The sequence below is a fragment of the Acinetobacter sp. YH12137 genome (assembly GCF_013418535.1).
Taxonomy (GTDB): domain Bacteria; phylum Pseudomonadota; class Gammaproteobacteria; order Pseudomonadales; family Moraxellaceae; genus Acinetobacter.
In genome coordinates, this window is sequence record NZ_VPBW01000025.1 from 1 (window position 1) to 44,621 (window position 44,621).

At 44.1% G+C, this 44,621-nt stretch carries 36 protein-coding genes; 15 read left to right on the forward strand and 21 right to left on the reverse strand.

Going from position 1 to position 44,621, the window contains the following annotated elements:
- Window positions 1-386 precede the first annotated feature (386 nt).
- Window positions 387-752, forward strand: a complete 366-nt coding sequence (locus FTU72_RS11655) for a DNA transfer protein p32 (RefSeq protein WP_034170980.1) — start codon at window positions 387-389, stop codon at window positions 750-752.
- A gap of 68 nt (window positions 753-820) precedes the next feature.
- On the opposite strand, the gene FTU72_RS11660 is transcribed toward FTU72_RS11655, so the two are convergent.
- Window positions 821-1,315 (reverse strand): DUF4442 domain-containing protein, encoded by a 495-nt coding sequence (locus FTU72_RS11660; protein ID WP_159123442.1) that lies wholly within the window; start codon window positions 1,313-1,315, stop codon window positions 821-823.
- A 117-nt stretch (window positions 1,316-1,432) separates the two neighbouring features.
- On the opposite strand from FTU72_RS11660, the gene FTU72_RS11665 reads away from it, so the two are divergent.
- The 6 genes from FTU72_RS11665 to FTU72_RS11690 all read left to right on the forward strand — a co-directional run bounded on the left by FTU72_RS11665 (window position 1,433) and on the right by FTU72_RS11690 (window position 7,814).
- Entirely contained in the window at window positions 1,433-2,314 is an 882-nt protein-coding gene (locus FTU72_RS11665; protein WP_180012050.1) for an alpha/beta fold hydrolase, read from the forward strand.
- 97 nt (window positions 2,315-2,411) lie between these two features.
- Entirely contained in the window at window positions 2,412-3,779 is a 1,368-nt protein-coding gene (locus FTU72_RS11670) for a Na+/H+ antiporter family protein (protein ID WP_159123440.1), read from the forward strand.
- Window positions 3,780-4,113: 334 nt separating this feature from the next.
- On the forward strand, window positions 4,114-4,749 hold the full coding sequence (locus FTU72_RS11675) for an OmpW family protein (protein ID WP_034706934.1): 636 nt from the start codon (window positions 4,114-4,116) through the stop codon (window positions 4,747-4,749).
- A gap of 175 nt (window positions 4,750-4,924) precedes the next feature.
- Window positions 4,925-5,269: a lysozyme inhibitor LprI family protein gene (locus FTU72_RS11680; RefSeq protein ID WP_034170983.1), complete on the forward strand. Its 345-nt coding sequence runs from the start codon at window positions 4,925-4,927 to the stop codon at window positions 5,267-5,269.
- Between the two features lie 154 nt (window positions 5,270-5,423).
- Window positions 5,424-7,343: a molecular chaperone HtpG gene (gene htpG, locus FTU72_RS11685; protein ID WP_180052883.1), complete on the forward strand. Its 1,920-nt coding sequence runs from the start codon at window positions 5,424-5,426 to the stop codon at window positions 7,341-7,343.
- A 198-nt stretch (window positions 7,344-7,541) separates the two neighbouring features.
- Window positions 7,542-7,814, forward strand: coding sequence for a hypothetical protein (locus FTU72_RS11690; protein ID WP_180052882.1), 273 nt, complete (start codon window positions 7,542-7,544; stop codon window positions 7,812-7,814).
- A 70-nt stretch (window positions 7,815-7,884) separates the two neighbouring features.
- Here the strand turns inward: FTU72_RS11690 and FTU72_RS11695 are convergent, their stop codons facing one another.
- The 4 genes from FTU72_RS11695 to FTU72_RS11710 all read right to left on the reverse strand — a co-directional run bounded on the left by FTU72_RS11695 (window position 7,885) and on the right by FTU72_RS11710 (window position 11,135).
- Window positions 7,885-9,009, reverse strand: coding sequence for a hypothetical protein (locus FTU72_RS11695; RefSeq protein ID WP_180052881.1), 1,125 nt, complete (start codon window positions 9,007-9,009; stop codon window positions 7,885-7,887).
- Window positions 9,010-9,103: 94 nt separating this feature from the next.
- Window positions 9,104-10,522, reverse strand: a complete 1,419-nt coding sequence (locus FTU72_RS11700) for a hypothetical protein (RefSeq protein WP_180052880.1) — start codon at window positions 10,520-10,522, stop codon at window positions 9,104-9,106.
- Window positions 10,523-10,531: 9 nt separating this feature from the next.
- The gene (locus FTU72_RS11705; RefSeq protein WP_004781696.1) at window positions 10,532-10,711 is read right to left on the reverse strand and encodes a hypothetical protein; all 180 of its coding nucleotides are present in this window, start codon (window positions 10,709-10,711) and stop codon (window positions 10,532-10,534) included.
- Window positions 10,712-10,967: 256 nt separating this feature from the next.
- Complete coding sequence (locus FTU72_RS11710; protein ID WP_166134776.1) at window positions 10,968-11,135, reverse strand: hypothetical protein; 168 nt, start codon at window positions 11,133-11,135, stop codon at window positions 10,968-10,970.
- 417 nt (window positions 11,136-11,552) lie between these two features.
- Between FTU72_RS11710 and FTU72_RS11715 the strand changes: the two genes are divergently transcribed.
- Window positions 11,553-11,753: a dodecin family protein gene (locus tag FTU72_RS11715; RefSeq protein ID WP_179991974.1), complete on the forward strand. Its 201-nt coding sequence runs from the start codon at window positions 11,553-11,555 to the stop codon at window positions 11,751-11,753.
- Window positions 11,754-11,808: 55 nt separating this feature from the next.
- On the opposite strand, the gene FTU72_RS11720 is transcribed toward FTU72_RS11715, so the two are convergent.
- The 4 genes from FTU72_RS11720 to ompR form a co-directional block, all read right to left on the reverse strand.
- The gene (locus FTU72_RS11720; protein WP_159123435.1) at window positions 11,809-12,504 is read right to left on the reverse strand and encodes a DsbA family oxidoreductase; all 696 of its coding nucleotides are present in this window, start codon (window positions 12,502-12,504) and stop codon (window positions 11,809-11,811) included.
- A 208-nt stretch (window positions 12,505-12,712) separates the two neighbouring features.
- A complete protein-coding gene (locus FTU72_RS11725) occupies window positions 12,713-14,230 on the reverse strand; it encodes an acetyl-CoA hydrolase/transferase family protein (protein WP_180052879.1) in 1,518 nt (505 codons plus the stop codon).
- 205 nt (window positions 14,231-14,435) lie between these two features.
- The gene (locus tag FTU72_RS11730; protein WP_166134779.1) at window positions 14,436-15,896 is read right to left on the reverse strand and encodes an ATP-binding protein; all 1,461 of its coding nucleotides are present in this window, start codon (window positions 15,894-15,896) and stop codon (window positions 14,436-14,438) included.
- 310 nt (window positions 15,897-16,206) lie between these two features.
- Window positions 16,207-16,971, reverse strand: a complete 765-nt coding sequence (gene ompR / locus FTU72_RS11735) for a two-component system response regulator OmpR (RefSeq protein ID WP_004781707.1) — start codon at window positions 16,969-16,971, stop codon at window positions 16,207-16,209.
- A 336-nt stretch (window positions 16,972-17,307) separates the two neighbouring features.
- Here ompR and FTU72_RS11740 point away from each other — a divergent pair, with 336 nt between their 5' ends.
- Window positions 17,308-19,659 carry a Tex family protein gene (locus FTU72_RS11740; RefSeq protein ID WP_180052878.1) on the forward strand — a complete coding sequence of 784 codons (2,352 nt, stop codon included), beginning with the start codon at window positions 17,308-17,310 and terminating at the stop codon, window positions 19,657-19,659.
- Between the two features lie 54 nt (window positions 19,660-19,713).
- Here FTU72_RS11740 and FTU72_RS11745 read toward each other — a convergent pair whose 3' ends face one another.
- From FTU72_RS11745 to FTU72_RS11770, 6 genes are all read right to left on the reverse strand, one after another.
- Window positions 19,714-20,031: a hypothetical protein gene (locus tag FTU72_RS11745; RefSeq protein ID WP_159123431.1), complete on the reverse strand. Its 318-nt coding sequence runs from the start codon at window positions 20,029-20,031 to the stop codon at window positions 19,714-19,716.
- Window positions 20,032-20,092: 61 nt separating this feature from the next.
- Complete coding sequence (locus tag FTU72_RS11750; protein WP_180002535.1) at window positions 20,093-21,169, reverse strand: patatin-like phospholipase family protein; 1,077 nt, start codon at window positions 21,167-21,169, stop codon at window positions 20,093-20,095.
- A 158-nt stretch (window positions 21,170-21,327) separates the two neighbouring features.
- Window positions 21,328-22,947 carry an AarF/ABC1/UbiB kinase family protein gene (locus FTU72_RS11755; protein WP_159123429.1) on the reverse strand — a complete coding sequence of 540 codons (1,620 nt, stop codon included), beginning with the start codon at window positions 22,945-22,947 and terminating at the stop codon, window positions 21,328-21,330.
- Between the two features lie 12 nt (window positions 22,948-22,959).
- A complete protein-coding gene (locus FTU72_RS11760; protein WP_179991980.1) occupies window positions 22,960-23,673 on the reverse strand; it encodes an SCP2 domain-containing protein in 714 nt (237 codons plus the stop codon).
- 14 nt (window positions 23,674-23,687) lie between these two features.
- Window positions 23,688-24,632, reverse strand: a complete 945-nt coding sequence (gene ubiE, locus FTU72_RS11765; RefSeq protein ID WP_005232491.1) for a bifunctional demethylmenaquinone methyltransferase/2-methoxy-6-polyprenyl-1,4-benzoquinol methylase UbiE — start codon at window positions 24,630-24,632, stop codon at window positions 23,688-23,690.
- A gap of 260 nt (window positions 24,633-24,892) precedes the next feature.
- Window positions 24,893-25,597 carry a hypothetical protein gene (locus tag FTU72_RS11770; protein ID WP_180052877.1) on the reverse strand — a complete coding sequence of 235 codons (705 nt, stop codon included), beginning with the start codon at window positions 25,595-25,597 and terminating at the stop codon, window positions 24,893-24,895.
- A gap of 206 nt (window positions 25,598-25,803) precedes the next feature.
- Here FTU72_RS11770 and FTU72_RS11775 point away from each other — a divergent pair, with 206 nt between their 5' ends.
- Window positions 25,804-27,225: a phosphate--AMP phosphotransferase gene (locus tag FTU72_RS11775; RefSeq protein WP_180052876.1), complete on the forward strand. Its 1,422-nt coding sequence runs from the start codon at window positions 25,804-25,806 to the stop codon at window positions 27,223-27,225.
- A gap of 48 nt (window positions 27,226-27,273) precedes the next feature.
- On the opposite strand, the gene FTU72_RS11780 is transcribed toward FTU72_RS11775, so the two are convergent.
- Window positions 27,274-27,777 carry a hypothetical protein gene (locus tag FTU72_RS11780; RefSeq protein ID WP_159123426.1) on the reverse strand — a complete coding sequence of 168 codons (504 nt, stop codon included), beginning with the start codon at window positions 27,775-27,777 and terminating at the stop codon, window positions 27,274-27,276.
- A 180-nt stretch (window positions 27,778-27,957) separates the two neighbouring features.
- Between FTU72_RS11780 and FTU72_RS11785 the strand changes: the two genes are divergently transcribed.
- The 5 genes from FTU72_RS11785 to pnp all read left to right on the forward strand — a co-directional run bounded on the left by FTU72_RS11785 (window position 27,958) and on the right by pnp (window position 41,140).
- On the forward strand, window positions 27,958-31,668 hold the full coding sequence (locus FTU72_RS11785) for an exodeoxyribonuclease V subunit gamma (RefSeq protein WP_180052875.1): 3,711 nt from the start codon (window positions 27,958-27,960) through the stop codon (window positions 31,666-31,668).
- The gene (locus tag FTU72_RS11790; protein ID WP_180052874.1) at window positions 31,668-35,795 is read left to right on the forward strand and encodes a UvrD-helicase domain-containing protein; all 4,128 of its coding nucleotides are present in this window, start codon (window positions 31,668-31,670) and stop codon (window positions 35,793-35,795) included. The genes FTU72_RS11785 and FTU72_RS11790 overlap by 1 nt, the downstream gene beginning before the upstream one ends.
- A gap of 71 nt (window positions 35,796-35,866) precedes the next feature.
- Complete coding sequence (gene recD, locus FTU72_RS11795; RefSeq protein ID WP_373685627.1) at window positions 35,867-37,639, forward strand: exodeoxyribonuclease V subunit alpha; 1,773 nt, start codon at window positions 35,867-35,869, stop codon at window positions 37,637-37,639.
- 894 nt (window positions 37,640-38,533) lie between these two features.
- Window positions 38,534-38,803, forward strand: coding sequence for a 30S ribosomal protein S15 (rpsO, locus tag FTU72_RS11800; protein WP_004637724.1), 270 nt, complete (start codon window positions 38,534-38,536; stop codon window positions 38,801-38,803).
- Between the two features lie 249 nt (window positions 38,804-39,052).
- On the forward strand, window positions 39,053-41,140 hold the full coding sequence (gene pnp / locus FTU72_RS11805; protein ID WP_171505581.1) for a polyribonucleotide nucleotidyltransferase: 2,088 nt from the start codon (window positions 39,053-39,055) through the stop codon (window positions 41,138-41,140).
- 161 nt (window positions 41,141-41,301) lie between these two features.
- Here pnp and FTU72_RS11810 read toward each other — a convergent pair whose 3' ends face one another.
- The 5 genes from FTU72_RS11810 to FTU72_RS11830 all read right to left on the reverse strand — a co-directional run bounded on the left by FTU72_RS11810 (window position 41,302) and on the right by FTU72_RS11830 (window position 44,337).
- Entirely contained in the window at window positions 41,302-41,565 is a 264-nt protein-coding gene (locus tag FTU72_RS11810; RefSeq protein WP_004781728.1) for a YdcH family protein, read from the reverse strand.
- A gap of 93 nt (window positions 41,566-41,658) precedes the next feature.
- Window positions 41,659-41,988, reverse strand: a complete 330-nt coding sequence (locus tag FTU72_RS11815) for a chaperone modulator CbpM (protein WP_004781729.1) — start codon at window positions 41,986-41,988, stop codon at window positions 41,659-41,661.
- Window positions 41,989-42,499: 511 nt separating this feature from the next.
- Complete coding sequence (locus FTU72_RS11820) at window positions 42,500-42,961, reverse strand: DUF2147 domain-containing protein (RefSeq protein ID WP_179991984.1); 462 nt, start codon at window positions 42,959-42,961, stop codon at window positions 42,500-42,502.
- Between the two features lie 187 nt (window positions 42,962-43,148).
- Window positions 43,149-43,610: a DUF2147 domain-containing protein gene (locus FTU72_RS11825; protein WP_166134811.1), complete on the reverse strand. Its 462-nt coding sequence runs from the start codon at window positions 43,608-43,610 to the stop codon at window positions 43,149-43,151.
- Between the two features lie 277 nt (window positions 43,611-43,887).
- Window positions 43,888-44,337 (reverse strand): DUF2147 domain-containing protein, encoded by a 450-nt coding sequence (locus FTU72_RS11830; RefSeq protein ID WP_180052873.1) that lies wholly within the window; start codon window positions 44,335-44,337, stop codon window positions 43,888-43,890.
- Window positions 44,338-44,621: the final 284 nt, after the last annotated feature.

Sequence of the window (44,621 nt, forward strand, 5' to 3'; positions counted from 1 at the left end):
AAATCAATAAATTCACTAAAATGGCTAAGTGAAGGTAAAGAATGTTGAAGGGTGCAATCTAAATTTTCAGATAAAGTCATAAAAAAATGAGCGTATTTACATACACTCATTTTTACTACATTTTACTAATATTTGCTTAACTGACTGGCATTAACCTTCGGGTGGCTTTTTTATTTCCTAAAATTATTCATATTTATATCGCTAGAAAAGATCAGATTATCTGGTGGTTACTTGTCCTAAATATGGAGAAATCATCAATAAAACATGATCTTTCATGCGCTCTTTACAAAATAAATCATGAGGGTTTCAAGATTTAACATCTTGTTATGAATCGCTCCTTAAAATCAGGTTAATCTTAAGTCAAAGCACGAAGGAAGGCCAAGATCATGAAAAAGTTAATGAGCGTAATGGCTGTTGCAACTATCTCCACTTTTATGTTGGCAGGCTGTGAAAATATGTCTGCTAAAGATCAGCGTATTGGCGCAGCTGCGCTCGGTGGTGCAGTGGGTGGTGGTGTAGGTAACAGAGTAGGTGGTGGTGTTGGTGCAGCAGTTGGCGGTGGTGCCGGTGCAGCAGTCGGTAGTAAAGCTCAAGGTGGTTCAAACCGTAATGCGACCTATAGTGGTGTCGGTGGTGCTGTAGGTTCTGCAGTGGGTAAAAGCATCTTTGGCGGTACAGGTGGGGCTGCAATTGGTGGTGCCATCGGTGGTGGTGCTGGTGCAGCGATCGAACAGAATAACCGTCGTCGTTAATCGACAGAACTATCTTCCAGATCGATTTAAAAGCGCCTCCATGGCGCTTTTAGTTTATTCATATTTTGTTATTTAGCCTCTCGAGGCTTGCCTTTGCTCTGTTTAAGGCGGATATAAACGGTTTTTTGTACCTCAGCGATACGCACACCGGAATCATCATAAATATTAAGCTGATACTGGCGATAAACCGGACTATGGTTAGCTGCCAGTTCTTTTACTGTTTGTACTTCCTGCTTGGAAATCCGGATGTCAGCATAGACCGTTCCGCGTCCTGGTGCCAGAAACTGAATGGTAGAGCTTTTATCCCAGACAATATATTTTGGACCCAGATGGTGCATTAGTAACAACATATAAAAAGGGTCGACCATGGAATACAGGCTGCCACCAAAATGTACTCCCACAATATTCTGATTCTTGCGAGTCAGTGGCATTTTCACGCGAACGTGATAATTGGCAAAGTCCATTTCATCAATGACAATGCCTGCTCCACGATAGGGGGCATAGCGATTCAGGATAAATTTGGATAATAAAGGCAGTTGCTGAATTTTTCGTAATAGGCTCATGCGGATATTCTTTTTTCTGGTCTTGTATGCATACTAGAACAACAAAAATAAGCTGGCATTGATAAATCGTGCCTATTTCAACAATAAAAGAGTCAATCAGCGAATAAGGATACATCTATGCAAAGACATAGCCAGTGGGTAGATACCAGCGATCATCAACGTCTCTATGTGAAAACCTGGGGCGAGCCTGAACAACCAGCTTTAGTGCTGGTTCATGGTTATCCTGACCATCAGGATGTTTGGGAAGCGGTGATTTCTCACCTTGTTCAGGATTATTTTGTGGTGACCTATGATGTGCGCGGAGCAGGAGACTCCAGCGTTCCCAAGAAAATTCGGGATTATCGTCTGGAACGTCTGTGTGCAGATTTAGAGCAAGTGGTCGATCAGGTCTTGCCGGGACGAACTTTCCACCTCGCGGCTCATGACTGGGGGTCAATCCAGGCTTGGGAAGCGGTCACCGAACCTAAATTTAAAGGCCGGATTTTGTCTTTCAGCACCATGTCAGGTCCATGTCTGGATCATGCGGCTTTCTGGATGCGTGAACAGTTTAAACAGCATAAGGCCAAGTTTTTTAAACAGATGACCAAGTCTTGGTATATCGCGGTATTCCAGCTGCCTTTTATAGCGCCTACTGCATGGAATTTTTTTAATGCAGAACGTTGGGGCAAAATGATCAGCCAGCTGGAACAGCAAGATAATCTGCCGCTAAACCAGAATATTGTCAAAGATGGAAAATATGGCGTCAATCTGTATCGGGCGAACTTTTTGCCGCGTTTATCTCGACCTAGACAGCGTTTTGCGGTCTGTCCGGTACAGGCAATTGTGCTCAAAAAAGACCAGTTTGTTGGCCCGGATCTGATTGATGAAATGCCAAAATGGGTGGAAGATTTTTCCAGGGTAGAATTAAATGCCAATCACTGGGCGATTTTGAGTCAGCCGGAACAGGTGGCTCATCTAATCCATAATTTTATTCAGCAAAAATTAACAGCAACTACTTAATATGGAGATTGGGAACGTGACTCGGCAGGGATAAGTGGAAGAATTTTTATCCGGATTTTCTGATAAAATAGCCGTTTTCTCTCATTCCCAATTCATTATGTTCGCAATTCTTGCTGCTATTGGAGTCATGTTTGGACTCTCATTGGCACGTGTACCTGTGGTTTTTGCCCTGGTCATTGGTGCTGTTACGGGTGGTTTGTTGGCAGGTCTTGGCCTCCAGGGAACTTTAGACGCATTTAACAATGGTCTGGGCGGCGGCGCTAAAATTGCCTTGGCTTATGGCATCTTGGGTGCCTTTGCTTTGGCCTTGGCACGTTCCGGTTTGCCTGACTTGCTGGCCTATAAAATGATCACCACCTTAAAAGGTGAGGCATCAGAAAAGGCACAGAACAAGGTTAAATATCTGATCTTCTGTACAGTGGCATTGGCTGCCGTTTTCTCACAAAACGTGATTCCGGTACACATTGCCTTTATTCCGGTTCTGATTCCACCATTATTGCTGGTATTTAACCATCTGAAGCTGGATCGCCGTTTGGTGGCCTGTCTGCTGACCTTTGGTCTGGTGGGAACATATATGCTGGTTCCAGTCGGTTTTGGTGCCATCTTCCTGAATGATATTCTGGGCCATAACATCAATACCTTTGGTAAACCTTATGGCTTTGAGATTACTTATGACCAGATTCCCGCTGCGATGGCGATTCCGGTCTCAGGTATGTTCGTGGGTTTGCTGGTGGCCATGTTTATCAGCTACCGTAAGCCGCGTCTCTATAAAGATATCCATGTGGAACAGCAGCAAAGTATCTCTGCTGAACTGGGTGTAGAACAAAAATCAGCGAAACCGCAAATTGCCAAACTGACCATCTGGATGGCAGCGATCGCGGTGATTGCAACTCTTGTGGTACAGCTCTATTCAGATTCCATGATTCTTGCCGGTCTGGTCGGTGTCGCAATCTTGAGTTGTGCCGGAATCTTTAAATGGAAAGAAGCAGATGATGTGATCATCACCGGTATGCGTATGATGGCCCTGGTTGGCTTTATCATGATTGCCGCGCAAGGTTTTGCTGCCGTGATTGAGGCAACAGGACAGGTTCCTGCGCTGGTTGAAGCGTCGGTTGACTGGATTGGTAATAGCCAGGCACTTGCCGCCTTTTTAATGTTGTTGATTGGTCTGCTGATTACTCTGGGTATCGGTTCATCATTCTCTACCATTCCGATTCTGGCGATTATTTATGTACCGCTCTGTATTCAATTTGGTTTTAGTCCTGCAGCAACTATTGCGATCATTGGGACTGCGGCTGCTTTGGGCGATGCCGGTTCTCCAGCATCAGATTCAACTCTAGGTCCAACATCCGGTCTGAATATGGATGGTCAGCATGACCATATGAAGGACAGTGTGGTTCCAACCTTCATTCATTTTAATATTCCGCTTATCATTTTTGGCTGGATTGCAGCCATGGTTCTGTAAGTTCATTTTAATCTGCTCTGATATAAATCGGAGCAGATTTGCCTAGATTTAAAATAAATTATAAGATGTATTTAAAATATATATTTAAATAAAAAATTAATATAAACCTGATTATTTTACTCTGAATATTATTATTTTAATCTGATTAAATTACTGGGTATTCAAAACCAACCAATATAGTCAATTTAAAATAAATATTTAATAATTACATATACTTAAATAATAAATAAAATTTAGTTTTATAATATCTATTGCATAATAATTTAAGCCATGTTTATTATTAATTAAGAAATATTTTTCTTAATAATTATTCTTCCCTTGGGGGTATTTTAAAATGTTAAAGCAAGTAGCTCTAATTGCATTAATGGGTCTTTCAGCATCTGCGATGGCAGGGCAATGGCAAGTGAAAGTGGGGGCTTCTGTATTAGCGCCTACTCAGGAAACTGACCTGATTCCTGGTGTAGTTGAAGATGCTAAAGCAAGTAGCGAACTCAATTTTACTCCTTCAGTCGAATATTTCTTCAATGACAATATTTCAGCCGAATTATTATTGGCTACCCCATTTAAACATGATGTTGAGATGGCGGGTGATGTGAAAATTGCATCATTAAAACATCTACCACCAACGATTACAGCCAAATATAATTTTAAAAATTCAAGCCGCTTTACTCCATATATCGGTGTAGGTGCTACAGTATTCATTCCATGGGATGAAGAATTTAGCCAAACGGCAAAAGACGCATTAGGTGTAGCAAAGCTTGATGCAGATGTTGCTTATGGGGTAGCTGGCCAAGTCGGCTTTAACTTCCAGCCAGCGGATGCAAAAAACTGGGGTGTCTTTGTTGATGCACGTTATGCAGACTTAGATACAGATCTGGAAGCAAAGACTGCTGATGGGACAAAAATTAATTTAGGTGAATTTGGAATCGATCCTTGGGTTTATACGATCGGTTATAGCTATAAATTCTAAGCTCCAATTTTTTGGTTCACTTTTTCCAAAAGCCTCATCCTGAATGGGGCTTTTTTTCAAAATAACAACGATTTATAACGTATTGAAATTGAGCAGATTGGCAATACTCAAATATATTAAAACGAATAAAGTAAATATTAATTGAATACGACTTAATAATAAGGAAGATCAAAGCATGAGTTTTTTGTCGAAGAGTCTTTTGATCTTCAGCACGCTGTTTATTTCACAGAGTTATGCTGCCAGTTTTAATTGTCAGAAAGCGACAACCGCGACTGAGAAAACAATTTGTGAACATCGTTTGCTGAATGACGCTGATGTCAAAATGAGTACCAGCTATAACATCTTGCGCCGTATGGTGCCGATGGGAACACGTTCGGTGATTCAACGCGATCAGGTGAAATGGCTACAATTTCGTGACCGCTGTCAGGAATCTGTATCCTGCTTGAGTCAGGTCTATAATATGCGTCAGCAGCAGCTGGATCTGCATTTTGATCGTATCTATAAGATGGGACCTTATTAAGTCTTATCCATCCCATCAATTAAACTGATAAAAATGAAAGCCATAAAAATATTTTTTGCGAAAAAATTATTTTAAGGCTATTGAAAATTATTGAACTCACTCCATTCATATAGGCAACAGTTAACATCTGTATCTAAAATAATAGGAGTGATTCATGAGCGATTTAAGCGTACAAAAACACAGTTTCCAGGCTGAGGTAGCGCAGTTACTGCACCTTGTGACCCATTCGCTTTATTCAAATCCTGAAATTTTCCTGCGTGAATTAATTTCTAATGCTTCAGATGCGTGTGACAAATTACGTTTTGAAGGGATCAACCATCCTGAATATTATGAAAATGATCCTGACCTCCGCGTACGTGTCAGCCTCGATCCAGAAAATAAAACTATTACCATTTCAGATAACGGGATCGGTTTAAGCCAGCAAGAAGCCATTGAAAATTTGGGGACAATTGCCAAATCGGGTACCAAAGACTTTATGTCAAAACTGACGGGTGATCAGAAAGCTGATGCTCAGCTGATTGGCCAGTTTGGTGTCGGCTTCTACTCAGGCTTTATTGTGGCTGACAAGATTACCGTAGAATCACGCCGTGCCGGTACGGATGCCTCAGAAGGGGTGCGCTGGATCAGTGGCGGTACCGGTGAATTCGAAGTTGAACAGATCACCAAAGAAGGCCGTGGTACCGATATTATTCTGCATCTGCGTGAAGATGCGTTGGATTATCTGCAAAGCTATAAAGTCAAACAGATCATCAATAAATACTCAGATCACATTAGCCTGCCAATCCAGATGCAAAAAGAAGTCTGGCAGGAAGAAGAAGCTGCTGAAGGTGAAACACCAAAAGGCGGTCAATATGTGAAGACCGATGAGTGGGAAGCGATTAACTCGGCCAGCGCATTGTGGACTCGGAATAAATCTGAGATTACTGAAGAGCAATATACCGAATTCTATAAAAACCTGACTCATGATTTTGCTGCACCATTGGCTTGGGCGCATAACCGTGTTGAAGGTAGTACTGAATACACCCAACTGCTTTATATCCCAAGCAAGGCACCACAGGATATTTTTACCCGTGAAGCCAAAGCTGGCATCAAGCTGTATGTGAAACGTGTGTTCATTATGGATGATGCGGATAACCTGATTCCAAACTATCTGCGCTTTGTACAGGGCGTGGTAGACAGTGCCGATCTGCCATTGAACGTGAGCCGTGAATTGCTGCAGGAAAGCCGTGATGTGAAAACCATCCGTGAAGGCAATACCCGCCGTATTCTGATCACTTTGGATAATCTGGCAAAATCTGAAGATGAAAAAGATCAGGAAAACTTCAAAACTTTCTACCGCGAATTTGGTGCGGTGCTGAAAGAAGGTTTAGGTGAAGATTTCGGTAACCGCGAACGTATCTTGAAACTGCTGCGCTATGCAACTTCAACCAATGATGAAGTAAGCACTTCATTGGCGGACTATAAAGCACGCATGAAGGAAGGCCAGAAAGCGATTTACTACATTACCGCTGAAAGCCTGAATGCTGCGAAAAACTCACCGCAACTGGAAGTATTCAAGAAAAAAGGCATTGAAGTATTGCTGATGTCAGAACGCGTCGATGAATGGGCAATGAACTTCGTGCATGAGTTTGATGGTACCCCATTGCAAAACGTATCTAAGGGTGCAGTCGACCTAGGTGATCTGCAAGATGCAGAAGAGAAAAAAGCACTGGAAGCTGCTGCTGAACAGTTCAAACCTGTGGTTGAAAAGCTGACAGATTCTTTGAAAGACAAAACCAAAGAAGTACGTGTAACGACTCGTCTGGTTGATTCACCAGCCTGTCTGGTCACAGGGGAAGGGGAGCTTTCTCCACAACTGATCCGTATGCTGAAAGATGCAGGTCAGCCTGTACCGGATGTGAAGCCGATTCTGGAGATTAACCCGGAACATCCATTGGTGAAAAAACTGGAAGGTTCTGCCCAGTTTGATGATCTGGCCAATGTGATCTTTGATCAGGCAATGATTGCAGAAGGTGGTCTACCAGAAAATCCGGCTGAGTATGTAAAACGTATTAACAGTCTATTGTTGGGTTAATTTTTATATTTCAAAAATCCCTCTACGGAGGGATTTTTTATGTTCTGAATTTAGCGCTTAAAACTTGGATTCCCCTTTAATGATTTAAAAAAGCGATAGCCAGAATAAAAAAATACCTTTAAGTTTTAAATCTGAAAAATAGATAATATTTTATATATTAATTTATAATGGCGATTATTAAGTTTAGAGAATTCTCCCATGAAAAAATCACTGATGATGAGTCTGAGTACAGTCATTCTGATGTCAATGAGCACAGCCACAATGGCCGATACTGAGTCCAAAAAAGTGACTCGTAGCGATCGTATTAGTTTTCAGGCACCCATGAAAAAAGAAGCGCCAAAAGTAAAACGAATGCAGCGTACCGACCGCGCGGTATGGAATATGCCACAGATGGAACAGCCTTCTTTGCAGCAAAAACGTATGATTCGTAGTGATCGAATTGCCTTTACAACGGTTGAGCACCGCCAATAAAAACTTATTGGATTCAGACATTAAAAAGCCCATATTTTATGGGCTTTTATAGTTTCGGATTTGTTCAAATTTAGAAAATGGCCTCAAGACGTACCATCGCACCCAGATAATGGCTTCGGTCCAGTCGGTCATCATTCAGATAGTTCAGGTCGCCTTGCACAAAGAACCATTCACGTAAGAAAGGCTGTCTCCAGGACACATAAGGTCCCCAGCGATTTAAGCGTAAATCTTTATCATCCAGATAGCCGCCCGTATAGATACCATAGTTAAAGCGGTTGCCTTGGAAAAATTGATGCTGTCTGAAGGTATAGTTGTCCCAGGTCAAATCGTCTTCTTGCTCATCTGCATAGGTCAGATTTAACTGATTGGAAAAAAAGGCCTCATTGGGACGGGCATGAATCAGTTCCAGGTTAGTTCGCAAATAGTTTTCGCTCTGCAATCCATAGCGATAAATCTGTTCAGCATGAAAAGAGAAATCATTCTGCATCGCCCAGTCTTTACTGATTTTGGCTCGTACATAGATATCATCCCCAGAACGTACCCCCAGATCCAGATCGCTGTCGAAAGGTAGGCCATTTGAAAATTCTGACCAGCGGAGTGCAAGTGAGCTGTTGTTTTCGCGGGTACGGCGAATATCCAGATTTTTATCCCGGGAATTGCCAGGATTTTCATTGGTAATTGCGACATTGCTATCCAGTTCGTTATCCAGGCTGTCATCACCAAAGACCAGACTTAACTTTTGTTCCAAGGTTGGAAGCTTGATTTTTCCTCGAATCCTCGGCTTGATTTCATAGTTTTCATATTTGTCCCAGCTATTATCCAGGATGATTCGCAAAGTCGCAGTTGCTGGCTCATCCGGGTTGGTCTGGCCAAACCAGTTATCAATCTTATGTGCGGTGCGGTCTGCCCATTCACGGATTCTTTTCTGCTTTTTGTCAGCCCAAGATTTATCTTCTGTTTCTTCGGTGGTGGGCACCATCGCTTCGTCTGACTGTTCAGGTAAAATCGTAGGCGTGGCATCGATCAAGCGTGGAATCTGATCTAAAATACCTGTACCTGTACCTGTACCTGTACCTGTACCTGTACCTATAGGCTGTTCTGTTTCTGCAGGAGATGCTTCTGCCCAAACTGGGCTACTACTTAATCCCACGCCAAGTGATAGCAATAAGATTCGAGTAATTTGGTTTATTCGCATGAGTTGATTCTTGCTCTTATCGTATTTTATTTACTGCGCTAGTTTTCTAAAAAATAAGGAAAAAAAGCAAGGATAAACTACATAACTACATCAATTATTTAATGATTTGTGCCTGAATTGCCATATAAAGATCTAAAACCCGTACCGGCTGTGACAATCCTAAAACAATTTGATGAATTTTTTGCCAATTCAAATCCTTATCACGTTTGAGCATTAAATAAGGATAAGCGATTTCCTGATTGGACAATGCCAGGCGACGTTCTCCATGAATCACCCGAATTTTCTGATGTTCCTGTAGCAATAAAATTGGAGTAGAAAAATCAGCGGGCGCTTCCTCAAAATTGATAAATTTCTTTTGATGAATACACCGAGCCGGAATATAGGCATAGCTTTCCTCAGGCATCCAGACCGTTTCGGCTTGTTGCAGATATATTTCACTGAAAAGATCTATCTGATCAAGACAGGCACCTAAAGCTGCCCATGATATGGATTTTATCTCTATACAACGCCGTCCACGTTGCGTGCCCCAGTGCTGGATACAGGAATTGGCCTGCAAGAGGCTCGGTGCGCCTAAGAGCATCAGATATTTCAGACCTTGCCCTTGCTGATCGGTCTGCATGGAGAGATAAACAGGACGTGCCTGCCAGTGCTCTTCCTCGGCATAATATAGCGCTATTTCCAGATCGGCCGGTTGGGAGACAGTCGGTTGTAATTCTAGGGCACAGAGACGCCGTATAGTCGCTCCAGCATGTTCTAAGGGATGCAGCAGGGCAGAGAATTTACCTAGCTGTATAGATTCAGGAAAATTAATATTTTCATCTATTATCAAAATAGAGGATGAACTATCCGTGTTGTCTATTTCTATAGACAGCTCAGCTGTTTTAGCTTCTTCTGTTTCGCTAGTTGCTCTGTCTAAATCAGGTTTAATTGTTTTAGACAATTGAGGTGCAGTGATCTTGGTCTGGATCTGCAAACTGCCCTGATGATAACGCGCGATTTCCAGGGTAAGCGTATCGAATTCGGCATCCTGAACAGATAAAGCCGGAATATCCAGTTGGGGATCGAGAGGAAAATATGCGCCTTGTTGCTGTTGCTGTAAAAGCCAGTGATGGCAATTTGCTAATTCATCCCATTCACTATGTAAAAAATCAGATTGCTCTACAGGACCCAGCCAGATTTGCCAGCCTTGTTGTGGCTGATGCAAAAAGGCCCAGCCTGTTTCTCTATGCGCAGTCAGTGCCTGTTGCAACTGGACAGTATCCTTGAAATAACCGCGATAACGGTGATGAAACTGGGTGCTTGCTGCAAACTGATGCGCTGCCATCTCCGGCTGAACACGGGATTTAAAACTTAAAATCTGATTTTTAAAAACAGGTTCATCACAGAGATGAAAAATATCCTGGAGTCTTTTTTTGGTTCGGGCGGCTTCATATAAACTGAGGGATTTATGTTCTAATTGCTGCCCCAATTCATTTAATTCTTTAATTAATTTTGCTTTTTCTAAAGCATTCATTTTAGCTCTCTAGATATATTTGAGTGCTTTATCCAGTGACTTGGCCATGATCATATTGACTGCAAGTTCTACCAGTTTATATTCGGTAGAGTTGGGATCTGGATAACGCTCAGCCATTTCAATCAAAAAATCCACAGAAATTGCCTGCGGAGAAATTTTTCCCTGTATTAATGCTTGAAGCTGGTTCATAACAAGAAAGTCTGAAATCCATAAAAGATCAGGTTCTGATTATAAGCATCTGATTGAAAAAATACTTGATTATTTTGAGTATTTTTTAAGCGAATTTGGTAGTTGTTTTTGAATAAAAAGTGAACGAAATCAAAATAAAATAAAAAATAATGAGGTTTTTAATGCTCTTTAAATAGAAGAACAAGTTAAATTTTCGAAGCCCTGAAATAAAAACAGGCTGAATAATTCAGCCTGCTGGGAGATTTTGCTTAAAGACTTAAGCCGCTTTTTCAGTTTCTGCAGTTGCAGTATCTGTAGCTACAGTTTTAACTGGAGCTTTGCTCACAGGGAAATCTGGAAGATAAACCACTTGAGCCATTTGTGCTGAAGCTTGTAGAGAAAAAGCCATCACAGTTGCTGCGCATAAAAATTTAACAGTTTTCATAACATGACCTTTTGATATCTGGATGTTCAAGAGCTTGAACAAGGAAAAAATTAGTCTTAAATCACGTGAAAAATAATATCAAATGGCAATTAATAAAAAATGATCAAATCGGCAAGAAAAGCAACTAAATTTAGATAAAATACTCTATAAAACAATATATTAGAATATTTGCTCTAGATGGTTTTGGATTGTTTTTTATACATTTTTTAGATGTTTTAGAAGCTTTTAAGCAAACATTTATTTGTTGATTATTTAAAACTAGAGATCCAGATTTAAATTTTTTTTAAAGCAGTAAGGGCAGATCAGTATTTGTTCATTCCCTGTAAGTTTTTGCTATTACTTGTTTGCTAGGAGCTGTAGAGAAATTTAAATCGACTAAGATGAATGCTTCTATCTTCACAGAGTGAGTGTTGAATCATGGCAATTGCAAAAGTGGTAGAAGTCAATTCAAGCAGTAGTAAAAGCTTTGAGGATGCAATTCAAAGTGGCATCGCAAAAGTCACAGAGACGATCAAAAATGTTCAAGGTGCCTGGATCAATGAACAGAAAGTCGTGATTAATGACAATAAAATTACCGAATATCGTGTCAATCTAAAGATCAGTTTTCTGGTTGAATAATTCACATCATTCATAAAAAATCCCCATCTTAAATGGGGATTTTTTGATTTAGTTTTTACTCAGGCTTTGCCGGAACATCACAAGCATCTGTAGAACACTGATCAGCTGCTGGCTGTTGTTGTGGTTCCTCTAAAGCTTTTTCAAGAACTTGCAAGAAAACTTCCTTCGGCTGAGCACCCGCCAAAGCAATGCGTTGATCAAATACAAAGAACGGAACACCAGTAACTTTGAGCTGGTCACGCGCCACTTCCTGGTCAAATTTAACAAAGTCCGCAAATTCATCCGAGTCGAGTAAATCGTCCACTTCAACCGGGTTCAGGCCAATACGCGCTGCAACATCTTCCAGCGTTTCACGTTCACCAATCGGCAGGCCTTGCGTCATATAGCTATAGAAAAAAGCTTCCTGAGCTTCATTGCCCAAGCCTTTACTTTGTGCCAGGTGAATGATGCGATGCGCATTCAAGGTATTGCCAGAGTTGGCACCTTCCCAGTTAAATTCAATGCCTTCCTGTTTGGCCATGGCTGCGATATTGCGCTGCATGTCTTCAACTTCTGCCACTGAACGGCCATATTTTTGTGCCAAACGCTCAGAGTTGGAAACTTCCTGACGGACTGGCGCTTCAGGATCTAGCTGAAAACTATGCCAATGGACTTCAAGTTCAATTCCGCTTTCCTTTGCAGCAGCTTCCAGCCGTTTTTTACCAATATAGCAAAAAGGGCAGACCACATCTGACCAAATATCTACGCGCATGTCATGTCTCTAATCTTTGTCTTGTTAGAAGTATGAGGGTGAAGAACTGGAATTTAAAGCCCTGCATCCAGACTAAGTGCAGTTTTTTAATCATTCAAAATATTTAAGAAGTTAAGCTGATCAGATTCTTATGGATAGATTTGTCTTTGTTTATTTATTATTTTTCCCATAAAAAAACGCCCCGTGGGGCGTTTTCTGAAGCGGTCAATTAAGCAGTTTTGACTGCAGCTTCTACTGCAAGCATATGACCATTTTCTTCAAAGTTAGAGTGCCAAGACAATGCTTCACGAAGCAGGTGAGGTGTATGGCCACCTTTTGCACATGCACGGTCGAAGTAGTCATTCAATGCATCTCGGTACATTGGGTGTGCACAGTTGTCGATGATCGCACGAGCACGTTCACGTGGCGCCAGACCACGAAGATCTGCCAGACCTTGTTCAGTCACAAGGATATCAACATCGTGTTCTGCATGGTCGATATGTGAAGCAAACGGCACTACAGAAGAGATATCGCCACCTTTCGCGATTGATTTGGTTACGAAGATCGCCAAGTGAGCATTACGCGCGAAGTCACCTGAACCACCAATACCGTTCATCATTTTGGTACCACATACGTGAGTTGAGTTCACGTTACCGTAAATATCAAACTCAAGTGCAGTGTTTATGCCGATAATACCTAAACGGCGTACCAGTTCAGGATGGTTTGAAATTTCCTGTGGACGTAATACCAGTTTGTCTTTGTAGTGCTCAAGGTTGTTAAATACTTTTTCGCCATATTTAGCAGAAAGTGTAATAGAAGAACCTGAAGCAAACTTCATTTTACCGGCATCGATCAATTCAAACGTACAGTCTTGTAGTACTTCTGAGTACATGATCAAGTCTTCGAAGTTTGAATCTTTCAGACCCGTCAATACGGCGTTTGCAATGGAACCGATCCCTGCTTGAAGAGGTCCGAGGTTTTTCGGTAAACGCTCTTCAGCTACTTCTTTTTCAAAGAAAGCGATCAAATGGTTAGCAATGCTTTGAGTCTCATCATCTGGTGCAGTTACAGTAGATGGAGAGTCGTGCAATTCGCTGTTAAATACAATACCAACAATTTTAGATGGATCGATATTGATCGCATGCGTACCAATACGCTCATCAACTTGAGTCAATGGAATCGCTTGACGCGTTGGACGATACGTCGGGATGTAGATATCGTGCAAGCCTTCAAACGCTGGGCTTAAATTCGTGTTGATTTCAACAATCACTTTCTCGGCAAAAATTGCAAAACTTGCAGAGTTACCTACAGAAGTTGTTGGAATGATGCCGCCATCTTCAGTGATCGCAACCGCTTCAATTACCGCCACATCAGGTTTTTTCAACTGCTGGTTACGCATCTGCTCAACTGTTTCAGACAAATGCTGATCGATGAACATCACTTCGCCTTTGTTGATCGCTTTACGTAAAGTGCTATCGACCTGGAATGGTAAACGACGTGCCAATACGCCTGCTTCAGTCAGTTGTTTGTCTAGATCGTTCCCTAGTGATGCACCTGTGATCAACGTGATTTTCAGTGGATTTGCTTTTGCGCGTTGTACCAAAGCTAAAGGAACCGCCTTCGCTTCACCAGCGCGAGTAAAGCCACTCATACCCACAGTCATACCATCTTCGATGAATTCAGCAGCTTGTTCAGGGCTGATGACTTTGTTGTGTAGGGAGGCTAAACGGATACGATCTAAAGACATTTCAACTCTCATAAATTCTTAAATAATGATACGGATTGTACCGATCAAAAAATGTATTTTGCATAGGTGTTAGGCTAAGGTCTAATTTTTTAGCTAAATGTAGGTATAATGAAAAATGATGTTTTTTAAATGATTGAATTATTGAAAATTAAAATGAATTGTATAGAAATACTAAAAAGTCGTTTGTTGCTTTTATGATCACTTACTAGAAGTGATCAGTGAGCGTTTGACGAATTTTATCTAAGGTGGTTGGGGCAGCGGGTGCCTCGGAATCTGCTGTTTTCAGGGGTAAGGCGATAATGGCTTCCAGACCGCCTTCAGGCCGATTCTGGATATGCAGCTCACCTGAGTGAATATCAACAATACGCTTGACAATTGCCAGACCCAGACCACTGCCTTGTACGGTACGCGCAGAATTTCCACGAACAAAGGGTTGCATCAGTGCTTCAATCTGGTCTTCTGGAATCCCTTCACCATGATCGGCCACACTGATCATCAGTTTATGGTCCTGCACATAGGCCGCCAGCTCGATCGGTTCCGCACCATAGCGTTTTGAGTTGTTGATCAGGTTACCAATCAGGCGTTTCAGCGACATGCTGCGTACCTCAACCAGCGGTATCTCTTGAGGTGTAAAGCGAATATCAAGTGGCTTAAACTGCTTGACCAGTTCCTGCAACAGTACATTGACATTGGTTTCTTGCAGCTCTTCATCGGAACCATCCCGCATATAGGAAATGAACTGGTTCAGAATGGCATCCATATCCTCGACGTCATAAATCAGGCCTTCCTTGAGAAAGTCTTCATCCGGCATCATTTCTGCGCTAAGACGGATACGGGTCAACGGTGTACGCAGGTCATGTGAAATCCCCGCGAGCATGATTCGACGATCACGCTCGGTTTGATCCAAGGTATAAATCATCTGGTTAAAGGCATGATTCACCTGACGGATTTCCAGCGGACCATGATTGGTATCCAGATAAGGAGCGGAACCATTTTTACTATAGCTGTTTGCTGCATTCTGCAAGCGGCGTAAAGGACGGTTTAGCTGACGCACCAGGGTCAGGATAATAATGCCAGCAATGAGTGGCGTACCCAACAGCCAGCCTAGAATCAGTTCAGGACTATAGTTGGCATAGGTTTTAAGAGGCTCACGTACCCAGTTGCCATTCATTTCTGGAGTTTGAATCCAGATGCGTGGACTTGGCTTGAACTGGAAATAAACGGTTGCCTGTTCGATTCTTAATTCTTTGGCCAGTTTGGTTTCAATCTGGTTAGTAAAGAATTCGGCAATGACCTTGTCTTTTACATTCGGATATTCAGCCGGATTGGTGACATATTCGATTCCGATCCGGTTTTTGAGCCAGGTATCAATATCGACTTCCTGTTCTTTATGATAAAGACGCAGGTCCGGATTATTGAGAATTTCCAGCTCCATAGCCAAATAACGTGCATGTTGCTGAATTTCAGGTAAATAAAGTGTGCGCCAGAAAAACCAGATTGACATGAACAGGCTGAAACAGACCACAAAGACCACCAGTACAGTGGTTCGCATTGCTGCAGAGCGCGGTTTGATTTTGTCCAGAAAGCGTTCCCAAGGGGTACGTTTTTTTTCTGAGTAGCTGACAAAATCGGTAAATTTTTGTGGGTCGATGGGGTCGAGTTTCACTGAGCAATCCTGTGCTATGACTTCAGCAAATTATTATGAGTTGATTAAAAGGCCTTATCACACCGGAGTCAAACCATCTGTAATTTAGATATAGGTTGAAACCTTCGGTTCGACCTACTTTTGTTTCGGCAAAAGTAGGCAAAACCATTTTCATTCGCAAAACTCGTCAAATTGCGGCAAGTAATCAATTTATCGCAGAAACATTAGAGATGAATACCTCCTGCCTCAAACAGTTGCGAATGAATTTGTCACGTAATTAAAAACTAAATTGATAGACGGACGAATATTTTACTTTCTTCTAATAAGAAAATTATTCAGCACCATCTGGAACAAACACATAACCGACACCCCAAACGGTTTGAATATAACGCGCACGGGCAGGGTTTTCTTCAATCAAACGACGTAAGCGTGATACCTGAACGTCAATTGAACGTTCCATCGCACCCCATTCACGGCCACGTGCCAGATTCATCAGTTTGTCACGCGTTAAAGGTTCACGTGGATGCTGAACCAGCGCTTTCAATACCGCAAATTCACCAGTGGTCAGGGTCACTACCTGGCCCTCACGAGTCAGAGTACGAGTGGACAGATCCAGTGACCATGGGCCGAACGACACCACTTCCATTTGCTGGCTAGGAGCGCCTGGCACTTCACGAACTTGACGACGCAAAACTGCACGGATACGTGCCAGCAATTCATTTGGATTAAATGGCTTAGGCAGGTAATCATCGGCACCGGCTTCCAGACCCGCAATACGATCCGAATCGCTACCACGTGCAGTGAGCATAATAATTGGAATATCAATATTCGACTGGCGTAGGCGACGACAGATGCTGAGGCCGTCTTCTACAGGCAGCATAAAATCGAGCACAATCAGAGAAAACAGTTCCCGCTGTAATAGTCGATCCATCTGGGTAGCATCATGCGCAGTTTTAACGACGAAGCCTTTATCTTCAAGGAAACGTTGTAACAGGGTACGCAGACGCACATCATCATCGACAACCAGGATGCGCTCGACCCGGTCGGTTTCGGTATGTACAGCATCGGGTTTTTCAGCAGGTACCACTAAACTCATGAGGTGCTCCTTTATTCTTTATTGTCGTCATAAACAAAAAATGAAATATGCTTTGAGTATACGATTCATTACTATTAATTGACTATGCTCTAAAGCATCAAATATTGCAGTTAAAATCAAGACATAGATACCAAATATATACATCTATATGCGAAAAAAATCGTCCCGGAACAAGAATAAAAAGCAAAGTTCATGCAAACTTTAGTGGAAAAACTGGAAAACGATCGTATACGGTTATCTGAAGCTTATATAAATTAATAAAAACAATGGTGGATTTTATAGACCTGGTCTTTATAATCATGCCATTTAGTACTTATCCTTGTGGGATCAAACACGATGACTGACTTAGTTCAGCAGTTGGCAAAAGAACTTGCCGTACGTCCAAATCAAGTAGAAGCTGCCATCAAACTGATTGATGAGGGTGCCAGCGTTCCTTTCATTGCACGTTACCGTAAAGAAGTAACGCAGGGCTTAGACGATACGCAACTACGCCAGCTCGATACACGTTTATCGTATTTGCGTGATTTGTATGAACGCCGTGAAAAGGTGATCGAATCACTAAAAGAACAAAATAAATTATCTGATGATTTATTGGCACGGGTGAATGCGGCAGAAACTAAAAATGCCCTAGAAGAAATTTACGCACCATACCGTCCAAAACGTACCAGCAAATCGTTTAAAGCCAAAGAAGCCGGTTTAGGTCCGATTGCAGAAAAAATCTTTACTGAAGCCGTGGATCCAGCAGAAGCTTTAGCGGGCTTTAGCCATGAAGATTATCCAGATCAGGAAAGCCAGCTCGATGCGATCAAGCACATCCTGATTGATGACTGGGCACAGAATATTGCGTTGACCACTGAACTTAAAGCAATGTTTGCTAAAACGGCTGTGCTGAAAAGTCTGGTCGCTAGCGAAGAGAAAAAAGAAGTTGGTAAAAAATTCCGTGATTACTTCGATTTCTCTGAAAATCTGAACAAGGTACCTTCGCATCGCTTATTGGCAATGCTACGTGGCCGTCAGGAAAATGTACTGGGCCTTAAAGTAGATGGCGAAGATGATGCACCATTGGCACGTATTGAAACTGAATACAACCTGGATACCATTCAGCCGCAATCTCGTCAGGATTTCTTAAAGCAAACTGCGAAACTGTTCTGGCTTGGTAAAGTTCGTCCAACGATCGAACATTCATTATTGACTGAAAAACGTCTGGCTGCTGAAGCTGAAGCAATGCAGGTCTTTGCTGAAAACCTGCGTCATCTACTGCTTTCTGCGCCTGCAGGCGCACGTACGACACTGGGCGTAGATCCTGGTATCCGTACTGGCGTAAAACTGGCAGTGGTGAATGAATCAGGTGATGTATTGGCACATAGCACCATTTACCCATTTGCACCGAAAGATGATAAAGAAGGTTCACTGGCTGAATTGGCACGTCTTTGCCGCGAATTCAATGTTGACCTGATTGCAATCGGTAATGGTACGGCAAGCCGTGAAACTGAAGCGTTGGTTGCTGAAATGATGGCTGCAAATAGCGACCTGAAATTGACTCGTGTTTCTGTTTCAGAAGCGGGTGCTTCTGTTTATTCAGCATCTGAACTGGCTTCTCAGGAATTGCCTGAACTGGATGTATCGATCCGTGGTGCAGTATCAATTGCACGCCGTCTGCAAGATCCATTAGCAGAACTGGTGAAAATCGATCCTAAGTCCATTGGTGTAGGTCAGTACCAGCATGATGTAAACCAGACCGGTCTGGCAAAAACTCTTGAAGCAGTCGTTGAAGACTGTGTGAACTCGGTCGGTGTGGATGTGAATACTGCATCTGCTGCGATTTTGGGTTATATCGCAGGTCTGAACAAATCAATCGCGCAGCAAATCGTGGACTTCCGTAAGGAAAATGGCCGTTTTGACAACCGTCAGGACCTGAAAAAAGTGCCACGTCTAGGTGAACGTACTTTTGAACAGGCAGCGGGTTTCTTGCGTATCCAGCAAGGTTCAGAACCACTAGATGCGTCTGCAGTTCACCCTGAGTCTTATCCACTGGTATCTAAAATTGTTGAAGCGAAAGCAACCACTGTAAAAGATATTATTGGTAATACTGAAATCATTCGTCAAGTGAATGCAGAAGAGTTTGTCGATGATAAATTCGGGCTGCCAACCGTTCAGGACGTTTTGGCTGAACTGGAAAAACCTGGCCGTGACCCGCGTCCAGAATTCCGTACCGCAAAATTCCGTGATGATATTACTGAAGTGGCTCAATTGACTGAAGGCATGCAACTGGAAGGTGTAGTGACCAACGTCACTAACTTCGGTGCTTTCGTGGATGTTGGTGTACATCAGGATGGTTTGGTACATATTTCTGAATTGGCGAATGAATTTGTGGCTGATCCGCATAAAGTGGTGAAACCAGGTCAAATCGTACAAGTTCGTGTACTGAACGTCGATGTTGAACGTAACCGTGTCAATCTGTCGATGCGTCCTGAAGGTTCCGAAGCGCCAGCGAAAGCACCACGTCAACCACGCCGTGACAATGAGCAACGCGGTGAGCGCAAGCCACAAGGTAAACGTCCACAGCATGCGCGTCCGCAAGGTGATCGCCCGCATGGCAAAAAACCTCAAGCGACTAAACCACAAGAAAATAAAATTGGTGGTTTAGGGGCATTGTTATTGCAAGCAGGGATTAAAGGTTCGAAATAATCTTTAGGCTCTAAACGAAAAACCTCCCTTTTGGGAGGTTTTTTTATTGAATCTTTATGAGTTCACGATTGGAACAATCCAGCTGGTAATAATCAATAAAATACCCAGATGTCCCAGTTTACGTGTCACATAAACCAGTTTAGACGGTGGTTGTTCTAGCTGTTTAGCATACTCTTCCATGGTGATGCCTTGTTTGCCTTTACTGGTATATAAAAACACACCCAAATCCAGACAGATCAGAATGGTGCCAATATCTGCCACCAGTTCCATCAGCTCAAATTGCTGGGTATACAGCGACATGCTAACGCTATAAATTAGATAAAGTCCAAAGGCTATACATGCATATTGCAGGATCACTAAAAATTTCTGCATAAATCTCAACAGTTCAAAAAATTAAGGCAATTATACAAACAATTCGTACAGGCTGTGCCCATTACAGGCTTTGCATCACATCGGCAAAATTCTGCTTCTCGACCAGTTCCAGAAATTCATCTCCCAGGCGCTGACTTTCAGCAATACATTGCTTCCAGAGCTGAATCCGCTGAGCTTGATCCAAACCTTTTAAAGTGAAGTCTTTACGATCCGGTAAACGACCCAAAGGCAAACTTTGCAAATATTCCTGAGAGGGTGAAATTAGCAAAGTTCGTGCCTGATTTTCCGGGCTTGCCGTGCGTTTAAACAGTTTATCGAACCAGCCGGGAGTAATGCTGTCAGTAAAATGCGGATACAGCACGATGCCTTTGCTCTGGAAAGGCAGGTCAATATGATAGTCAATCAGACCGCCATCGCGATAATAACCTTGCGGTGCATCCGGAATATTATTGACTGCTGCCATCACGCCCGGAATAGAGGCAGAAGCCATCAGCCAGGACAAAACACTTTGCTCAGTCAAGGCGTGATAATGTGTAGTAAATCCATCATCGGCAATTTTAAACTGTTCACCGGTATTCGGCTGGCTGATCACACGTTGCATAAAATGGCGACTATGTTTGCGCGCCACAGCGGTAGTTCCGACAATGCCGGCCACAGAGGCGAGTAGGGGGAGCGCCTTGTCACTTTGAAAAATATGCTGGGCTTTAATCGACAATACCGTCAGATGATAATCTGGATGATTCACCAGATCAGTTTCTTTGCCTTGTACCAGATCCAGCAGCATGCCACGACAAACGTCACTGACCTCCTTACGGGTCATTTTCTTGTGAAAGTACAGATGGGTATACAAGTCGGCAAGACGTTCAGTGCCTGCTTTGGCTCCCCATGCCGCGACACTGGCAAAACGCCAGCTACCAATGGATGAGCCGACTAGCGTTCTACGCTGAGGAGCTCGTGGGAAAAACTCGCCAAAAATGGCCTGATCCAGTCCCTGAATACCAATACCTTTGGGTCCACCTGCAGCACCCGGCACAATATCGACCTGTTCGGGTTGTAAACCTTCTTTCAGAATCAGCTCACGAGCCTGATGCCCAGCGCGGATTTTCAGAGCAGGCGCATGTTTTTGTAAAATCTGCATAAAGGTTCAACCCATATTTGACCAATGAGGACATATTTTAAGCATCTGGTCACAAAGCCCAATGGCAAGATATACCCTAAGGTGACTTTGCAGTCATAGGGAAGGAGAAAAATAAAAAAACCTGAACAATGTCAGGTCTTTTAAGAAGGTTATTTCAGTTATTTTGCAATCCGCCAGACTGCGAGTACGCTTGCCAGTACGATCAAAATCACTGACACAAACCATGGTGAAATGATCGCAATTGAAAGCAGGATAGCCATGATGCTGCCAAAAATCCAGCTACGCTTTTGCTGATGTTCCATTTGCAGGCGCATGCTTTGCAATTCATTGAGCTGCTTGGCATGCCAGGCGGACTGGTTTTTTAGACCGTTCAGGCTGTCGATCATCAGGGTCGGTAAATCCTGCGCGCCCAAAAGCAGATCCGGGATTTTTTGTCCGAGTTCCTTGATATTCTTTTGCGGATTCATCTGGGCTTTGACCCAATCGGTGAGGATCGGTTTAGCCAGACTCCAGATATCCAGCTCAGGATATAAGTCTGTTCCCAGACCTTCCACATGCACGAGTGTTTTCAATAGCAACATTAGCTGTGGCGGGATTTCCAGATGGAAACGACGGGCGATGTCCATGACCTGAATCAGAATCCCGGCAAAGTCCAGTTCATGCATTGGCTTGGAGACCATTGGACCCACGGTACGACGCATTTCGCGTGCTAGTGCGTCCTGATCAGTACCTGGTGGAATCCAGCCCGCCTGATGCACAATCTGAATCAGCTGCATGAAGTCACTGTTCATGACCGCCAGCAGCATACGTGCTACCGTCATCTGGTCATGCTTGGACAGCTCTCCCATAATCGCGCAGTCCAGCGCAATAAAGCGCGGATTGGCCGGATTGATAGTTTCTACAAAGACATTGCCTGGATGCATGTCCGCATGGAAGAAGTTGTCGCGGAAGACCTGAGTAAAGAAGATAGTTAAACCTTTACGTGCCAGATCTGCACGGTCCATACCCAGTTCATCAAAGGTGGCAATATCCGAAATCGGAACACCGGTAATCCGTTCTGCTACCAGCACGTCCTTACTGTCCATATAGACTTCAGGAACATACATCATGCTGGAGCCAGTGAAGTAATGACGCATACGGCGGGTATTGTCCGCTTCCAGAGTCAGGTCCAGCTCATTCAGAATGATCTGGCGATAGTCCTGAATAATTTCAGACAAGTGTAGGGCACGTGCTGCTTCCAGACGTTTTTCCAGAAAATCACCCAGCCAGCTTAGAATTTCAAAATCCTGCAAGATCTGCTGTCGAATATTCGGACGGGTCACTTTGACCACCACTTCACGGCCATCGTGCAGGGCTGCAGTATGCACCTGTGCAATCGAGGCGGCTGCCAGCGGCTGAACATCAAATCGGGCGAACAGGGTATTTACATCGGCTTTTAAGGATTCCTGAATACGCATCTTGGCGACATCATTATCAAAGGGCTTAACCTGATCCTGTAATAGAACCAGTTGTTGCAGCACTTCAGGCGGAATCAGGTCACGACGGGTCGAAAGTAACTGACCCAGCTTGATCGCCAGCGGCCCCATTTCTTCCAGTGCCAGTTTCAGCTTGAGCGGGTTTTTACGCTCACGGCTAGACCAGGCTGCCGGATGCATACGAATTAAAGATAAAATGTGCCGGGCTTTTTCAGGAAGTTCTTCCGCAGGAAACAACGTGTCGAGTCTATAGTGCGCGGCGATGCGCCAAAGTTCGAGTAAACGTGAAACATGCGGAATCATAAAGCGGTGTACCTAGTATTGAGAAGGAATATGAGGTGTAGCAGGAGTAAATGGCTGATCAGTAGAATCGTCAGATTCAATCTGTGCCTGAAGCTGACGGATTTTGGCTTCGACGCGATCCAAATTCTGGTTCAGGATACGGGTATCCTGATTCAGGTCATCCATTTGCCAGCGCGGGGCAAAAAGGCCACTATCTTCTTTCAGGGCATCTTTAGCGAAAAATAATTGGCTTTGCAAAGTGCGTTTTAAATGCTTCGGAGCCAGCTGCAACTTGCCAATTTCATGTGCCAGAGCAGGGCCAATCCAAGGACTCAAATGCGCCGCCAGATCAGGTTCAGCCTGCTGCATAATACGCTGGATTTCTTGCAGAATTTTATAGTCACCTTGCAGCGGAATATTACCGACTTCATCAGCAAGCAGCAGTTTAAGCAGCTCTACGACATTATTCACCTGTAGCGTCGCCGTTGCTTCAGGAATTTGAGTACTATTGGCTTCATAAGGGCGCTGTTCAAAAATCGAAGATTCTTCAGTATGACCGGTTGGCGTTGGTTCCAGACGAACCTTGCCCTCATCAAAGAAGACATCGACGGACAGTTGCGGTGAGGCAATGACCACCCGCAGCATTTTGCCGGCTAAAGCATTGAGCTGAATGCGGGTAATCGCATCCAGATCAATCATATGATGAATCAGGCGTTCAACAGCACCGAGAGCGAGAAGTGACCACATATCGGGTACGACCCTTAAAGCTTGAAGCCACGGTGAACGGCAACGATACCGCCGGTCAGATTGTGATAATCACAGTTCTGGAAGCCAGCATTTTCCATCATGCCTTTTAAAGTACGCTGGTCTGGATGCATACGGATTGATTCAGCCAGGTATTTATAGCTTTCTGAATCATTTGCCACGATTTTGCCCATGATTGGTAAAGCAGTGAATGAATACAGGTCATACAGTTTTGAGAATGGCTCAAAGACTGGTTTAGAGAATTCCAGAATCAGTAAACGACCGCCTGGCTTAAGCACGCGATACATGGCTGCCAGTGCAGCATCTTTATCGGTGACGTTACGCAGACCAAAAGAAATCGTTACCAGATCAAAGCTGTTGTCGGCAAATGGCTCTAGAGTTTCTGCATTCGCCAGAACGAAATCAACATTGGTACAGCCGGCATCAATCAGACGGTCACGGCCAACATTCAGCATGGATTCGTTAATATCAGACAGTACTACATGACCGGTAGGGCCCACTTCACGGCTAAATACTTTGGCCAGGTCGCCTGTACCGCCTGCAATATCCAGCACATGCTGGCCACGGCGCACGCCTGACATATTAATCGCAAAACGTTTCCACAGACGGTGAATGCCGAATGACATCAGGTCATTCATGATGTCGTATTTGCTGGCCACCGAATGGAATACTTCAGCCACTTTCTGGGCTTTTTCGTCACTACTCACAGTCTTGTAGCCGAAGTGCGTGGTTGGACCGACGTTACCGGTATTGGCACCGCGTGGCAGGTTATATTTAGGGACAGTTCCAGTCACAGGCGTATCGGTCAGGCGTTGTTCTAGAGATTGTTGCTGACCTTGTGGAGCGCCTTGCGGAAGCGGAGTGGTTAAGAATGGGCTCACTTTGTCTGTCTGTTGTGCCGACTCGGGTGTAGGGGTAGGCGTTTGATTTTCATTCGACATTGGAGTCACTCCTAACATATCAATCGGGTTAATCTTGCATTGCCTGCATAATGACAGATTCTTGGATGTTATTCAGCAATCATGATGCAATTGTTATGAATAATATACAGAAAAATAGGAATATGGGCGGAAATCTTCACTGCCAGTGATCGAATAATTCATATGATTTATCACTGGCGATGGCCTGCCCTAAAGACCTGAAAATATCAGGATCAGGCAGGACCGCAAGCCTTCCTCATCATGGATGGGAAAGGAATCTACTATTGGAATGGCACTGGATCGCCTGAATGCACCTTATCAATAATGCCGCGTTCAATCGCAGTAAAGTCATGTACGAATTTTTCTGCCGATTTTAACGGTTTCATGGCCTGGAAACCGTCCTGCATAAACTCATACATCACCTGAAAATGATATTTATTGGCTGCGCCTTTACACATCTTGAAGGCGGTATAAACCACAAAGGAACGCATATATTTATCCAGGCTGACACCCAGCTGATCCAGCAATGCCAGCTGTTTCAAGCGCGCCTCACCCTGATCCAGTTTCAGATAGGTCACACGCATCATTTCATCGGTCAATGGTGCGTTGGCAGGATAATCCTCTAAAAGCTGGATTGCGACCTGTTCATCCAGCTGTACCGCCAGAATCGCCAGTTCGACACCTGAGGTTCCGGTTTTCAGGGCATTTTCCGGAATCATTTTTTCTGCCTTGTGCGCATATTTCATCAGTCGGGCAATCTGTTCGGCCAGTGCGTCAAAGTCTGGGCCGCCATAGAGCCGATTCAGGAAATATTCGGCCATCAGCTGGTTATTTTTTTCAGAAAAATGCTGATGATGGCTACGCTGCATCCGTGCCTTTTGCCATGCCTGCACATCCTGTAAACGGCTTAAAATTTCAGGCTGAGTATGATATTTCAGCTGATAATACTGTTCTAAGAGTTCATCTAATCGGGCAAGTTTGGACATGTATTTTCAAATATGATTTTTCGATCTCAGAATCTTAGAGGGTGTGGCGCAATCTCGCTATGACAAATTGATCAATGATTCCTTATTTGAATGTCAATTTGCTGTTTAAACAGACAATCTAATCGTGTGAAAAACGTTGCTAACGCTATTTTTGCGTTCAGACTCCTCGCTATACTGCCCACAAGAATAAAAGATGAGGGATCTCCATGCGTACAGAAGAACAAAGTTTCCAGTTAATGGATGAAGACCAGTTATCCCTTGCGCTGATCAATGCCCAGTATGATCTGAGAAAAACCCAGGGACAGAAAAATGGCAAAAGCCTGATTGTTCTGGTCAATGGAATCGAGCTGGCAGGTAAGGGCGAAGCAGTCAAACAGTTACGTGAATGGGTAGATCCTCGTTATTTGCAGGTGAAGGCCGATCAGCCGCAAGTATTAGGAGAAAAACAGACCTTCTGGCAACCCTATACACGGTTTATTCCTGCCCAAGGCCAGATCATGGTCTTGTTTGGTAACTGGTACAGCGATCTGCTCAGAACCACCATGCAGACTGGTGCCATTGATGATGCCCAGTTTGATGCCTATCTGGAAGATATGCGTGTCTTTGAGCAGGATCTAAAAAATAACTATGTTGATGTGGTCAAGGTCTGGTTCGACTTACCTTGGAAAACGCTACAAAAACGCCTGGATCAGATGGATCCGAGTGAAATGCAATGGCACAAACTGCATGGGCTGGACTGGCGCGACAAAAAAAAGTACGACACCGTGCAACGTTTGCGAGAGCGGTTTACTAAAGACGAAGACTGGCTGATCATTGACGGGGAAGATGAAAAACAGCGTGACCAGCAGTTTGCACAGTATATTTTGCAGGCGCTAAAACATTGTCCCAATCATCCGGTTCGGGCCAAAGGACGATGGAAACAGGCCAAAATTCCAGAATTATTGCAGCATCCTTCGCAAGAACTTGCCAAGACAGAGGACTATAAGGCGGAACTGAAAAAACTGTCTCCTCAGGTGGCCAAGGCGCTGCGCTCAGACCCACGTAATGTGATTTTGCTGTTTGAAGGGATGGATGCAGCGGGCAAGGGTGGAGCGATCAAGCGGATTGTGAAAAAGCTGGATCCACGTGAATATGAAATCCAGACCATCGGGGCGCCGGAAAAATATGAACTGAATCGTCCTTATTTATGGCGTTTCTGGAACAAGCTGCAAACTGATGATGATATCTGTATTTTTGACCGCTCCTGGTATGGTCGGGTGCTGGTAGAACGGGTAGAAGGCTTTGCCAGCCCGGCAGAATGGCAGCGGGCCTATGATGAAATTAACCGATTTGAACAGAGCCTGATTAACCATCAAACCGTAATTATTAAATTCTGGCTGGCGATTTCCCAGGAAGAGCAGGCGGCCCGTTTCAAGGCGCGTGAAGATACCCCACATAAGCGCTTTAAAATCACTGATGAAGACTGGCGTAATCGGGAACGTTGGGATGATTATTTAGAAGCAGCAGCCGACATGTTTGAACGTACGTCGACAGAACAGGCACCGTGGCACATTATTGCCACTGATGATAAAAACACCGCTCGGGTCGAAATTTTAAAAACAATTTTAAAGCAGCTTCAGGCAGATTAATCTGCCTGAGTTTTGAAAAGTTTGGGGATAAAAAATGGGGCGGGAAATTTATTTGCCTTGAGCAATCTGTTTTTGCTGAATATTTTTTGCTGTGCGATAGCAATCTTCCACATGCGCTTCAGCAATTTTCTTCATGACAAAATAACCGAGGCTCGCGGCTACCAGTTGACCACCGAGTGGAATGAATTTTGTGACTTGCTTTGTGATCACTTTCGCTGCAACATTGTTCAAAGATTTTTTGACTGCTGTACGTGCTACCACCAGACCGGAAAACTCGATTCCGCGTTTACGCAGTTCATTCCAGTGCACCTGTTTGGTTGCAGGATCAAACACACTGATCTGTTCAGGGGCTAGACCAAAGCGGGCATTGATCTCCGGAATCAGTTGCGACAGAATGCCGACATCAATGACCACGTCCAGAAATGGCACCGGAATCACAGCTGCTCCGGCAGAATAATAGGCACGTTTTTTGGTTAGCTCTAAGCACTCGTTGCGAATTCTGTCTAAATCTAAACTTGGATCGATACGATCTGGAATTTTGTCTAATTTCATGGGCATTACCTAAAGCTAGATGTTGTTTTTTTCTGTTCAAACATCAATAAGATGCTTTTTTCAAAGAACTTTTTTGACTGAAGTATGAGTTTTAAAAAGTGACATAGACAGTTCGGTAAGTATAGTAAATAATCTTTATCATTTTGTAGTACTGCTCCATCTCATTTTTCAGGGGAAACGATGGCAATTCATGTTATTCAGAGTCAACGCATTGATGTGCTTTTGGATAGTATGCTGCGTATCGTCAACCAGAGCGCAAAAAATCCCTTGGCCGTGTTACAGCCACGGCATTTTATTGTACCGTCTCCTGCAGTCGAGGCCTGGCTGACCCAAAAAATTGCCGAGAAAAAGGGCATCAGTGCCAATACCCAGTTTCATCATCGGATCCGTGCCTTTCAATGGACCTCTTATCAGTGGGTGCTAAATAATCCAAAAGAAGTTGAACAGGTTCGTGAAGCCAATATTCCCCGAATTATTATTAAATGGCGGGTATTTCAGGCATTACGTAAATGCATTTTGCCTGAGCAGATTCCATTAGAGATCGATCATCCACTGTATTCGATTATCAAACGGATTTATGACAGCGCAGATCGTCTGGAACAGGGCATAGAGAAGCAGCTGAAAAAACAAAGCATGCTGTACTGGGTATCCGAACAGGTCTCGCGCCTGTTTAGCCATTATATGGATTACCGTGGTTATTGCGAGCGGAATTGCCCACCACAGGAATGTCGTTGTCCCACTAACTGGCTGGCGTCCTGGGGGCAGGATATTGCGCTCGATGTTGAGAATATGATCTATATTCCTAAAGATGAAAATGGCCATGAAATTCCGGTGGCAGACTTCGTCAAGATTCAGGCACGCGAACTGGAAGCCTGGCAGCGCTGGTTGTGGCAGCATGTCTTTCAGGATGATTATGCCAAGATTCTGGACATCGAACAGATGTACTGGGAACGTCTGGAAAATGAAGATACTCAGGTACAGGCTTTAAAACGTTTGCCAGAACAGGTCGTGGTCTTTACCTTGCTAGAATTGCCACCGAGTCAGCTGGATTTCTTGCGCCGTCTCGGTCAATACATCGATATTTATATTTTCCACTTTAACCCGTCACAGGAATACTGGGCCGATAGTGTCGATCCAGACTGGAAAGCACGTTATGACCTTGGCGTGCAGGAACGTTTCATCAAGAAATTTGAAAAATCTCAGGGACGTTTGCCGACTGATACCGAAATCCAGCATTTCTTTGCAGCCTTTCAGTTGAACTTTAATGCCGAAGACCGAGAATCGCGTCATCCCTTGCTGACCCGCTTTGGCAAGCAGGCACGTGATCATTTCTCGTTATTGTCCAAACTGTCTTCAGGTGAAGAAGGTCTCTGGGCCGATGCTTTCGTGGATGAATATCAGGATAAGTTACTGGCCAAAATCCAGTCGGATATTTTGTACCTGCTGGAACCGGAAAAACACCAGTATCCGCTCAAACCCGACGATGATTCGGTACAGATTCATGTCTGTCATTCCTCACTGCGCCAGCTGGAAGTCTTAAAAGAACAGATGATTCACTGGCTGGCTCAAGGCACGGAAGATGCCCCACGTCAGCCGAGCGATATTCTGGTGCTGGCCCCGAACCTGAAAGAGCTGGAACCGGCAATTCGGAGTGTCTTTGCACCGCCGCCACGAGAACGGGAAGGCCATAGCCAGCGTCTGCAAAAAGATAATCTGTATTTACCGATTCAGATTGCCGGGGTGTCACGACTCGATGTCAGTAATGCCTGGCGCGCGGTACTGGGCCGGATTCAGCTGGTGCATCGACGTTTCAGTATCGAAGATTTTGCCGACTGGCTCAGTCTGAATGCGACCCAGCAACTATATGCGCTGGACTACGCGCAAGTTGAGCGCATGTTGCAGCTACTGGGCGAAGCGGGCTTTAAACGCGGTCTGGATCAGCAGCATTTACAGCAAAGCCTGACTGCCGTTGATGAAGACTACCGCTTCAGTTTTAAGTTTGCGCTGGATCGGCTGGCACTCGGGCTTGCAGTTCCGGAACATGCCCTGTTTCAGGATACCTTAAGCTATGCTCGGGTCTTGAGTAGTGATTTTCCTCTCATTTCGACTCTGATCCAGATTTATCAGGATCTGGTACAGCGCCGTGACTGGTTGATTTTGCATGAACAGGGCCAACGTACCCCGGTAAAAACTTGGCTGGAATATCTGCGTGAAGACTTGAATGAGTTCCGTGAAGCCGGGGTTGAGTCCTTAAAGACGGTCGCAGAAATCATTGACAAGCAGATGCGGATGCTGACGTTGGCCGATTACCATGATCAGGATGATCCGCAGGCCAGCCAGGAGCTGGTCGCCTTAAGCCTTCCTTTGCCTTATGTGCTGGAAGAAATTCAGAATACACTGGAGATGCAGCTGGATCAGGCCGAGCCGACCGGACAGATTACCTTTAGTCAAATCGGCCAGATCCGTCCGTTGCCATATAAACTGGTGGTGATGCTGAATCTAGATACCGGTAAATTTCCGAGCCGGAATCAGCAGGTGCCATTTGACCTGATGAACAGTCTGAAGCCGCAACTAGGGGATCGTTCCCGTCTGGATGATGACCAAGGTGCTTTTCTGGATGCATTGCTATTGGCGCAGGACAATTTATGGCTGTTCTATAATGGCTTTGATGTTGATGATGGTGAAGCGCGTGATCCATCCACTTCATTGCAGGAACTGATCCAGCATATTGCCCTGATCTGCCAGTCAGACCAGCCCGATGCTGAAGTCGATGAAACGGTTGAAATCAATGGTTTGAGTATTGCCAAGCATATCCGTCAACTCTATCATGTACATCCATTACAGCCGTTCGATCCAATTGGTTACGTTGAATCTCATACCCCACGTTATCAGACCCAGTGGTTTGCTGTAGCAGAATATATTCGCAGTGCAGAGGGCAAGCGCAGCAGCTGGATCAATGCCCATTATCCGGCCTTGATGCAGAAAGAAATCCGGGTGCTGAAAGGGGATGAGTGGATTCGTGACATGATTTTCCCGGCACGTCTATTCCTGAAAAGTATCGGTGTTTCCAGTGTGAGATATGCCGATCTGCCAAGTTCACGAGAACCCTTATTGCTGAATAAACTGGAACAGTATCAGGTCCGTGATTTCCTATTACAACAGGATCAAGAGATTGAGCCACAGCTGATGCTGGACCGCTTGCCGGTCGGAAAAACTCAGGAAGCGACCTGGCTCAGCAGTCAGCAGGAACAGCAATCGCTAAAAGAACGTTTATTGCAGCTGAATAAAGAGCTGACACCTGTAACGCAGCAAACTTGGCAATATAACCCTGAATTGCTGATTCATATTACCTTGCCGCAAGTGCCGCACAGCAGTTACTGGCTGAGTATGCAGTCTTCCTCCGCTTCGGAAAAACGTCGGGCACAGGTCTGGCTGGAATATCTGCTCTGGCTGGCCTATCTGAACAATGATGAACTGTCTCCGCAGCTGGAACGGATTGTCATTTTCAGTAATAAAACCCTGAAGTTCTCCGGGCTGCGTTCTAGTCAGGCACGTCATCATTTACAGGCTTGGTTGAAAGCCTGGGAAATCGGACAGACCCAGCCGCTGGTATTGCCTGCCGAATTGCTGATGAAAAAGGCCTGGGAATGGACCGAAAATGAACAGGGACAGATCACCATTGCCGAGATGCAGGAACTGCTAAAGGCCTGGAACAACAGCTATGAAAGTGCCAAGCCTTTGGCCAGCGATGAATCCAGCCAGTTGCATCAGGACTGGCAGTTTATTTTGCAGGATCAGGACCCGGATCTGGCCTTGCAACGCTGTTGCCATGATTTTGCCCATGCGTTATATGCACCGATTCATGAACATCTGGAATGGATAAAAGAATAATGACCATGTTACCCAACCAGAACAAAAAGATTTCAACCAATCCGATTCAGGACATGCGCTTTAGCGGCCTGCACTGGATTGAAGCTTCCGCGGGGACCGGTAAAACCTATACCTTATCCAGTTTGATGGTACGGATTTTTCTGGATCAGTATTATCCGCATCAGGTGATTGCCACAACCTTTACCCGTAAAGCCACAGCTGAACTGAAAAACCGGGTACGTCTCAGAGTCGAGGAAACGCTAGCCTTCATTCAGCGTCATCAGGAGCTGAATTCGGTCGAAATCACCGCCAAAATCCAGGCTGAATCGGATCCGCTGTTCCAGCAGGTGTTGAAAGATTATGGCTCACGCATGGACTATGCCCGGCGCCGTCTACGTCTGGTTCTGAACCAGCTGGATGAGCTGTTTGTCGGAACACTGGACAGCTTTAGCCAGAAATTATTGCGTGAATTTGCCTTTGAAAGCGGCAAGATTGAACGGGCCGAACTGACTGAAGATCAGGACCTGTATATCCAGCAGCTGATTCATGATGTGCTACGAGAATGGATCCAGCAGCAGCCGCAGTATATGGTCAATCATCTATATCTGCAAAACCTGTTGAAACCAGTAGAACACTATACTGGACTAGTTCGTGATGCTCTAAATTTCCGTGTGCAATACTTTCAGAAGGTAGAAAACGTCGAATTGGATCTGGCTGAACTAGAGCACTGCATTCAGCGCCTGTTCGATGTACATGAACATGAAATTGAGATCATTCGGGAGTATTGCCAGAATTCTCCGAAGTATTTTCATAAGAGTTTTTTGACCAGATTAAGTGATGTCTGTGAAAACTTTATGACCTGGATGGCGGCACTGAAAACCAAAGGTGTGATGAGCTTTTTTGATCCAGAACTGCATGCGATCTTATTGAATCTGTGTTATTTGCGCCGCAAGAAAACCGATTTTCAACCGGTCTCAATGAAGCAAGTATTTAACAAAAGCTGTCCGGAAGCAGAGCAGCAGCAGATTCTGCAACATAGCCTGATTCAGGCCATTGATGGATTGTGTGAAGTCAAAGAGAAGATGGATGCACAGTTGAAGCAGCTGACCACCTATCTGGAATATCATATTATTCGTAGTGTGCAGAACCGTCTGCCGCAAACCTTGCAAAAACAGGGTGAAACCACATTTTCCCAACAGATTCGAACCTTGGCTGAAGCTTTACAGGGACAGCAAGGTCAACGCTTTGCCCAGTTTGTACAGGCACGCTATCCACTCATTCTGGTGGATGAATTTCAGGATACCAACCAGGATCAGGATGATCTGCTGGCTAAAATCTGGCGTGATCCGAACCGGGTCAAAGCCGGCTGTATGATCATGGTGGGCGATCCGAAACAGGCGATTTACGGTTTCCGTGGCGGCGACATGCTGACCTATAACAAGGCGCGTGCCGATGTGCTGCAAAAGCAGGGCCGTGAATATACTCTGATCCAGAACCATCGCTCGGTAAAGCCTTTAGTCGAGGTGGTGGACGCGTTGTTTCAACGCCAGATGGATTTTGGTGAACAGGTGCATTACACCCTGATTCAGGCGGGGAGCCGGCCACATCCGGATTTAATCGATAAAACGCTGAGCAATCCGCATCCACTGCGCTGGATTCAGCTCGGTGAACAGGACGTTGAAGCCGATCAGGTGGTCTGGAAAATCCGCCAGTTATTGAATCAGTCTGAACAGCAGCAACTGTATTTCCAGCAGGGTGACAACGTTCAGCACTTAAAAGCGGATGATATTGCAGTTCTCAGTTTTGGCCATTATGCGCTGGAACAGGTCAAGCAGCGTCTGCAACGCATGGGGATTCCCTGTTATAAGGAATCCAAGCAGAGCGTCTTTGCCAGTCCGGTGGCTCAGGATGTTGCAGCTGTTCTGACCGCGATCATGGAGCCTTTTAATGAAGCCAAAGTCAAACGTGCCTTATTGACCCGTTTATTGGGCTTTAACCTGAAAAAGCTAATCGAACTGCAAGAGCAGAGCGAAGGTCTGAGCCGTTATATTGCAGACTTTGATGCCATCCGGGAAATGTGGTTTGAAAAAGGGTTTCTGACGGCCTGGAATTATGCCTTAAACCTGTTTCAGGTCTGGACCAATCTGGTTGCAAGCCAGAGTCTGGACAATGAACGGGTGGTGGTGAATTTACGTCACCTGACCGAGATTCTGTGCCAGCAAAGTGAATATTATCAGGGTGCTCAAAAGCTGTATCACTGGTATCTGCGTCAGTTGCAATCACCTTCCGGCAAGGACAATGAAAAAGAGCGCAAACTCTCCGGCGATCATGGGGTGCAACTGCTGACCATCCATGCTTCCAAGGGACTGGAATTCAAAGTCGTGTTCCTGTTGGGTGCCGATGCGCCTTTTGATGTAAATAAGGGGAATCTGAACTTTTCCCTGTCAGCTGCGGAAAATGTACTGGAACAATCCCGGGTAATTGCAGTTAATCATAAGGACTTGCATGAGCAGGCGATTTTGCAAAATGCGGCCCGGAATGCCGCAGAAAATCACCGGCTTTGGTATGTGGCACTGACCCGGGCCAGTCACCGGGTTTATGCCATGCTGCAAGATCAGAGCGGACAAGCGGATTCAGGTCTGGCGTTCTGGCGTGGACAAGGTGAGGCGGCCTTTCAGCATGCCCTAAGTCTGCTTGAACCACCTCTGGCTTCTGAGCCGCCTAGAATTGTGGCACAACAGACAGAAGCACCGTTACAGATGCAGGCTCATCCTTTACCAGAGCGACAGTTCTATCCGCGGACCAAAACCAGTTTTACTGCACTGTCACAGCATCTCCCGCATCAGGCAATATTGCAGGATGATCTGGTCATCGCTTCTGAACGTCCGGACAGTGCCGCAGATGAAATGAATCTACTGGAACTGGAACAGCAGATAGCCAGTCAGCCACTGGACTGGATCAGGCTGAATTTTCCAAAAGGCACGGTAGCCGGAACCTTCCTGCACAGTATTTTTGAGCATATCGATTTTCAGGATCGCAGTTACTGGAATCTGGAAATCCGTCGTCGTTTTAAAAATACGGCGCCACAAATCTGGCAGGAACTAAAAGAGAAATTTCATCAGGCCTTTCATATTCGTCCATTGTTACAGCAGGCATTTACCCCGGGCTATCAGACGGCCTGTGTGAATTTACAGACCCTGTTCAGTCAGGTGGCCCGACAAGGTCAAATGCAGCCGGAAAAATTGCAGCAGAGTATGCAAAAAGTACTCTCCAGCCTGAATTATAAAATCCTGACCGGAATTCGCCTGCATGATCAGAGTGAAGCTTATCGTCAGGAATGGCAGCAGTTTTTCCGTTCCGCTCAAACATTCGATCACTCTGAATGGTTGAACTTCTTAGGGCAGTTTCAGCGCTATTTTACAGAACTGGATGATGAACCTTTTATCCTGTTTTTCGAACAGGAAATGGCGCAGATGACGCCTGCTGAGGCAGCAGCAGCACAACTGGATGTAGAAGCCGTTTTTCAGCAGGCATTCGATCATTTCATTGATGAGATGATTGAAGATCTTCTGCTCAATCGGGTTCATGACTGGCTCAAAGAAATTCTGGCTGCACCCCTACAGGCAGAGTTCAGCCTGGAGCAGTTGCAGCAAGGTACTTATTTGTCTGAATTCCCGTTTTACCTGTCTTTAACCGATGCGCCCTTACAGATTCGTCAGATCCAGCAACTGTTTGCCGAGCATGATATTCTCATGCCTGATTTTAATGAGGCAAAATCAGCACGCTATCTGACCGGTTCTATCGATTTGGTTTATTTTGATGGCCAGCGTTATCATATTGCCGATTATAAAAGCAATTTTCTCGGGCCGGATCAGCAGCATTACACGGCCGAGGCCATCCAGCAGAATATGACCCACTCCAGTTACTGGCTGCAAGCGGCCTTATATCTGGTGGCATTGCATCGTTATCTAAGCGTGAACATGCAGGGATATGACATGCAGCAGCATCTGGGTGGGGCGACTTATCTGTATTTGCGCGGTATGAATGGTCAGGCTGAACAAGGCGCTTATCACTGGCAGCCTGGTCTGGAATTTATTCTGAAACTGGATGAAATTCTGGGCTATTTTGAGCAGAAAAAATCAGCATAATTTTGATGATTTATAAAATTTTAAGAGTTTAAACAGAAGATTATCCTGTGGATAACTTTGAGGATAACTGTGTGGAAAATGAGCAAATTCACGTGTCTCAGCAATCAGCCCATTTAATGGCCTGGATTGACTATTTATGTCAGCCACCATTTAGTTCGGCGACCTTTGATGCTGCCGCAAAATTGCTGATTCAGCAGCTCCTTGAAGCGATGCAGGAGGGCAATAGTTGTATTCCGGCCAGTGCTGAGCAAAAAGCTCTATTGCATCATTTGGTATTGGATCGTAGCCAGCAGGCTCAAGGCATTGCACCTTTTATTTTTGAAAACCAGCAATTGTATTTATACCGCTACTGGCAGCTGGAACAAGCGGTCGCCACACAGATCGCCCGGATCAAGTCACAAGCCATCACGCCAGTAAATTTAAGTGAGCGTGATCGTAACCTCCTGACAGATCCACAGCAAAAGCAAGCGCTGGAAATGGTCGCCAAGCAGGGACTGAATATTATTACCGGTGGGCCAGGAACTGGTAAAACCTACACCTTGGCACATATGATTGCTGTACTACATGAAGCCTTGCCTAATATCCGGATTGCGATGGCCGCTCCGACGGGTAAAGCTGCGCAGCGAATGCAAGAAGCCTTGCAGAAAGCTTTACATAGTGAAAAGTTACAAGCTTTTGAACTGGAGGCTTTAAAGCAGGTTCAACCCGTTACTTTGCACCGCTTACTGGGCTTGGGGCGGTTGGGACGCCCACGGTTTCATGCCAAGCAGCCTTTACCCTATGATGTGATCGTGGTTGATGAAGCATCCATGTTGGACTTAAGCCTGTCGCAGATGCTCCTTGCTGCAGTGCCAGATTCAGCCCGCTTAATTCTATTAGGCGATGCAGACCAGCTGGCCTCGGTGGATGTCGGCACTGTACTGGCAGATTTACAGCAGACTTCTGTTCTGGCAGATAATCGGGTCAATTTAATCACGACACGCCGTTTTGCTTCAGGCGCCCGGATTGGTGCGATGGCGCACTTTATCCAGCAGGAACATGTTCTAGCATCGGTTTTAAACCAGTTTGAACAACAAGTGGTTGCTGCGAGTGAGCTGCAAGCAATTGCACTGGATCAGGTAGAGATTGACCAGTTGCAACTGCAATATCTGCCAGAAATAAACCCAACTACAGGTCTACAGTTAGACCCATATTATGATCAACTGATGTATGGCTATCAGGCTTATGCAGACGCGATCAAGCTGGCTCAGGATCAGGCTGATTTTGATCAATATGTGCAGCAGGCAATTCAGTACTTTGATGATTACCGGATTCTCACCGCAATCCGGCATGGTGATCTGGGCTTGAATAAAATCAATCAGCAGATTGAACAGCGTTTTCTGGCCAGTGTAGGCAAGTTAAAACAGGGCGACTGGTATACCGGTCGACCAGTGATGATGACTTATAACGATTATCAGCTGGGTCTGTCCAATGGTGATATTGGCATCTGTTTCTGGAGAGAACAAGAAGGACAGTCACAATTTGAAGTGTATTTCCCGAGCTTAGAAAAATGGGTGCTGGCGACCCGCTTACCGAAAAGTATCGAAACGGCATTTGCTTTGACGATTCATAAATCGCAAGGTTCAGAATTTACTCATACTGCTGTAGTACTCGATCAACAGGCCAAAAATTTGCTGAGTAAGGAACTGATTTATACAGCGATTACCCGGGCCAAAAAAGTTGTGAGCTTACTGGTAGATCGCGACGCGTTTACACAAGCGCTATGCGTCAGAACCACACGAAAGAGTGGCTTAAGCGAAAAAATACTTGAACAATGCAACAATCTATTGGCAAAAAATAAATAACTGTTGTAGGTAAATGCTTACATGGATTCAGGAAATTGGCGCATGGAGCTTTTACTCGGTTTTTGAGAAGATTGGTCACACAAAAGAACTCAACACGGAAAGTTGGGTATAAATCGCATAATAAGAACAAGAATGTCACCAGACAGCGAACTTACAGTGAAGTAAGTGAAAGAGGAAACTTACAGCCGCTAAGCCTTGTAGTTTTGGGAGAGACTACAAGGCTTTTTTATATCTGCCGTTAATGGAATTTTGCCGTAATCTTATAGTTCAATTAAGTTGGCAGAATAAGTAAATTTAAGTAAATAGTGTAATTAAAAGATATATAAGTGTAATATTTTGCAAATTTCGATGACAATTTTGTACGCAATGGCTTACAGCGAGTGAGGATAAATGCCTCTATGAGCATTTCGACAATATGGCAAAATCTACCACACAAGGAAGTTATTTTTAGTCAGGAAGATTTGAAAATAATAAAGCGTAAAACGCACTAAAAAAAACAATAAATAAAAAATGATAATAGAAGAAACTACAGCGCGAAAAAGCCCGAGTTTACTCGGGCTTTTTTTTATCATTTATTTCTAAGCGCGACCAGAAATATTTTAAATATAAAAAGATCAGTTAATTTCTGCAGTTATCTAAACAGCTATTCGTAAGCCAGATCAAGTCCAATTCCTGAAATTATGTGTAAATTGAACCATATGGGATTTCTTCATATCAGTAAATAAGCAAAGACATCTGGCAGCTAAAACTATCAAAATTCATGATCTATTTTTGCAATCTGACGCAATTTCCCTTAAAATATGCAACTTGCTGTAGTGATGCACGGCAGTCAATGTATTGAATTCTCATTACTTTGATTTTTATCAAGATATATAAGCATCTCGGAGAAATCGAATGGCTTTAACAAACGCAGATCGCGCAGAGATCATTGCTAAATTCGCTCGCGCTGAAAACGACACTGGTTCACCAGAAGTTCAAGTAGCTCTTTTAACTGCTCAAATCAATGACTTACAAGGTCACTTCAAAGAGCACAAACACGACCATCATAGCCGTCGCGGTCTGATCCGTATGGTTAACCAACGTCGTAAGCTTCTTGACTACCTAAATGGTAAAGACCACGGTCGTTATGTTGCATTGATCGGTGCTTTAGGTTTACGTCGTTAATTCGATTTAAACTTTATTTTCGGGTTTATCGCATGCCTTATGCTTTATTGCTGAAAACTAAAGTCGGTTTAGCCTTTGGCTAGATCAGGGGAAGGGGCGAATGTTCGCTCCTTCTTTGTGTTTAAAAATAGTGTTTATTTCTGGTGAGGTCGGCTTCTAAGCTTTGTCATTTACCCGTCCATTTGGATGTGAATGCCAAACCTTAGGGGTCTCCACTAGAATAAAATCAGGAAAAAATAAAACATGTCGATGTTTAATATTGTTCGTAAAGAATTCCAATTTGGCCAACATCAGGTTGTCCTAGAAACAGGTCGTGTTGCGCGTCAGGCCAATACCGTATTGATTACTATGGGCGGCGTAACTGTATTAGTTGCTGTTGTTGCTCAACCAACTGCTAAAGCAGGTCAAGACTTTTTCCCACTGACTGTTAACTATCAAGAAAAACAATACGCAGCTGGCCGTATTCCTGGTGGTTACGGTAAACGTGAAGGCCGTGCATCTGAAGCTGAAACGCTGATTTCACGTCTGATCGACCGTCCAATTCGTCCATTGTTCCCAGAAGGTTACTATAACGAAATCCAGGTGACTGCGACTGTTGTATCTTCTGACAAGACTATGGAAGCTGACATTGCAGCAATGCTGGGTACTTCTGCAGCACTTGCGATTGCAGGTACACCATTCCGTGGTCCAATCGGTGCGGCACGTGTGGGTCTGATCAACGGTGAATACGTTCTAAACCCAAGCTTTGAACAATTGAAAGAAAGTGATCTTGATCTTGTCGTTGCAGGTACGGAATCTGCAGTACTGATGGTTGAATCAGAAGCGAAAGAACTTTCAGAAGACCAAATGCTGGGTGCAGTATTGTTCGGTCATGATGAAATGCAAATCGCGATCCAAGCAATCAAAGAATTCGCGACCGCAGCTGGTGCGAAAGAATCAACTTGGGTTGCTCCTGAGAAAAACGAAGACCTTCGTGCAAAACTGAAAGAAGCATTCGAAGCGAAAATCTCTGAAGCATATACCATTGCGGTGAAACAAGACCGTTATGCAGCACTTGATGCACTTCAAGCAGAAGCGCTCGCTCAGTTCGTTCCAGAAGGTGACGAAACTGGTCTTGCTGATGACGTAAACGAATTATTTGAAGATCTTAAATACCGTACCGTACGTGACAACATCTTGTCTGGTAAACCGCGTATTGACGGTCGTGATACTAAAACTGTTCGTGCCCTTGATGTACAGGTTGGCGTATTAGACCGTGCTCACGGTTCTGCATTATTCACACGTGGTGAAACTCAGGCATTGGTCACTACTACTCTGGGTAATACTCGTGATGCGTTGATGGTAGATACCTTGGCTGGTACTAAAACTGACAACTTCATGCTTCACTACAACTTCCCTGCATATTCTGTAGGTGAAACAGGTCGTGAGTCTGGTCCTAAACGTCGTGAAATCGGTCATGGCCGTCTGGCTCGTCGTGGTGTTCAAGCCGTGCTTCCAGCAGCTGACCGCTTCCCGTACGTGATCCGTATCGTATCTGACATCACTGAATCTAATGGTTCATCTTCAATGGCGTCTGTATGTGGTGCTTCTCTATCATTGATGGATGCCGGTGTTCCACTTAAAGCACCAGTTGCGGGTATTGCAATGGGTCTAGTGAAAGAGGGCGAACGTTTCGCAGTACTTTCTGACATCCTGGGTGATGAAGACCATCTTGGTGATATGGACTTTAAAGTAGCGGGTTCTGCTAACGGTATTACTGCGCTGCAAATGGACATCAAGATCGAAGGTATTACTGAAGAGATCATGGAAGTTGCATTGAACCAGGCTTATGCAGGTCGTATGCACATCCTGAACGCGATGAATCAAGTAATTTCACGTGCTCGTCCAGAAATTTCTATGCACGCGCCGACTTTCCAAGTGATCAACATCAACCCTGACAAGATCCGTGACGTGATTGGTAAGGGTGGTGCAACGATTCGTCAAATCACTGAAGAAACTAAAGCTGCGATTGACATCGAAGATAACGGTACAGTACGCGTATTTGGTGAAACTAAAGCTGCTGCACAGGCTGCGATTGCAAAAATCCAGGCACTGACTGCTGAAGTTGAGCCAGGCACAATCTACACAGGTAAAGTGATTCGTATCGTTGAATTCGGTGCATTCGTGAACATCCTGCCAGGTACTGACGGTCTGCTTCATATTTCTCAAATCTCTAACGAACGTATTGCCAACGTGGCTGACGTATTGAAAGAAGGTCAGGAAGTGAAAGTACAGGTTGCTGACGTTGACAACCGTGGTCGTATTAAATTGACCATGAAAGACATCGAACAAGCATAATTCGATTACTTTTAAGTCTGAAAAAGCCTGCATCATGCGGGCTTTTTTATTTGGACAGATTCTTTATTTAAGAACCGAAATCATTTAATAATCACATTGTAGATAAAACGGATGATTAAACCTTATATTGAAACATTCTTGGTTGAGAAAGCTGTTCCTATTCAGGTAAGCGGATCGGCTTCAGAGTTTTTCAGCATGCGATAAATCTCGTCTTTCAGTTTTAGTTTTTTGCGTTTAATCGCATCGATATCATCATTGATATGATTGACTGGATCGAGTTCAAGCTGGCTAATCTGTTTGTCCAATTCACTATGTTCCTCAAACAGTCGGGCAAAGTACGGATTTTCCTCACGTAATTGCACAATTAAATCACGGTATTCTGGGAACATATATTTGATCTTTTTATTGCAGTCTTTGGTTTTCATAGGGATATTTATCACTCAAAAAATAAAAGAAAAAAGCAAAATATGCCCTAGTCCGCATTGATCTAACTCAAGCAGACCGGACATTAAAACGCATTACTTGAAATGCAGATGTTTCACCTCACGACGTAATTCCTGCACTTCATCAATGAGATCCAGCATCATGGCAACGGCACTAAAGGAAGCATCAAAATCACGCTGCAAACGGTAAGCCCGTTGTGCTCGAGTAATATCTTCCCCGAGGAAGGTACCAGGATGCGTTTTAGAACGGTTCGGCAAAATTCCATGTTCAATGAGTTGCATCACCCATTCCGGACTTTGGCCACATGCTTCAGAAAAGTGGAACAAATCAAAGGTACGATCATCCATGATTTCAGAGGGGATATAACCGTTGGAAAAGTTTTCTCTATATTGAATTGTAGTCATAGCTCTACTCCTTAAACAGCCAGGCTTGAGACATTCAGAAAGGAAGGTCGTCCTGAAGTAGGGGAATGCCATAATATTTTATGGCCGCTGCGCTGTGCCCTAACGGTATGGGATGCTAGTTGAACCAGCATCCTGCCTAGAAGAGGAACTCCTATCCTATGGAAATCCTGCTTGAACCTGAACAGCTCAGTCTGAGCAGGGAAACAAAGATCTAGGCGGGCATCTGTTTTTATAGTTTTATCTGTCATTTGCAAACCATCCGCTGTTTGCAACACACATTTACCCATGCCTATGAATTGAGGAATACATGTCGCATGAATACTCCGTTTCAGAGTCCTTAGCAGATTGAATTGCAGCTGAAGATAGATCATTGTGTGAATAAAAAATAACCGTCTTCAATTCATTATTATGAGTTTGCGCTAAGGGAAACAGTTTTTATTTGTACTTAATTGTTTCAAATCATAACCATTAAAAAAGCCCCTGAAACAGGGGCATGGAAAACTGACAAAAATTAGTATTTTATCCAGGTAACACTGCGTCCGATAACCGAAACGCCTACGTAACCACGCAGGGTCAGGCGTTTGCCATTGGCGCTTAAACGTGCTTTACCTTTGTAAACTTTACCGCTGATTGGATCAAGTATCTTGCCATCATGGAATTCGTGAGGTTTTTTGGGGTCTGCCTTAAAATCCCAGATAAATGGCAAGCCAATAAATGGTTTATTCTTAAGCTGTCCTGGACATTTGCTACAGATTCCCAGTTTTTCTGCACCTGGCAGGCTACGGGTTTCTACGATAATTCCCTCATAGCTGCCATCTGGTTTTTTACGGATTTCGACATCAGCACGAGAATAACCGGATTGATCATCGATAGTCTTCCATTTCCCCAGTAGTGGATCTTCAGAAGCAAAGCTTAAACCTGCTGCTGTTGCCAATGTGATCCCCATCATTAAGCGACTTAAAATTTTCTTCATAACATGCCTGTTGATCAATGATTATTCGTATTAGATTTATTACTCTAATTTATTCATAAAATGTAACGAAATCAATAGCACAAAATGTGATGAGATTGGCATAAAATTAATGAATTCATGTGAATTATCACATGACCTAAAATAAAAAAGCTCCTAAGGAGCTTTTATTAATACTCTGAATTCGAAACTAGTTTTTAATCCAGGTCATATTGCGTCCGACCGGTGCACCTTCAGCACGACTATGAATGGCAAGATGCCTGCCATTATTTTTCAGGCGGGCACGGGCCTGATAAAGCTGTCCAGAAACCGGGTCGAGCAGAGTGCCGTTAATAAATTCATTGCTATGGTCGGGATGACTGCTCAGTCCCTTAAGCATTGTTAGTCCAATGAGCGGCTGATCCTTTAATGCGCCTTTACATAGAGTGCAAGTTTGCTGTCGAGCTGCCCCAGGAATCTCACGAACATGCACAATTTTGGCAATATAGCGATCCTGAGCATCTTTACTAATCACCACATCTGCCAGGGAATAACCAGTACGGTCATCAATGGTTTTCCAGTGGCCAAGTAATGGGTCACTGTTGGCGAACGCGGATAGACTGATGGTACTTGCTGCTGTAAGAATGATAGAACAAAGCAGTTTGAATCTCATTGCCACATTACCCCATGCTATTGAAAATATATTTAACTTCTTAAAGGCATAAAAAAATTATGGGATTAATATAGCGTGAAAAATACACTAAATACCAGTCAATAATCACATTAAATTAAGAAAAATGAATATGAGTTAAAAATTACGTTCATTCAGCATGATGAGAATGAGTAAGTATTTACGTGATAAGGAATGGGATAAAGATAATGATTTTAAGCTGTCCAAGCCTTTGATCTGGCCAGACAGCTTGCAGATGAGAATTTATAAAAAATGAGATTTATTCGACTTTCACCCAGGATACTGTTCGTCCGAGCATGGGTGTACCTACATAGCCACGAAGCGTCAGTACATTACCTCGGGAATTCAGAGTTGCCTTGCTTTTATAGACATTACCGGTTAGTGGATCGAGAATTGAACCATTAACGAATTCATTTTTCTTTTCTGGATTTGGTTTTAGACCTGATAAGACAGATAGACCCAGAATAGGCACGTCTTTCAGTGCGCCTTTACATTTAGAACAGTGGGTATGTGCAGGACGATTTGGAATGGCATGGATACGAACAACTTTACCCTGATAAGTACCATTATTGAGTTTACTGATTTCAACATCAGCACGTGCATAGCCCGTTTTGTCATCAATGGCTTTCCATGTCCCCGTGATTTCGGCTGCATAGCTGAAGCTCTGCGCAGCACATAACATCACACCCATTAAATATCGAAATTTCATTTAAAATCTTCCACTTATTTTTTTTGATTTTTTTACTTTGAAAATACCGTTGATCTTCTGATTCTATCGGTGTGCAAATTTTAATCATGAGGCAAGCTTGAAATTAAGTACATTTGTCTTTTTTTTATGAGGAATTTTGGTCAATATTTTATGAAAATGTCTTGTCCTGAAATAGATTGACAGTATTCCACTTCAAACCGAGTTAAGCAATTAGCTCGGTTTTAGTTTGCTCATACGTCTGATTCGGGGTGTTCATATTTAAACTTAAATGTGGTCTATAGCAA

Coding starts and splice junctions, on each gene's coding strand:
- FTU72_RS11790 (WP_180052874.1), top strand. CDS start 31,668: ATGACCATGTTACCCAACCAGAACAAAAAGATTTCAACCAATCCGATT.
- FTU72_RS11715 (WP_179991974.1), top strand. CDS start 11,553: ATGGCAATTGCAAAAGTGGTAGAAGTCAATTCAAGCAGTAGTAAAAGC.
- FTU72_RS11770 (WP_180052877.1), bottom strand. CDS start 25,597: ATGTCCAAACTTGCCCGATTAGATGAACTCTTAGAACAGTATTATCAG.
- FTU72_RS11810 (WP_004781728.1), bottom strand. CDS start 41,565: ATGAAAACCAAAGACTGCAATAAAAAGATCAAATATATGTTCCCAGAA.
- FTU72_RS11705 (WP_004781696.1), bottom strand. CDS start 10,711: ATGAACCAGCTTCAAGCATTAATACAGGGAAAAATTTCTCCGCAGGCA.
- FTU72_RS11710 (WP_166134776.1), bottom strand. CDS start 11,135: ATGAAAACTGTTAAATTTTTATGCGCAGCAACTGTGATGGCTTTTTCT.
- FTU72_RS11680 (WP_034170983.1), top strand. CDS start 4,925: ATGAGTTTTTTGTCGAAGAGTCTTTTGATCTTCAGCACGCTGTTTATT.
- FTU72_RS11750 (WP_180002535.1), bottom strand. CDS start 21,169: ATGCAGATTTTACAAAAACATGCGCCTGCTCTGAAAATCCGCGCTGGG.
- FTU72_RS11745 (WP_159123431.1), bottom strand. CDS start 20,031: ATGCAGAAATTTTTAGTGATCCTGCAATATGCATGTATAGCCTTTGGA.
- FTU72_RS11670 (WP_159123440.1), top strand. CDS start 2,412: ATGTTCGCAATTCTTGCTGCTATTGGAGTCATGTTTGGACTCTCATTG.
- rpsO (WP_004637724.1), top strand. CDS start 38,534: ATGGCTTTAACAAACGCAGATCGCGCAGAGATCATTGCTAAATTCGCT.
- FTU72_RS11755 (WP_159123429.1), bottom strand. CDS start 22,947: ATGATTCCGCATGTTTCACGTTTACTCGAACTTTGGCGCATCGCCGCG.
- pnp (WP_171505581.1), top strand. CDS start 39,053: ATGTTTAATATTGTTCGTAAAGAATTCCAATTTGGCCAACATCAGGTT.
- ubiE (WP_005232491.1), bottom strand. CDS start 24,632: ATGTCGAATGAAAATCAAACGCCTACCCCTACACCCGAGTCGGCACAA.
- FTU72_RS11675 (WP_034706934.1), top strand. CDS start 4,114: ATGTTAAAGCAAGTAGCTCTAATTGCATTAATGGGTCTTTCAGCATCT.
- FTU72_RS11815 (WP_004781729.1), bottom strand. CDS start 41,988: ATGACTACAATTCAATATAGAGAAAACTTTTCCAACGGTTATATCCCC.
- FTU72_RS11655 (WP_034170980.1), top strand. CDS start 387: ATGAAAAAGTTAATGAGCGTAATGGCTGTTGCAACTATCTCCACTTTT.
- FTU72_RS11660 (WP_159123442.1), bottom strand. CDS start 1,315: ATGAGCCTATTACGAAAAATTCAGCAACTGCCTTTATTATCCAAATTT.
- FTU72_RS11830 (WP_180052873.1), bottom strand. CDS start 44,337: ATGAAATTTCGATATTTAATGGGTGTGATGTTATGTGCTGCGCAGAGC.
- FTU72_RS11720 (WP_159123435.1), bottom strand. CDS start 12,504: ATGCGCGTAGATATTTGGTCAGATGTGGTCTGCCCTTTTTGCTATATT.
- FTU72_RS11700 (WP_180052880.1), bottom strand. CDS start 10,522: ATGAATGCTTTAGAAAAAGCAAAATTAATTAAAGAATTAAATGAATTG.
- FTU72_RS11690 (WP_180052882.1), top strand. CDS start 7,542: ATGAAAAAATCACTGATGATGAGTCTGAGTACAGTCATTCTGATGTCA.
- FTU72_RS11725 (WP_180052879.1), bottom strand. CDS start 14,230: ATGTCTTTAGATCGTATCCGTTTAGCCTCCCTACACAACAAAGTCATC.
- FTU72_RS11825 (WP_166134811.1), bottom strand. CDS start 43,610: ATGAGATTCAAACTGCTTTGTTCTATCATTCTTACAGCAGCAAGTACC.
- FTU72_RS11665 (WP_180012050.1), top strand. CDS start 1,433: ATGCAAAGACATAGCCAGTGGGTAGATACCAGCGATCATCAACGTCTC.
- FTU72_RS11780 (WP_159123426.1), bottom strand. CDS start 27,777: ATGAAATTAGACAAAATTCCAGATCGTATCGATCCAAGTTTAGATTTA.
- FTU72_RS11775 (WP_180052876.1), top strand. CDS start 25,804: ATGCGTACAGAAGAACAAAGTTTCCAGTTAATGGATGAAGACCAGTTA.
- ompR (WP_004781707.1), bottom strand. CDS start 16,971: ATGAGTTTAGTGGTACCTGCTGAAAAACCCGATGCTGTACATACCGAA.
- FTU72_RS11820 (WP_179991984.1), bottom strand. CDS start 42,961: ATGAAGAAAATTTTAAGTCGCTTAATGATGGGGATCACATTGGCAACA.
- FTU72_RS11695 (WP_180052881.1), bottom strand. CDS start 9,009: ATGCGAATAAACCAAATTACTCGAATCTTATTGCTATCACTTGGCGTG.
- htpG (WP_180052883.1), top strand. CDS start 5,424: ATGAGCGATTTAAGCGTACAAAAACACAGTTTCCAGGCTGAGGTAGCG.
- FTU72_RS11785 (WP_180052875.1), top strand. CDS start 27,958: ATGGCAATTCATGTTATTCAGAGTCAACGCATTGATGTGCTTTTGGAT.
- FTU72_RS11760 (WP_179991980.1), bottom strand. CDS start 23,673: ATGTGGTCACTTCTCGCTCTCGGTGCTGTTGAACGCCTGATTCATCAT.
- FTU72_RS11740 (WP_180052878.1), top strand. CDS start 17,308: ATGACTGACTTAGTTCAGCAGTTGGCAAAAGAACTTGCCGTACGTCCA.